At 69.5% G+C, this 55,974-nt stretch carries 48 protein-coding genes (1 of these 48 only partly in view); 21 read left to right on the top strand and 27 right to left on the bottom strand.

Annotated elements, in window-relative coordinates; all coding sequences use genetic code 11:
• Nucleotides 1-779: 779 nt before the first annotated feature.
• Nucleotides 780-2,687 carry an ATP-binding cassette domain-containing protein gene (locus tag AC07OX_RS27870; RefSeq protein WP_307588082.1) on the top strand — a complete coding sequence of 636 codons (1,908 nt, stop codon included), beginning with the start codon at nucleotides 780-782 and terminating at the stop codon, nucleotides 2,685-2,687.
• Nucleotides 2,688-2,793: 106 nt separating this feature from the next.
• The gene (locus AC07OX_RS27875) at nucleotides 2,794-4,524 is read left to right on the top strand and encodes a phospholipase D family protein (protein ID WP_495262922.1); all 1,731 of its coding nucleotides are present in this window, start codon (nucleotides 2,794-2,796) and stop codon (nucleotides 4,522-4,524) included.
• 24 nt (nucleotides 4,525-4,548) lie between these two features.
• Here the strand turns inward: AC07OX_RS27875 and AC07OX_RS27880 are convergent, their stop codons facing one another.
• The 4 genes from AC07OX_RS27880 to AC07OX_RS27895 form a co-directional block, all read right to left on the bottom strand.
• Nucleotides 4,549-5,484: a copper chaperone PCu(A)C domain-containing protein gene (locus AC07OX_RS27880; RefSeq protein WP_495262921.1), complete on the bottom strand. Its 936-nt coding sequence runs from the start codon at nucleotides 5,482-5,484 to the stop codon at nucleotides 4,549-4,551.
• 32 nt (nucleotides 5,485-5,516) lie between these two features.
• On the bottom strand, nucleotides 5,517-7,856 hold the full coding sequence (locus tag AC07OX_RS27885; RefSeq protein ID WP_495262920.1) for a TonB-dependent receptor: 2,340 nt from the start codon (nucleotides 7,854-7,856) through the stop codon (nucleotides 5,517-5,519).
• An 86-nt stretch (nucleotides 7,857-7,942) separates the two neighbouring features.
• Entirely contained in the window at nucleotides 7,943-8,314 is a 372-nt protein-coding gene (locus AC07OX_RS27890; protein WP_070063852.1) for a DUF2946 family protein, read from the bottom strand.
• Between the two features lie 11 nt (nucleotides 8,315-8,325).
• The gene (locus AC07OX_RS27895) at nucleotides 8,326-9,582 is read right to left on the bottom strand and encodes a TraB/GumN family protein (protein WP_495262919.1); all 1,257 of its coding nucleotides are present in this window, start codon (nucleotides 9,580-9,582) and stop codon (nucleotides 8,326-8,328) included.
• Between the two features lie 65 nt (nucleotides 9,583-9,647).
• Between AC07OX_RS27895 and AC07OX_RS27900 the strand changes: the two genes are divergently transcribed.
• On the top strand, nucleotides 9,648-10,061 hold the full coding sequence (locus AC07OX_RS27900) for a VOC family protein (RefSeq protein ID WP_159274653.1): 414 nt from the start codon (nucleotides 9,648-9,650) through the stop codon (nucleotides 10,059-10,061).
• A 74-nt stretch (nucleotides 10,062-10,135) separates the two neighbouring features.
• A complete protein-coding gene (locus tag AC07OX_RS27905) occupies nucleotides 10,136-11,263 on the top strand; it encodes a toxin-antitoxin system YwqK family antitoxin (protein WP_495263295.1) in 1,128 nt (375 codons plus the stop codon).
• Nucleotides 11,264-11,284: 21 nt separating this feature from the next.
• On the opposite strand, the gene AC07OX_RS27910 is transcribed toward AC07OX_RS27905, so the two are convergent.
• The 3 genes from AC07OX_RS27910 to AC07OX_RS27920 are packed head-to-tail and all read right to left on the bottom strand — an operon-like array spanning nucleotide 11,285 to nucleotide 14,248.
• On the bottom strand, nucleotides 11,285-12,259 hold the full coding sequence (locus tag AC07OX_RS27910; protein WP_062482864.1) for a Bug family tripartite tricarboxylate transporter substrate binding protein: 975 nt from the start codon (nucleotides 12,257-12,259) through the stop codon (nucleotides 11,285-11,287).
• Nucleotides 12,260-12,263: 4 nt separating this feature from the next.
• Nucleotides 12,264-12,500, bottom strand: coding sequence for a hypothetical protein (locus AC07OX_RS27915; protein WP_495262918.1), 237 nt, complete (start codon nucleotides 12,498-12,500; stop codon nucleotides 12,264-12,266).
• The gene (locus AC07OX_RS27920; protein ID WP_495262917.1) at nucleotides 12,497-14,248 is read right to left on the bottom strand and encodes an FAD-dependent monooxygenase; all 1,752 of its coding nucleotides are present in this window, start codon (nucleotides 14,246-14,248) and stop codon (nucleotides 12,497-12,499) included. Before AC07OX_RS27920 ends, AC07OX_RS27915 begins: the two co-directional genes overlap by 4 nt.
• Nucleotides 14,249-14,331: 83 nt before the next feature.
• Between AC07OX_RS27920 and AC07OX_RS27925 the strand changes: the two genes are divergently transcribed.
• Nucleotides 14,332-15,129, top strand: coding sequence for a helix-turn-helix transcriptional regulator (locus tag AC07OX_RS27925; RefSeq protein WP_369630286.1), 798 nt, complete (start codon nucleotides 14,332-14,334; stop codon nucleotides 15,127-15,129).
• On the opposite strand, the gene AC07OX_RS27930 is transcribed toward AC07OX_RS27925, so the two are convergent.
• From AC07OX_RS27930 to AC07OX_RS27940, 3 genes are all read right to left on the bottom strand, one after another.
• Entirely contained in the window at nucleotides 15,116-16,243 is a 1,128-nt protein-coding gene (locus tag AC07OX_RS27930) for a zinc-dependent alcohol dehydrogenase family protein (protein WP_070063846.1), read from the bottom strand. The two genes, AC07OX_RS27925 and AC07OX_RS27930, sit on opposite strands and share 14 nt — an antisense overlap.
• Nucleotides 16,244-16,281: 38 nt before the next feature.
• On the bottom strand, nucleotides 16,282-17,466 hold the full coding sequence (locus AC07OX_RS27935) for an ABC transporter substrate-binding protein (protein ID WP_495262926.1): 1,185 nt from the start codon (nucleotides 17,464-17,466) through the stop codon (nucleotides 16,282-16,284).
• Nucleotides 17,467-17,638: 172 nt separating this feature from the next.
• A complete protein-coding gene (locus AC07OX_RS27940) occupies nucleotides 17,639-18,733 on the bottom strand; it encodes a fumarylacetoacetate hydrolase family protein (protein WP_495262916.1) in 1,095 nt (364 codons plus the stop codon).
• A 118-nt stretch (nucleotides 18,734-18,851) separates the two neighbouring features.
• Between AC07OX_RS27940 and AC07OX_RS27945 the strand changes: the two genes are divergently transcribed.
• Nucleotides 18,852-20,024 (top strand): DUF3108 domain-containing protein, encoded by a 1,173-nt coding sequence (locus tag AC07OX_RS27945; RefSeq protein ID WP_495262915.1) that lies wholly within the window; start codon nucleotides 18,852-18,854, stop codon nucleotides 20,022-20,024.
• Nucleotides 20,025-20,133: 109 nt separating this feature from the next.
• On the top strand, nucleotides 20,134-20,415 hold the full coding sequence (locus tag AC07OX_RS27950) for a BTH_I0359 family protein (protein WP_062478455.1): 282 nt from the start codon (nucleotides 20,134-20,136) through the stop codon (nucleotides 20,413-20,415).
• Between the two features lie 69 nt (nucleotides 20,416-20,484).
• Here AC07OX_RS27950 and AC07OX_RS27955 read toward each other — a convergent pair whose 3' ends face one another.
• Entirely contained in the window at nucleotides 20,485-21,540 is a 1,056-nt protein-coding gene (locus tag AC07OX_RS27955) for an AbrB family transcriptional regulator (protein ID WP_495262914.1), read from the bottom strand.
• Between the two features lie 64 nt (nucleotides 21,541-21,604).
• Between AC07OX_RS27955 and AC07OX_RS27960 the strand changes: the two genes are divergently transcribed.
• Nucleotides 21,605-22,423, top strand: coding sequence for a ChaN family lipoprotein (locus AC07OX_RS27960; RefSeq protein ID WP_447747457.1), 819 nt, complete (start codon nucleotides 21,605-21,607; stop codon nucleotides 22,421-22,423).
• Here AC07OX_RS27960 and aptA read toward each other — a convergent pair.
• Nucleotides 22,407-23,741: an omega-aminotransferase AptA gene (gene aptA / locus AC07OX_RS27965; protein WP_070063840.1), complete on the bottom strand. Its 1,335-nt coding sequence runs from the start codon at nucleotides 23,739-23,741 to the stop codon at nucleotides 22,407-22,409. The genes AC07OX_RS27960 and aptA overlap by 17 nt on opposite strands.
• Before the next feature lie 70 nt (nucleotides 23,742-23,811).
• Here aptA and purU point away from each other — a divergent pair, with 70 nt between their 5' ends.
• Nucleotides 23,812-24,669, top strand: a complete 858-nt coding sequence (gene purU / locus AC07OX_RS27970; protein ID WP_062478396.1) for a formyltetrahydrofolate deformylase — start codon at nucleotides 23,812-23,814, stop codon at nucleotides 24,667-24,669.
• Nucleotides 24,670-24,692: 23 nt separating this feature from the next.
• On the top strand, nucleotides 24,693-25,940 hold the full coding sequence (locus AC07OX_RS27975) for a S1 family peptidase (protein WP_495262913.1): 1,248 nt from the start codon (nucleotides 24,693-24,695) through the stop codon (nucleotides 25,938-25,940).
• A 32-nt stretch (nucleotides 25,941-25,972) separates the two neighbouring features.
• On the opposite strand, the gene AC07OX_RS27980 is transcribed toward AC07OX_RS27975, so the two are convergent.
• From AC07OX_RS27980 to AC07OX_RS27995, 4 genes are all read right to left on the bottom strand, one after another.
• Nucleotides 25,973-26,347, bottom strand: a complete 375-nt coding sequence (locus AC07OX_RS27980) for a YXWGXW repeat-containing protein (protein WP_159279682.1) — start codon at nucleotides 26,345-26,347, stop codon at nucleotides 25,973-25,975.
• Between the two features lie 112 nt (nucleotides 26,348-26,459).
• Entirely contained in the window at nucleotides 26,460-27,794 is a 1,335-nt protein-coding gene (locus tag AC07OX_RS27985; protein ID WP_495262912.1) for a GDSL-type esterase/lipase family protein, read from the bottom strand.
• Between the two features lie 66 nt (nucleotides 27,795-27,860).
• Nucleotides 27,861-31,157, bottom strand: a complete 3,297-nt coding sequence (locus tag AC07OX_RS27990; RefSeq protein ID WP_495262911.1) for a carboxyl transferase domain-containing protein — start codon at nucleotides 31,155-31,157, stop codon at nucleotides 27,861-27,863.
• A gap of 13 nt (nucleotides 31,158-31,170) precedes the next feature.
• Entirely contained in the window at nucleotides 31,171-32,814 is a 1,644-nt protein-coding gene (locus AC07OX_RS27995) for an AMP-binding protein (RefSeq protein ID WP_495262910.1), read from the bottom strand.
• Between the two features lie 85 nt (nucleotides 32,815-32,899).
• Here AC07OX_RS27995 and AC07OX_RS28000 point away from each other — a divergent pair, with 85 nt between their 5' ends.
• The 3 genes from AC07OX_RS28000 (at nucleotide 32,900) to AC07OX_RS28010 (ending at nucleotide 38,285) form a co-directional block, all read left to right on the top strand.
• Nucleotides 32,900-33,580, top strand: a complete 681-nt coding sequence (locus tag AC07OX_RS28000) for a TetR/AcrR family transcriptional regulator (RefSeq protein WP_495262909.1) — start codon at nucleotides 32,900-32,902, stop codon at nucleotides 33,578-33,580.
• 33 nt (nucleotides 33,581-33,613) lie between these two features.
• Nucleotides 33,614-34,873 carry a branched-chain amino acid ABC transporter substrate-binding protein gene (locus AC07OX_RS28005; RefSeq protein WP_495262908.1) on the top strand — a complete coding sequence of 420 codons (1,260 nt, stop codon included), beginning with the start codon at nucleotides 33,614-33,616 and terminating at the stop codon, nucleotides 34,871-34,873.
• 193 nt (nucleotides 34,874-35,066) lie between these two features.
• Nucleotides 35,067-38,285: a bifunctional cytochrome P450/NADPH--P450 reductase gene (locus AC07OX_RS28010; protein ID WP_495262907.1), complete on the top strand. Its 3,219-nt coding sequence runs from the start codon at nucleotides 35,067-35,069 to the stop codon at nucleotides 38,283-38,285.
• 75 nt (nucleotides 38,286-38,360) lie between these two features.
• Here the strand turns inward: AC07OX_RS28010 and AC07OX_RS28015 are convergent, their stop codons facing one another.
• The 5 genes from AC07OX_RS28015 to AC07OX_RS28035 all read right to left on the bottom strand — a co-directional run bounded on the left by AC07OX_RS28015 (nucleotide 38,361) and on the right by AC07OX_RS28035 (nucleotide 42,842).
• Complete coding sequence (locus AC07OX_RS28015) at nucleotides 38,361-39,134, bottom strand: esterase/lipase family protein (protein ID WP_495262906.1); 774 nt, start codon at nucleotides 39,132-39,134, stop codon at nucleotides 38,361-38,363.
• An 84-nt stretch (nucleotides 39,135-39,218) separates the two neighbouring features.
• Nucleotides 39,219-39,854, bottom strand: a complete 636-nt coding sequence (locus AC07OX_RS28020; RefSeq protein ID WP_062478422.1) for a TetR/AcrR family transcriptional regulator — start codon at nucleotides 39,852-39,854, stop codon at nucleotides 39,219-39,221.
• 30 nt (nucleotides 39,855-39,884) lie between these two features.
• Nucleotides 39,885-40,382, bottom strand: a complete 498-nt coding sequence (locus AC07OX_RS28025) for a phasin family protein (protein ID WP_495262905.1) — start codon at nucleotides 40,380-40,382, stop codon at nucleotides 39,885-39,887.
• Between the two features lie 55 nt (nucleotides 40,383-40,437).
• Nucleotides 40,438-40,989, bottom strand: a complete 552-nt coding sequence (locus tag AC07OX_RS28030; protein ID WP_095950081.1) for a hypothetical protein — start codon at nucleotides 40,987-40,989, stop codon at nucleotides 40,438-40,440.
• Between the two features lie 146 nt (nucleotides 40,990-41,135).
• Entirely contained in the window at nucleotides 41,136-42,842 is a 1,707-nt protein-coding gene (locus tag AC07OX_RS28035; RefSeq protein ID WP_070063828.1) for a WS/DGAT/MGAT family O-acyltransferase, read from the bottom strand.
• 235 nt (nucleotides 42,843-43,077) lie between these two features.
• On the opposite strand from AC07OX_RS28035, the gene AC07OX_RS28040 reads away from it, so the two are divergent.
• Together AC07OX_RS28040 and rocF are read left to right on the top strand one after the other, a co-directional pair.
• Nucleotides 43,078-45,129, top strand: a complete 2,052-nt coding sequence (locus AC07OX_RS28040) for a prolyl oligopeptidase family serine peptidase (RefSeq protein WP_495262904.1) — start codon at nucleotides 43,078-43,080, stop codon at nucleotides 45,127-45,129.
• The gene (rocF, locus tag AC07OX_RS28045; protein WP_492732636.1) at nucleotides 45,126-46,055 is read left to right on the top strand and encodes an arginase; all 930 of its coding nucleotides are present in this window, start codon (nucleotides 45,126-45,128) and stop codon (nucleotides 46,053-46,055) included. Before AC07OX_RS28040 ends, rocF begins: the two co-directional genes overlap by 4 nt.
• A gap of 13 nt (nucleotides 46,056-46,068) precedes the next feature.
• On the opposite strand, the gene AC07OX_RS28050 is transcribed toward rocF, so the two are convergent.
• Both AC07OX_RS28050 and AC07OX_RS28055 read right to left on the bottom strand, forming a co-directional pair.
• A complete protein-coding gene (locus AC07OX_RS28050) occupies nucleotides 46,069-46,755 on the bottom strand; it encodes a DUF2242 domain-containing protein (protein WP_159274672.1) in 687 nt (228 codons plus the stop codon).
• 104 nt (nucleotides 46,756-46,859) lie between these two features.
• Nucleotides 46,860-48,134 carry a Glu/Leu/Phe/Val family dehydrogenase gene (locus AC07OX_RS28055; RefSeq protein ID WP_062478443.1) on the bottom strand — a complete coding sequence of 425 codons (1,275 nt, stop codon included), beginning with the start codon at nucleotides 48,132-48,134 and terminating at the stop codon, nucleotides 46,860-46,862.
• A gap of 252 nt (nucleotides 48,135-48,386) precedes the next feature.
• Here AC07OX_RS28055 and AC07OX_RS28060 point away from each other — a divergent pair, with 252 nt between their 5' ends.
• Together AC07OX_RS28060 and AC07OX_RS28065 are read left to right on the top strand one after the other, a co-directional pair.
• Nucleotides 48,387-48,842, top strand: coding sequence for a hypothetical protein (locus tag AC07OX_RS28060; protein WP_495262903.1), 456 nt, complete (start codon nucleotides 48,387-48,389; stop codon nucleotides 48,840-48,842).
• A 143-nt stretch (nucleotides 48,843-48,985) separates the two neighbouring features.
• A complete protein-coding gene (locus AC07OX_RS28065; protein WP_062478450.1) occupies nucleotides 48,986-49,453 on the top strand; it encodes an Lrp/AsnC ligand binding domain-containing protein in 468 nt (155 codons plus the stop codon).
• Between the two features lie 7 nt (nucleotides 49,454-49,460).
• On the opposite strand, the gene AC07OX_RS28070 is transcribed toward AC07OX_RS28065, so the two are convergent.
• The gene (locus AC07OX_RS28070; RefSeq protein ID WP_495262902.1) at nucleotides 49,461-50,162 is read right to left on the bottom strand and encodes a YggS family pyridoxal phosphate-dependent enzyme; all 702 of its coding nucleotides are present in this window, start codon (nucleotides 50,160-50,162) and stop codon (nucleotides 49,461-49,463) included.
• Between the two features lie 51 nt (nucleotides 50,163-50,213).
• Between AC07OX_RS28070 and AC07OX_RS28075 the strand changes: the two genes are divergently transcribed.
• The 3 genes from AC07OX_RS28075 to AC07OX_RS28085 all read left to right on the top strand — a co-directional run bounded on the left by AC07OX_RS28075 (nucleotide 50,214) and on the right by AC07OX_RS28085 (nucleotide 53,505).
• On the top strand, nucleotides 50,214-51,257 hold the full coding sequence (locus AC07OX_RS28075; protein ID WP_062482334.1) for a type IV pilus twitching motility protein PilT: 1,044 nt from the start codon (nucleotides 50,214-50,216) through the stop codon (nucleotides 51,255-51,257).
• A 134-nt stretch (nucleotides 51,258-51,391) separates the two neighbouring features.
• Nucleotides 51,392-52,528 carry a PilT/PilU family type 4a pilus ATPase gene (locus AC07OX_RS28080; RefSeq protein WP_062482331.1) on the top strand — a complete coding sequence of 379 codons (1,137 nt, stop codon included), beginning with the start codon at nucleotides 51,392-51,394 and terminating at the stop codon, nucleotides 52,526-52,528.
• Between the two features lie 68 nt (nucleotides 52,529-52,596).
• Complete coding sequence (locus tag AC07OX_RS28085) at nucleotides 52,597-53,505, top strand: NAD(P)-dependent oxidoreductase (RefSeq protein ID WP_492699597.1); 909 nt, start codon at nucleotides 52,597-52,599, stop codon at nucleotides 53,503-53,505.
• A 30-nt stretch (nucleotides 53,506-53,535) separates the two neighbouring features.
• On the opposite strand, the gene AC07OX_RS28090 is transcribed toward AC07OX_RS28085, so the two are convergent.
• The 3 genes from AC07OX_RS28090 to AC07OX_RS28100 all read right to left on the bottom strand — a co-directional run bounded on the left by AC07OX_RS28090 (nucleotide 53,536) and on the right by AC07OX_RS28100 (nucleotide 55,428).
• A complete protein-coding gene (locus tag AC07OX_RS28090; RefSeq protein ID WP_495262901.1) occupies nucleotides 53,536-54,333 on the bottom strand; it encodes a BON domain-containing protein in 798 nt (265 codons plus the stop codon).
• A complete protein-coding gene (locus AC07OX_RS28095) occupies nucleotides 54,330-54,971 on the bottom strand; it encodes an SIS domain-containing protein (protein ID WP_062482322.1) in 642 nt (213 codons plus the stop codon). The genes AC07OX_RS28090 and AC07OX_RS28095 overlap by 4 nt, the downstream gene beginning before the upstream one ends.
• Before the next feature lie 85 nt (nucleotides 54,972-55,056).
• Nucleotides 55,057-55,428, bottom strand: a complete 372-nt coding sequence (locus AC07OX_RS28100; RefSeq protein ID WP_095950096.1) for a YraN family protein — start codon at nucleotides 55,426-55,428, stop codon at nucleotides 55,057-55,059.
• 48 nt (nucleotides 55,429-55,476) lie between these two features.
• On the opposite strand from AC07OX_RS28100, the gene rsmI reads away from it, so the two are divergent.
• Nucleotides 55,477-55,974, top strand: partial view of a 16S rRNA (cytidine(1402)-2'-O)-methyltransferase gene (rsmI, locus tag AC07OX_RS28105; protein WP_495262900.1) — the 5' portion only. It continues 459 nt past the right edge of the window; 498 of the gene's 957 nt are visible here — the first part of the coding sequence; it begins with the start codon at nucleotides 55,477-55,479; its stop codon lies off the right edge, out of view.

Below are 55,974 nucleotides of genomic sequence, written 5' to 3' on the forward strand. Positions count from 1 at the left end.
GACCTCGCGGTCAAGCAAAACTCATAAAAAAAGAATTAAAGTGAACTTCACTTCTATCTCATGAGCGTTTTTAAGTCTTGCGACTTGTTCCGAAGAACTTACGCAATTACCTTCAAACGCCCACGCTTATCGGCTGTAATTTTTTAACGATCACCGAAGCAACTCATCGTTTACTTCGTTTTGCTTTGCTGCGATCAGCGAAGCCTTGTAGTCTAACACGATTTTTTAAGTATCGTCAAACTTTTTTCGCTTTCTTCAACTTCTTTTTTCGCATCCCGAATCTTTCGATTCAAGCTGCTGAAGTTGTTTTCAGCGGAGCCTTCGATTATGCACTGTTTTTCAACACCGCGTCAACTTTCGAAGACTTTTTTCGCTTTCCACTTCTTCTTTCCTGCGACCCAAACCTTTCAGTTCGAGTCGCTGAAGTTGTTTCAGCGAAGCCTTCGATTATGCACTGTTTTTTCAAACCGCGTCAACTTTCGAAGACTTTCTTCACCACCCACAACCAACGCTCCTGAGAGCACCAGTCGCTTCGAACACCAGAGGTATTCAGCAGCGAAGCCCACGAGTATATGACAGATTTCGGCTCGCGCAAGCCAAGCCGAAAGAAACTAGAAGAAGACCTTTGCCGCCCCACTCGCCGCCGGCTCCAAGCCTCTTCCCTGGCTGCCGACGTCTCTCCCAGGGGACTCCAGTCCCTTCTATATAGAGAGCCACAAAGAAGCCTTCTTCCCCAGCCGCCAAGCGCCGTCACCCGCCCCTCCGATAATCCGTGCCACATGGCACTCATCACACTCCTCGACGCGCAGCTCGCGTTCGGTCACGTCCCGCTGCTGGATCATGCGGACTTCTCTCTTCTCGAATCGGAACGCATCGGCCTGATCGGCCGCAACGGCGCCGGCAAGTCGTCGATGCTCAAGATACTGGGCGGGCTGGAAAAGCCCGACGACGGCACGCTCCAGCTGCAGCAGAACCTGCGCGTGGCCTATGTGGCGCAGGAACCCGCGCTGGACATGGATGCGGACGTCTTCACCGCTGCCAGCCAGGGCCTGGGCGAAGTCATCGCCATCCGCGACCTGTACCTCTCCGGTGCGGACGGCCTCGACCTGGACGCCCTGCAGTCCAAGATCGAAGCCTACGACGCCTGGAACTGGGAGCAGCGCGTCGAAGAGACGCTGCACCGCCTCCACCTCGACCGCAATGCGCGCGTCGGCTCCCTCTCGGGCGGCACGCGCAAGCGGGTCGCGCTGGCCCAAGCCCTGGTGGCCGCGCCGGACGTCCTTCTATTAGACGAACCCACCAACCACCTGGACCTCGACTCCATCGAGTGGCTGGAACAGCTGCTGATCGACTTCAAGGGCAGCGTCGTCACCATCACCCACGACCGCAGCTTCCTGAACCGCGTCGCCACCCGCATCGTGGAGCTCGACCGGGGCAAGCTGGGTTCCTACCCGGGCAACTTCGAGCAGTACCTCGTCCAGAAGGAAGAACAGCTCGCCCAGGAAGCGATCATCAGCGCCAAGGCCGACAAGCTGCTGGCGCAGGAAGAGATCTGGATCCGCAAGGGCGTCGAAGCCCGCCGCACGCGCAGCCAGAGCCGCATCACGCGGCTGCAAGAGTTGCGCGCCAGCCGCGCCGCGCGCCGCGAGGTGCAGGGCAGCGTCAACATGGACGTGGCCTCGGGCCAGTCCAGCGGCAAGATCGTGGCCGAACTCACCGACGCCACCAAGTCCTTCGGCGAGAAGACCGTGATCCGCGGTTTCAGCGGCACCATCCTGCGCGGCGACAAGATCGGCCTGCTGGGCCCGAACGGCGCCGGCAAGACGACGCTGCTCAAGCTCATCCTCGGCGAACTCGAGCCCGACAGCGGCAAGATCCGCCGCGGCACCAACCAGCAAGTAGCGTACTTCGACCAGATGCGCGACAAGCTCGACCTCGACGCCACGCTGGAAGACTTCATCAGCCCCGGCAGCGAGTGGATCGAAATCGGCAGCCAGAAGAAACACGTCAAGAGCTACCTGTCGGACTTCCTGTTCTCGCCCGCGCGCGCCAATTCCCCCGTGCGCTCGCTCAGCGGCGGCGAACGCAACCGCCTGCTGCTGGCGCGCCTGTTCGCGCGCCCGGCCAACGTGCTGGTGCTCGACGAGCCGACCAACGACCTGGACATCGACACGCTCGAGCTGCTCGAAGGCCTGCTGCAGGACTACGACGGCACCGTGTTCCTCGTGAGCCACGACCGCACCTTCCTCGACAACGTGGTGACCAGCACGATCGCCTTCGAAGGCGACGGCCGCTGGCGCGAGTACGAGGGCAGCGTGGAAGACTGGCTGATCCAGTCCAAGCGCGCACGCGAGATCGCCGAGCAGCGCCTCGCGTCGGCACCACCGCCGCCTCCAGCCGCCGCACCAGCCCCGGCGCCCGCGGCTACAACCGCCGCAGCCCCCACCGGCGGTCCCCGCAAGAAGCTCTCTTACAAGGAGCAGCGCGAACTCGAAGCCCTGCCCGCGCAGATCGAAGCCCTCGAAACCGAGCAGAAGCGCATCAGCGAAATGCTCGAACTCGACGGCGGCGCCATCTATGCAAGCGACGCCTCGCGCGCGGTCGAGCTGAGCGAGCGCCACGCCAAGATCGACGACGAGCTGCTCGCCGCGCTGGAGCGCCAGGAAGAACTCGGCGCCGGGCGCTGAGCGCCGTCTTCCTGCGCCGGTTGGCCGCCCGTCCCACCCACGGCGGGCGCCAACTCGGCTATACATGCGGCACCGCCTTCCCAAGCCCCCGGAAAGACCCCGCCGCATGCCTTCTTCTTCCTTCCACGCGTTGGTCCGCCGCAGCGTCGCGCTGCTGGCCCTCTTGGTGCTCGGCGCCTGCGCGCAGCTTCCGAAGGACGTGGACCGCCCCGTCTCGACCGCGCTCACCTCGCCCGACGGCACGGCGCTGGCCACGCTGCTGCGGGAGCGCCGCAACGCCGACAAGGCGCGCTTCGATTCCGGCTTCCTGCTGCTGGGCGGCCCGCAGGCCGCCTATGGCAGCCGGCTGGCGCTGATCGAGAACGCGCAGAAGACGCTGGACCTGCAGTACTACGCCATCCACGCCGACGCCAGCACCGGCCGGCTGGTGCGCGGGCTGCGCGCGGCGGCCGAGCGCGGCGTGCGGGTGCGCATCCTGCTGGACGACTTCCACACCATCGGCCGCGACGCGCTGGTGCTCGGCCTGGCCTTCATTCCGAACATCGAGATGCGCCTGTTCAACCCGCTCGCGGGTTCGCGCGGCACCGGCTTCAACCGCATGCTCAACGCCATCGGCGAGGTCTCGCGCATCCAGCAGCGCATGCACAACAAGCTGTTCCTGGCCGACAACGTGATGGGCGTGACGGGCGGGCGCAACCTGGGCGACGCCTACTTCGGCAATGCCATCACCGGCAACTTCGTCGACGTCGACGTGCTGGCGGCCGGCCCGATCGTGCAGGACCTCTCGCGCAGCTTCGACAGCTACTGGAACAACGAGCGCGCCTACCCCGTGCAGTCGCTGGTCTCGCGCGAGGAGTTCCAGCGCATCCGCGACCGCGCGCGCCGCATCGACCAGGAACTCAGCGACGAAGCGGCCGAGGCGCGCAACCAGCCCAAGCCCCCGGACGGCGAGCCGCGCCCCGGCGCCGGCCCCACGCCAGAGCAGCGGGCCCGCGCCTGGGACGAGAAGCCGCTCGATCTGCGCAGCGCCGCCTTCGTCTGGGCCCCGGCCCTGATGCTGGCCGACGCGCCCGGCAAGATCCCGGCCGACAGCGGCCCCGGCGCGGTGCGCAACCCCGACCTCGTGGTGAGCCGGCCCGAGCTGCCCTCGCGCAGCGCCACCGCGCTGGCCGACCTGGCCTCCAGCGGCGACACGGTGGTCGAAGGCCTGCTGCACCTGATCGGCCAGGCGCGCACCGACCTGCTGATCATCTCGCCCTACTTCGTGCCCGGCCCCGACATGCAGCAGGCCTTTGCCGCGGCGCGCGCGCGGGGCGTGCGCATCCGGGTGCTGACGAATTCACTGGCCTCGAACGACGCGCCCATCGCCCACGTCGGCTATGCGCGCCACCGCAAGGCGCTGCTCGCCGCGGGCGTGGAGCTGTACGAACTGCGCAGCGAGCAGGCCGACTTCGGCAATGTGTTCGGCTCCTCGGGCGGCAGCGGCGCGGGCAGCGTCAGCGGCGAATCGCGCGCGATGCTGCACTCCAAGGTGCTGGTGATGGACGGCCGGCTGCTGGTGGTCGGCTCGATGAACTTGGACCTGCGCTCGCAGCTGCAGAACACCGAGATCGCGCTGCTGATCCGCAGCGGCGAACTTTCGCGCATGGCGGCCGAGCAGATCGAGCGCGGCATGCGCGAGCGCGCCTGGCATGTCGAACTCGCGCAGGGCACGCTGGTGTGGCATGCGCCCGAAGGCAGCGGCCTGCAGGACACGGACACCGAGCCCGACGCGAGCGCCACGCTGCGCTTCCTGCTGCGACTGTTCGGGCCGCTGGCGCCGGACCAGTTGCTCTGACGGTCCGGCCAGACCCCGCCGGGGTCAGTGCTTGTGCTGGTGCGCACCGCCCGCCGCGGGCGCGGCAGCAGCGGCGGCGCCTTCCGGCGCACCGACCGGCAGCTTCAGCTCCAGCGTCGTCTTCGCGCCCTTGGCGTCCTCGAACTTCAGGGTCATGGGCACGGTCGCGCCCTTGGTCATGGCGCCCTTCAGGTCCATCAGCATCACGTGGTAGCCGCCGGGCTTGAGCTCGACGGTCTTGCCGGCCGGCAGCTCGAGGCCGCCCGCGAGTTCGCGCATGCGCATGGTGTCGCCTTCCATCTTCATCTCGTGCACCTCGGCCACGCCGGCGGCGGGCGTCGAGATGCCGACCAGCTTCGTGCCCGTGGGCGCGGTGAGTTTCATGAAGGCACCGGTGCCGCTCTGGCCCGGCACCGACTGGCGCACCCAGGCGTCGCGCACGTCGACCGTGGCCATGCCCTGCGCCACCACGTCGAGCTTGGCCGCGGGCTTCTTCAGGCCGGCCGTGGCGCTGCCCGACGCGGGCACTTCGGCCCAGTCGACGCTGCCGACGTCGCAGTCCTGGCGCACCTTGAACCACAGCGGGCCCGGCGCGGCGGGCACCTTGCCGCGCAGCACGAACTCGCCGCGCTCGCTGCCGGGCAGCGCGTTCTGCGGCGTCTCTGCCGTCCAACGCACCTCGCCTTCGGTGCTGCCGGCCTTGGGCGCGTCGAGCTTCCAGCCCTTGCGCGCCTGGGCGTCGGTGAGCACGAAGCCCTTGGGCAGGCGCACCGCGAGGCCGGTGGTGGCCTTGGCGCCTTCGCAGGCGTGGCCGACGCGGAAGGCGGCGTTGTACTCGCTGCCGACGGTCGCGCCGCCCGGGGGCAGGCTCACGTGGGCACCGGCGGCGCCGGCACCGGCACCGGCCAGCAGGGCGCAGGCGGCGAGGATGTGGAAAGTGGGGGTCGAAAGCTTCGTCATGGCGTGTGTCCTTGGAGAGGAAAAAGTGAGGGTCAGAGGTCGAACTTCAGTTCGGCCACGAAGGTGCGTTGCGGGTACGGGTGGAAGGCCCAGTAGGTGCGGTTGTTCAGGTTGTCGATGCCGACGGCGGCGCTCCACTGGCGGTCGATGCGGTAGCGGATGCGCGCATCGACCACGAAGAACTTCGAGAAGCCCATGAAGGCCATGCCGTTCGGGTCGCTGTTGTCGAGCGTGCCGTACTGCCGCCCGCTGTAGCGCGCGCCGACGGTGTAGCTCCACTTCGCGTCGGGCCGGTAGGTGGCGAGCAGCGAGGCGCGCACCTTGGGCACGCGCGGCTGGTCGCGCCCCACGCTGGCCGGGAAGCCGCGGTTGGCGGTGATCTTCGAATCGGTCAGCGTGAGGCTGCCGCCCAGGTCCAGCCCCTGGATGCCCGCGTCGACCGTGTTGATCGCCACCTCCAGCCCGCGCGTGCGGATGGCGTCGACGTTCTGCACGGTGCTCACGAGGTTGCTGAGCGCCTGGGTGTAGAGCGCGTCCTTCGTGTGCTCGAAGAACAGCGTGGTGCGCAGCACGCCGTCGACGCCCCAGCGCTTGAGGTCGCGCTCGGCGCTCAGCTCGGCGGTCCACGAGCGCTCGGGGCGCAGCTCGGGGTTGGTGTTGACGATGCGGTTGCCCTCGATCGAGCCCTGGTAGAGCTCGCTCACGGTGGGCATGCGCACGGCGCGGCCGACCGAGGCCTTGAAGTGCCAGTCGGGCGTGGCCTGCCAGGCGAGCGCGGCCTTGGGCGAGACGAAGCTGTTCTTGCGCGGCGCGAAGTCGAGCAGCCGCGCCGCGTTGCCGAGCTGACCGCCGTACGCCTCCCAGCGCTCGTGGCGCAGCCCCAGCGTGGTCTTCCAGTCTTTGGCGAAGCGCCAGGTGTCCTGCACGTAGAGCGAGCGCAGCCGCGTGTTGCCGTTGAAGGCGGAGAACGGCGACACGGCCGGCCCGCCGATCCAGTCGCGCGTGTTGCCGATGGCGCTGCGCAGCCGCGCGGTGTCCTGCTGGACGCCGAAGTCGACCACGTGCGCGCCCACGCCTTCGGCCGAGCCGGTAGGCCGCCAGGTGCCCGCGGCCTTGAAGGTGTGCCAGCCGGTGCCGCCCATGTCGGTGGTGCGGCCCGGGCCGCCGTAGAAGGCGCCCGGCAGCGCCGTGGTCGGCGTGCGCGAGGTGTCTTTCGCGTAGTCGAACAGGCTCGCCGCCACCTCCCAGTCGAACACGCCGCCCGTGTGACTCTTCACCGAGAGGCCGTGCATGTAGTGCGTGAGCGCCGTCTCGGTCGGCGCGAAGGCCGCCGCCGGTGCGTCGAGGTTGTAGGTGCGTCCGCCGAGGTTCACGCGCCCGCCGTACACCGGCTGGCCGAGCGCATCGCGCAGGTAGGTGTCGGTGCTGCCGTGCGTGGTGTTGTGCCAGGCGCCCAGCGTGTAGGTGGCGCGCACCGTGGGCGAGAAGTCGTAGGCCAGCTTGAGCTTGGCCTGCTCCTGGGTGGTGTCGTAGGCGGTGGTGCCGCCCAGCAGCCACCACGGCTGGTTCGACGGGTTCAGCCCGAGCACCGCGCCGGTGACGGGCGTGCCCGCGCTGCCCACCGTGCCCGCGCTCACAAGCCGGTTGGCGAACGACAGCGACTGCCCCTTGCTGTGGGTGCGCGAGGCGCCGAGCCACCACGACCAGTCGCCGCTGCGGCTGCCCAGCGACAGGTCGAGCTGCTGGCCGCCCGGCGACGAATGGCTGTTGTACAGGTCGAAGTTCGAGGTGAAGCCGCTGAGCTTGACGTGCGCCTCGAGCTGCGTGGGCATGCGCGTCACGTAGTCGACCACGGCGCCCACCGAGTTGCCCGGGTAGGCGGCCGAGAACGGGCCGTAGAGCACGTCGACGCGCTCGATCTCGTCGGGCGACACCATGCCCCAGCGCGGCGCGAAGGTGGCGCCGTTGCCCAGCGGGTTCGACAGCATGATGCCGTCGGCGTAGACCATCGCACGCGCGCTGTTGCCCGTGCCCGAGGCGCGCGTGGCCAGCACCGCGTGGTTGAAGTCGCCGATGTAGCGCTTGCGCACCAGCAGGCTCGGCAGGTACTTGAGCGCGTCTTCGGCGTCGGTCGCGTTGACCGTCTCGGCGATCTGCTCGGCGGTCACGCCTTCGATGGTGGTGGGGATCTGCGTCGGCAGCGAGGTCGGCCGGCCGCCGCTGATGGTGACGGTACCCAGCGTGCGGCCCGGGGCGGCCGCAGCGCCGGCCTCCGGCGGATCAACGTCCGGCGGCGTTTGCTGCTGCGCCCACACCGGCGCGCTGAGGGGAAATGCCATGGCGATCGCCAGGGCGCGGGAGTGCTGCTTCATGGGGAACCGGCTCCACGAACTTCAAGCCAAAGGGACTGCCTGCGCGCACCTGGGGTGCACCGACAGACAGCGCTGTTGCTGATCGCTCAGGCGGAACGCGGGGGCCCACGGGCCGGAAGCGGCGCGGCCGTGGCCGCGGCATGGCGCGCGGCGGGAATGGGTTGAAGCACGCGCCCCAGCGGCAGGGGCGCATCGAACGCGGCCGCCACGGGCGGCGGGGGCGGCGCGCCGGTCAGCACGCACAGCGGGCAGTCCATGTGCGTGGCGCCCATGTCCTGCACGCCATCTTCGGTGTGCACCACCACCTTGATGGTGCCGGCGCCGGAACACACCAGTTCCATCGCCTGCGGATGCACCACCGGCGACGCCACCGCCACGCCCAGCGACAGCACGAACCACAGCAGCACCCAGCGGCCGAGGCGGCCGATCAGGCGGGGGTGGGGGCGCAACGTGTGCATGGCGGTCGCGATTATCGGCGCACTTTGCTGTCGGTGGCCTTGGGGGCGGCACGGGGTGCGGCCTTGCCCTTGGGCGCGGCAGCGGCCTTGGACGCCGGCTTGGCCCCGCCCTTCGCAGCGGCCTTCTGGCCCGTGCCCTTGGCCGCCTTCTGCCCCTTGACGTTCTTGCCGCCGCGCACCGCCTTGCGGGCTGGCGGCTCGGGCGCGGCGAGCGCCGGCATCGGCAGCGCCTGCTGCGCCTGCGCCTCGGTGAGCACCGGCGTCACGCGAAAACCGCGCGCCGCCATCAGCGTGGGCAGGCCCTGCGCGCCGACCATGTGCAGCGCGCCGACCGCGGCGAACGCGCTGCGCCCGCCCGCATGCAAGCGCTCGATGCCGTCGGCCAGCCCGGGGTTGCGGTCGTCGAGCAGGCGCTTCATGAGGCGCTGCTCGGCCGGCGTGTTCAGGCACTCGCACCACTCGGCGTAGCGCGCCAGCCGGGCCGCGTCGCTGCGCGCCCAGACATCGGCCAGCGTCTTGAGCTGGCCGCGCAGCCGGCCCGATTCGAGCTCGTCGAGCATGGCGTCGATCTGCTCGGCCTCCTCCGCTTCGGAGCCGCCGGTGAGCCAGCGCAGCTGGTCGGCGGCGTTCTCGAGCGCGACGATCGGCTTGTTGCTGTTGCGGGCCGAGACGGCCAGCGTCTCGTCGACGCCGAACTCCGCATACAGCCCGTCGGCGCGCGCCGCCAGCGCGGTCAGCGCCGTCACCTGCAGGATGGGCGGCAGCCGGGCGGTCGAGCCCGGCGACACGCAGGCCTCGGCGTTCTGGCGCTCGAGCCGGCGGGCGCGTTCACCGCTGAGCACGCGCGCCACCGCGGCCGGGTCGGCCGGCTGGCTCAGGGCGCGCACCGTGGCGTCGTCGCGCGAATCGAGCTCCAGCGCGAGCGTGTCGCTCTGCGCCAGCGCCTTCTGCACGGTGGGCCCGGGGCGCACCCATTCGCCGCGCCCCAGGTGCAGGGTGCCGTAGAGCCACGAGGTGCGGCCGTCGCGCTCGATGCGCCACAGCAGGCCGCGGTCGATGCCGTTGCGCAGGCCGATGCCGGGCTTCTCCAGGCTGGCGATGGCCGAGGGCGGGCAGGCGGCGGCATGTGCGGCCACCGCGATGAAACAACCACCGACGGCCGCGAAGGCCTGGCGGGTCAGACGTGCAAGAAGGCGCTGGGGCGCCGGCCGGTCGGTGCCGCGCGACAGCAGGCGCAGCGGTGCGACGAGGGCTCGGAGTATCCGCAAGGCGAGCTCCATGATTGAAAGAAAGTCCGGCATTCTCACAGCACCGCTGCCCATAATCCAAAACCATGCAAAGCATCTTTCACCTTGCCTTCCACGTGCGCGACCTGGACGGCGCCCGCCGCTTCTACGGCGACGTGCTGGGCTGCGCCGAAGGCCGCAGCACCGACACCTGGGTCGACTTCGACTTCTTCGGCCACCAGATCTCGCTGCATCGGGGCGAGCCCTTCGCCACCACCCGCACCGGCCGCGTCGGCGACGCGATGGTGCCCATGCCGCACTTCGGCATCGTGCTCGCGCTGCCCGACTGGCAGGCGCTGGCCGGGCGCCTCGAAGCCGCCGGCACCGAGTTCGTGCTGAAGCCGCAGGTGCGCTTCGAAGGCCAGCCGGGCGAGCAGTGGACGATGTTCTTCTGCGACCCCTTCGGCAACCCGATCGAGGTCAAGGGTTTCCGTTCGCTCGACACGCTCTACGACAAGTGACCCTGCGCCCGCCCGTTCCCGCTCTTCGGGCGCCCCGGGCGGCCGCGTCCCTCCTCGGCCCGGCCGCGATCGCATTGGCCGCGCTGCTGGGTACCCCGACGGTCCATGCGCAGCAGGAGTGCGAACTCAACGGCCAGCGCGTGAGCCCCGCCGACGGCAACAGCACCGCCGGCAAGACCGGCCTGATGCGCTGCAAGGACCGCGGCACCGGCGAGCTGCAGCGCGAGCAGCAGGTGCAGAACGGCGTCTTCATGGGCCTGGTGCGCTTCTACGAAAAGGGCAAGCTCGCGCGCGAGCACACCATCAACGCCAAGGGCAACATGCACGGCCGCGCGCGCGAGTTCGCGCCCGGCGGCCAGGTGCTGCGCGACGCCACGTACGACGACGGCCGGGAGCGCGGCCTGGTGCGCAGCTTCTACCCGGGCGGCCAGCTGCGGCGCGCCACCTTCTACCCCGACCGCGGCACCGAGCGCGCCATGGTCGAGTTCACCGAGCGCGGCCAGATGTCGATGCTGCGCTGCGCCGAAGCGCCGGTGCTGGCGCCGGTGGCCGACGATGCCAGGCTGTGCGGCTTCACGGGCGGGCCGTCGAACGTCGACCTGTTCGACGCGCGCGGCACGCTGCGCTCGCGGCTGTCGTACCAGGCGGGCAAGCGCGTGCGCACGCAGGAGTTCTACGACAACGGCAAGCCGTCGGTGGTCGACGAGACCACCGGCAACCGGCGCGTGGAGCGCAGTTTTTCGTCAGAAGGCGTGAAGCGGCGCGAAACCGTGTGGCTGCTGGTCGGGCGCTCGTCGATCCGCCAGCGCGAGCAGGAGTTTTCCGACCGCGGCTCGCTGGTGCGCGACCAGCGCTGGAACGCCGCGGGCGAGCCCCTGAGCGACGACAGCTACCACCTCAACGGCCAGCCGCGCAGCAAGGCCGTCTACAGCGGCGCCGGCAGCGAGCGCACGGTCGACGTGACCGAGTTCTACGACAGCGGCCAGCGCGCCGCGCAGGGCCGCTACCTCGCGCCGGGGCGCGGCCGGCAGGTGCCCGTGGGCACGCACCAGCGCTTCAATGAAAAGGGCGAGCTGCTGGCCGAGTCGAGCTTCGACGACAAGGGCCGCGTGACGCGCGAACGCAGCTGGGACGAGAACGGCGAGCTGCAGCGCGACGACGAAGTCTTCGAAGACGGCTCGCGAAAAGCGTTCGCCCGCTAGGACGAACGCCCCTGGGCGGCATCAGTCCAGCTTGATGCCGGCCTGCTTGATGATCGGGCCCCAGCGCTTCGACTCCGCGCGCGACAGCGCCGCGAACTGCGCCGGCGTGCCGGGCATCGCTTCCATGCCGAAGTCGTCGAAGCGCTTTTGCACGGCCGGCGTGCTGAAGGCCTTGTTCAGGTCGCTGTTGAGCTTGTTCACCACGGCGGCGGGCAGGCCGGCCGGGCCGAGGATGCCCTGGAACGCGAACACCTCGGTGTTGGGCACGCCCACTTCGGCCAGCGTCGGCACGTCGGGCAGGCGCTTGCTGCGCGCGCCCGAGCCGATGGCCAGCACGCGCACCTTGTTGCCCTGCATGATCGGCAGGCCCGAGGCCAGGTCCAGGAACATGCACGGCACCTGGCCGCCCATCACGTCGGCCATGGCCGGCGCCGCGCCGCGGTACGGGATGTGGGTGATGAAGGTGCCGGTGCGCGCCTTGAACATTTCCATCGCCAGGTGGTGCGGCGAGCCGTTGCCGGGCGAGGCGTAGTTGACCTTGCCGGGGTTGGCCTTCACGTAGGCCAGGAACTCCTTGAAGGTCTTGGCCGGGAAGTCCGGGTGCACCACCAGCGCGAGCGGGAACTTGCCGATGGCGCCGATGTAGGTGAAGTCTTTCTCGGGGTTGAACGGCAGCTTGCTGAACAGGTGCTCGTTGAAGGCCAGCACGGCGTTGTCGGCCGAGAGCACCGTGTAGCCGTCGGGCTTGCTCTTGGCGACCAGGTCGGCGCCGATGTTGGTCGACGCGCCGGGGCGATTGTCGACCACGATCTGCTGGCCCAGCGTCTGGCGCATGGCCTCGGCCAGCACGCGCGCGATCACGTCGGTGCCGCCGCCCGCGGGGTACGGCACGACCCACTTGATGAGCTGCGCGGGGTAGTCCTGTGCGTGGGCGAAGGGGGCTGCGGCCACGGCGGCGCCGGAGGCGAGCGTGGCGAGAAGGGTGCGGCGATCCATGAGATCAATCTCCATGTTGTTGTTCGGAAGCGGACAGCGATGGTACGGGCAGCGCGCGCAACGCGTCGGCCAGCGCGGCGCGGCAGCGCGACTCGTCGCCGACCTGCTCGAACAGCAGCAGCGCGAGCCGCGCGAGGAACAGCGATTCGCGTTCGGCGCCGGCCTCGGTGATGGCGCGCGCGCACTCGGCGTACAGGCGGTCGCGGGCGTCGGGATGGAGCGAGGGGGCGGAGGTCGTCATGCGGGAATGTCCTGTGAAGTGGCGACGGCCGCGCGCGCCAGCGCGGCGGGCAGCGCGCCGGCCGGCAGCCGGTGCCAGCGCGCGGCCACGTGGCCGTCGGGGCGCAGCAGATAAACGGCGCCATCTTGCGCGCCGAGCGCTGCGAAGACGGCGGGGGACGCCTGCGCATCGGCGCTGCTGCTGCCCAAGCTGCCGATGGTGCGCACCGCGAAAGGCAAGGCGCCTTGCTGCGCCTGCGCGATGTCGGCGTCGGGCAGCGGCGCCAGGTCCGGCTGCAGCACCAGCAGCGTGAACACCGGGCCGATCCAGTCGGTGAGATGGCCCTGCGCGAGCGGCTGCTCGGGCATCGCCTCGCCCGGCAGCGGGCCGGCGGGCAGCGTGTCGCCCGTGCTCGACAGCGCCGAACCCTCGTAGCGCACGGCCTGCGTCTGGCGCGGGTTGATGAGCTGCGCGATGCCGCGGTGCGCCTCCGACAGCGACAGCGCCGCCTCGCGCAGCAGGTCGAAACCGCGCGAGGGCGGCGACATGAACTCGGTGCTGCGCATCGCACTTTCGGCGTTGATGTGGAAGGCCGCGATGCGCTCCTGCGAGTACGAATCCAGCAGCGCCGGGCCCGACAGGCCCTGGGCCACGAAGGCCAGTTTCCAGGCCAGGTTGTCGGCGTCGTCGAAGCCCGAGTTGAGCCCGCGCACGCCGAAGATCGGCATCGCGTGCGCCGCGTTGCCCGCGAACACGACGCGGCCGTGGCGGTAGCGCTCGAGCGTCATCGCGCCGGCGCGGTACACCGAGGTCCACACCGTCTTCCACGGCAGGTGGCCTTCGCCGATGGCGTCGAGGTGGCGCTGCACGAACTCGGCCACGGCCGCGGGCTGCAGCGCGTCTTCGGTGCTCTGGCCGGCGCGCAGCTGGTAGTCGATGCGCCAGATGTCGTCGGGCTGGCGGTGCATCAGCACGGTCGAGCCGGGGTTCCACGGGGGGTCGAACCAGGCGCGGCGCTCGGTCGGGTGGCCGCTGTGCAGCTCGATGTCGATGATCACGTAGCGGCCTTCGTAGCCGGTGCCCTCCAGCGCCAGCCCGAGCGACTTGCGCACGAAGCTCTGGCCGCCGTCGCAGGCCGCGAGCCACTGGCCGCGCAGGCGGTAGGCGCCCTCGGCGTTGCGCACGTCGAGCGTCACGCCGTCGTTGTCCTGCGCGAGCGCGGTGAGCTCGGTGCCCCAGCGGATGTCGATGAGCCCCGGCGTCGCGGCGTTGCGGCGCTCGATCTCGTCCAGCAGGTACTGCTCGATGTAGTACTGCTCCAGGTTGATCATCGGCGGCAGCTTCTGCTGCGCGGCCTGCGGCATCTCGAAGCGGAACACCTCGGCCGTCTTGTAGAAGCTGCGCCCCACGCTCCACGGCAGGCCCTTGCCCATGAAGGCCGGCAGCGCGCCCAGGCGCTCGACGATCTCCAGGCTGCGGCGCGAGATGCAGGCCGCGCGGCTGCCCACGCAGACCGTGTCGTCGGCTTCGAGCACCACGCAGCGCACGCCGTGGTTGGCGAGCCCCAGCGCCAGCGCCATGCCCACCGGACCGCCGCCCGCGATCACGACGGGGTGGCGGCCGGGCTCCATGCTGTCGGCGCCGAGCGACGGCAGCCGGGGCGCGAAGCGCGTGTAGTGGAAGGCGCCGACCGAGGGCGGCAGCGCGGTCGCGCTGGCTGGCGGCGGCACGGGGCCGGTGGCGGCGTCGGCGGTACGGGTGGTGGTCATGGAACGGGATTGTCCCGATGCACCGCCCGCACCAATGTCATAACTTCGTAGGAGGTATTTACCCTAGCCTCCCTTTGAAACCCATGAAACGCTGGCGCCTCCACCCTGCCGCCGACGCCCAGCTGTCAGCCGCCGTCGTCGGCGATGTGCTGGCGGGCATCGGCACGCCACACCTGGCGGCCAGTTGCCTGGCGGCGATGCACCGCGTGATGCCCGTCACCTTCTGCACCGTGTTCGGCGTCGACGCCACCGGCCGCATCGAGACCGTGTCGGCCGCCAGCAGCTACGGCCACACGGCCGAGCGCACCGCCGAGCGCTACGTGGCGCAGCGCTTCGACCGGCTCGACCCCCACATGGCCTGGCTGGCCGCGCGCAAGCTGCCGAAGCGCGCGCAGCTGTGGATGGGCCACCAGCACGGCGACGAGGTGGCCGACCCCGCCTACCGCGCCGCCTGCTACGGCGACGTGGGCATCCGCGAGCGCAGCTCGGTGCTGTTGCTGCGCCCGAGCGGCCAGCGCGTGGCCGTGAGCTTCTACCGCAGCCTGGCCCAGCCCGAGTTCGGCGACACCGACTTCGGCGTCATCGCCGCCCACGCCACCCTGCTGGCCGACGCCGCCAGCGCCCACAGCCGCAGCGCGGCGGCCGTGCACGAGGCGGCCGCGCCCACCCTCGCCTCGCGGCTGTTGACGCTGAGCCTGCGCGAGCGCGAGGTGATCGGCCACCTGATGGCGGGTCGCACGGCGAAGGAAACGGCGCGCGTGCTGGGCGTGGAGCTCAGCACGGTGCGCACGCATCAGTACCGGGCGTTCCGGCGGTTGGGGATTCGGACGCAGAAGGAGTTGCTGCGGGGTGCGATGCCTGCGGCCGTCACGGCATCGTGACGATCTGCCGGATGGCCTCGCCGCGCTGCAGCCGGTCGAAGCCCTCGTTGATCTCCTCGAGCTTCAGGCGCCCGGTGAGCAGCCGGTCCACGGGCAGCTTGCCCTGGCGGTACAGCGCGATGAAGCGCCCCAGGTCGCGCCGCGGCACGCAGCTGCCGAGGTAGCTGCCCTTGAGCGTGCGCTCCTCGGCCACGAGGTGCCAGACCGGCGTGTTCAGCGTCTGGATGGCGGCGGGCAGGCCCACGGTCACGGTGGTGCCGCCGCGGCGCGTGACCTTGTAGGCGAACTCCAGCGCCTTGGCCGAGCCCACCATCTCGAGCGCATGGTCGACGCCGCCCTCGGTCATGTCGCGCAGCCGCTTGGCCGCGTCGGGGTCGCTGGCGTTGACGCTGTCGGTGGCGCCCAGCGCGAGGGCGAAGTCGAGCTTGTCCTGCGCCAGGTCGACCGCGATCACGCGCGCGGCGCCCGCGGCCAGCGCGCCCATGAGCGCGGCCAGCCCCACGCCGCCGAGCCCGACCACGGCCACGGTCTGGCCCGGCCGCACCTGCGAGGTGTTGACCACGGCGCCGACGCCCGTCACCACCGCGCAACCGAACATGGCCGCAATTTCCAGCGGCAGCTCGCGATCGATCTTGTGCAGCGAGCGGCGCGACACCGTCGCGTACTCGGCAAAGGCCGACACGCCCACGAAGTGGTCCATCGGCTCACCGCGGTACGACAACCGCCGCGCGCCGCCCAGCAGCGTGCCCGCCACGTTGGCCGCGCCGCCCGGCTCGCACAGTGCGGGGCGACCCTCGGCGCAGGGCGCGCAATGGCCGCAGCTCGGCACGAACACCAGGATCACGTGGTCGCCCGGCGCCAGGTCGGTCACGCCCTCGCCCAGCGCCTCGACCACGCCGGCCGCCTCGTGGCCCAGCACGATCGGCGTGCGGCGCGGCCGGTCGCCGTTGAGGATCGACAGGTCCGAGTGGCACAACCCCGCGGCCGCGATGCGCACCAGCACCTCGCCGGGGCCGGGCGGCGCCAGCTCGACCTCCTCGATCTCGAGCGGTCGGCTCTGGGCATAGGGCGCGGGGGCGCCGAGGCGCTGCAGGACGGCGGCACGGACTTTCATGGGGACTCCTTCGGTTCGTTCGTCAGGCAATCAGGCGATCAGGACTTCGCTGCGGCAACCAGCGGGCACTTGCTCTTCGACAAGGGCTGGAAGGCCTTGTCGCCGGGGATCGTGGACAGCACCGTGTAGTAGTCCCACGGGTACTTCGACTCGGCGGGCTTCTTCACGCTCACCAGATACATGTCGTGCACCATGCGGCCGTCGGTGCGGATCGTGCCGCCCTGCGCGAAGAAGTCGTTCACGGGCATCGCCTTCATCTTCGCGGCCACGGTGGCGCCGTCGTCGGTGCCCGCGGCCTGCACCGCCTTCAGGTAGTGCGTGACCGCCGAGTAGGCGCCGGCCTGGATCATCGAAGGCATCTTCTTCATGCGCTCGAAGTAGCGCCGCGCCCAGGCCCTCGACTCGGGCGTGCGGTCCCAGTAGAAGCCGGTGGCGAAGGTCATGCCCTGCGCCTGCGCCAGGCCCAGCGCATGCACGTCGTTGATGAACATCAGCATCGGCACCACGCGCTGCTTGGGCGACACGCCGAACTGCCGCGCAGCCTTGACGGCATTGACTGTGTCGCTGGTGGCGTTGGCCAGCGCGATGGTGTCGGCCCCCGAGGCCTGCGCCTGCAGCACGTACGACGAGAAGTCGCTCGCGTTGAGCGGGTGGAACACGCTGCCGATCACCTTGCCCTGCAGCTCGCCAACGAACTCGGTCATGTTGGCGGCCATGGCCTTGCCGAAGGCGTAGTCCACGCCGAGCAGGAACCAGGTCTTGCCGCCCTGGCGGCTCACGCCCTGCGCGGCGCCGTTGGCCAGCGCATAGGTGTCGTAGGTGTAGTGGACCGAGGTCGGCGCGCAGGCTTCGTTGGTGAGCGCCACCGAGGCGCCGCCGGTGTTGATCGACAGCTTCTGCCGCTCGCGCGCCAGGTTGACCACCGACAGCGCCACGGCCGAGTTGTTCATGTCGAAGATGGCATCGACGCCGTCGCGGTCGTACCAGGTGCGTGCCAGCGAGGCGCCGATGTCGGCCTTGTTCTGGTGGTCGCCCGAGACCAGTTCGATGGGCCGCCCGAGCACCTTCCCGCTGAAGTCCTCGATGGCCATGCGCGCGGCCTCGACCGAGCCGCGTCCCGCGGTGTCGGCGTACAGGCCCGACATGTCCGACAGCACGCCCACGCGCACCTTGTCGTCGCTGAGCTTCTGGGCGGCGGCCTGCCCGGCCAGCGCCATGCCCATCCCCACCCATGCGCACAACGCGCGCCCCGCCAGCTTCGGCATGCCCATGGACCTGTCTCCTTGCAGTGAACGGATCGCTGCATCCTAGGCAGCGCCCACCGCGCAGGGTTGGGCTTTGCGGAACGGGGGCTTCCGGCCAGCCGAACGGGGAGAAACCCCGACAGGGCCCGCGTCAGCCTTCGGCGGCGGGTTCCGGCGCGGTGCCGGTGTCGGTTCCGGCCTGCGGCTTGGTGAGCGACACCGGCGCCTCCACCGGCCGCCCCGCCGTCGACACGATCTCCTGGTCGATCGCGCCGAACAGCGAGCGCCCGTCCAGTCCCTTCATCTCGATGCGGATGGTGTCGCCGAACTTCATGAAGTCGGTGGCGGGCGCGCCGTCCTGGATGGTTTCGATGCAGCGCTTCTCGGCGATGCACGAGTAGCCCTTGGGCCATTCCATGCGGCCGTTCTTCTCGACGCCCTTGTTGCTCACGGTGCCGCTGCCGACGATGCTGCCGGCGCGCACGTTGCGGGTCTTGGCGATGTGGGCGATGAGCTGGCCGAAGTGGAAGGTCATCTCGGGGCCGGCGTCGCACAGGCCGACCTTGCGGCCGTTCCAGCTGCTTTGCAGCGCCAGGTGCACGCGCCCTTCCTGCCAGGCCTCGCCGAGCTCGTCGAGCGTGACGGCCACGGGGCTGAAGGCGGTGGCGGGCTTGCTCTGGAAGAAGCCGAAGCCCTTGGCCAGCTCGGCCGGGATGAGGTTGCGCAGGCTCACGTCGTTGGCCAGCATCACGAGGCGGATGCCGTCCAGCGCCTGCTCGGGCGTGGACCCCATCTTCACGTCGCCGGTGACGACGGCGATCTCGGCCTCGAAGTCGATGCCCATGGCCTCGCTGGGCACGATCACGTCGTCGACCGGGCCCAGGAAGTCGTCGCTGCCGCCCTGGTACATGAGCGGGTCGGTGTAGAAGCTCTCGGGCACTTCCGCGTTGCGCGCCTGGCGCACCAGCTCGACGTGGTTCAGGTAGGCCGAGCCGTCGGCCCACTGGTAGGCGCGCGGCAGCGGCGCCATGCACTGGGCCGGGTCGAAGGGAAAGGCGTGGCGCGCGCGGCCGTGGTTGAGGGCGTCGTACAGGTCCTGCAGCTGCGGGCTCATGAAGCCCCAGTCGTCCAGCACCTGCTGCAAGCGGCTCGCGATGCCGGTGGCGTAGTGGACGAGCGTGAGGTCGCGCGAGACGACGACCAACTGGCCGTCGCGCGAGCCGTCCTTCAGGGTGGCGAGTTTCATGGTGCGGGCGTGAGCAAGAAAAAGGGCGCGGCGCCGCGCCCACTAAACTGGTTGAACGGGCGGCAGTGTACCGAGTGGACTTCGTGAACCTCGGCGCCGCAACCCACTCCACACACCCATGTCGACGCACGTCGCGCCCCCACCGCTGTCCCTGGGCCTGCCCGGGCGCCCGTCCTGGCGCGCGCTCGCGGGGCTGACGCTGGCGGTGGCGCTGGCGCACCTGCTGCTGCTCGGGCTGGCGCCGATGGCCATCGGGCCGGAGCCCTCGCCGCTGGCCAGCAAGTTCATCACGCGCACGATCGTGATCGCGCCGCCCGCGGCGGAAGCTCCGGCTGCACCGGCCGCCGCGCCGGTCGCGGCCAAGCCGCCACCACCGGCCAAGCCCCGGCGTCCGCGCGAGGCCTCGGTGCCCCGCCCCAAGCCGGCCCCGGCGCCCGTGCCGGACGCGCCGGCCCAGACGCCGCCCCCGGAAACGCCCGACCAGACCGCGCAAGCCGCTACAGATTCAGGAGCAACCGCCCCCGAGACACCGGCCAGCGCCCCGGCCGCCGCCACCGGCACCACGGCCGGTGGCACGCAGGGCGGCACGACCACGGCCGGCAGCGGCGCCTCGGGCACCATCGCCGGCACCCAGGCACTGCGGATTCCGGGCTCGGTCACGCTCGATTTCGAAGCCACGGGCCAGAAGGGCGCCTCGCCGCAGCGCGGCGTGTTCGGCGAGCTGGTCTGGCTGCAGGACGGCAGCCGCTACGACGGGCGGCTCACGCTCAAGGCGGTGTTCTTCACCCTGCTGAACTGGCACAGCACCGGCAAGATCGGCCCCTCGGGCCTGGAACCCGAGCGCTACTCGGAAAGCCGCAAGGCCGAGGTGGCCTCGCATTTCGCGCGCGACCAGGGGCAGATCATCTTCAGCAACAACGCGCCCCCCGTGCCCCTGCAGCCGGGTGCGCAGGACCGCATGAGCGTCATGATGCAGCTGGGCGGCCTGCTGGCGGCCAGCCCGGGGCGGTACCCGGCCGGCACCCGGATCTCGGTGCAGACGGTGGGCGTGCGCGACGGCGATGTCTGGGTCTTCGAGGTCGGCGACGAGGAGCAGCTGAGCCTGCCGGCCGGCGAATTCACCACGCGCAAGCTCACCCGCACGCCCCGCAAGGATTTCGACCGGAAACTGGAGCTCTGGCTGGCGCCGCGCTACGGCTACCTGCCCGTGCGCATCCGCCAGACCGAGGCAAACGGCGATTTTGCTGACGCCCAATTGCGCAAACCCCTACCCGAAGCGCCCGCCAATTGAGGCAAAAAGACTCACATATCAACGGCGCGACGACAACTGTTCTTGAAACTGGCGCGTTGATTGCTATCTAACCCTCATGAACGCCATCGACATCCTCACAGGGCCCGCCATGAACATGCTTTACGACTCCGAGTCCTTCGTCGTCGTGCACGTGCAGCCGAACGACGGCGACGAGCCCAGCACGACGCCCAACGGCCCCGTGCTGGAACGCCACGGCTTCGAGATCGTCGACAAGCGATCGGGCAAGGAGGTGTACCTCGACGGCTCCTGGGCCGAACTGTTCCAGCAGCAGATCGCCGCCTGGCAGCTCAACACGCCCACGCAGGAAGAAGTCGAGGATACGCTCGAGGGCTACGCCGAGCTGGCGCACACGCCGGTGCTGGTGCACTGAGCGGCCTGCCTCGCCCGAACGAAAAAAGCGCCCCGCGGGGCGCTTTTTCTTTGGCGGTGTACTGCGCCGTCAGCGCTCGGTCCAGCGGTACATCGGCCCCACGATCAGCAGCACCGCCACCAGCCGGCACACCTGGAAGGCCGTGACCACCGGCACGCCCAGCTGCAGCACCTTGGCCGTGATCGACATCTCGGCGATGCCGCCGGGCGAGGTGCCCAGGATCATCGTCGCAGGGTGCAGCCCCGTCGCCCCGGCCAGCAGCCAGGCCGCGCCGGCGCACAGCACCAGCATGCCGACCGTGCCCAGCGCCACCGAGCCGAGCCAGCGCGGCGCCGTGTGCAGGAACTCGCGGCTGAAGCGCACGCCCAGGCTCACGGCAATCACCAGCTGCGCGGTGTTCGACAGCCAGGTCGGCACCGCCGACAGCGACTGCCCCGCGACCGTGAAGCCCATGGCCACCAGCAGCGGCCCCATGAACCACGGGTTGGTGCGGCCCAGCGCCCGCATCACGAGCCCGCCCGCGCCGGTGGCCAGCGCCAGCAGGGCCAGCCCGGCCGGATTCACCTCGCGCACGCCGGGCGGGTTGATCTCCAGGCCGTGCAGCCCGCTCCACTGCATCGCGAACGGGATCGTCACCGTCACCACCATCAGCCGCAGGCTGTGCGCGGCGGCCACGAGGTCGGTGCGCGCGCCGGCCGATTCGGCCAGCAGCGTCATCTCCGAAGCGCCGCCGATGGCGCCTGCGAAGTAAGTCGTGGCTCTCATGGATTTCGCCGGCACATGCGGCATGCGCGCCGCATGCACGCGGTGCAGCCAGCGGCCGAACGCCCAGCCCAGCAGCAGCGCCCAGCCGATGGCCAGCAGGATCGCCCACCACACGCCGGCCACCAGCGTCACCACCTGCGGCGTGAAATACAGGCCCAGCGCGGTGCCGATGACCCACTGTCCCAGGTTGCGCAGCGGCGTGTGGCTCGCGGTCGGCTGGCCGGCGATCGAGGCCAGCGACACCGCGAACAGCGGGCCGATCATCCAGGGCAGCGGGGTGTGCAGGGCGACACAGGCGAGTGCGGCGGCCAGCGCCAGCAGCAGCGTGGCCAGCACGCGAAGGGGAAAACGAAAGGACACGGGCAGAGAAAGCAGCGGAAAAGGACGACAGCCCGGTGCAGGGCGCCGGGCATAGTATGGCGGGATGCCTCCTCGCCCTTCCCGTGCTTCCCGGTTCCTCGCGCCCCTGGTCGCCGCCGCCCTGCTCGCCGGCTGCGCCGCGCTGTCCGCCGAGGCGCCCGTCGCGCGCCGCGTGGCGGCGCTGCTGCCGGCCGATGCCCTGCTGCTCGGCGAGCAGCACGACGCCCCCGAACACCACGCGCTCGAGCGCGAAACCGTGCAGGCCCTGGCCGAGCGCGGCCAGCTCGCCGCGCTGGCGCTCGAGATGGCCGAGGAAGGCCGCAGCAGCGCCCGCCTGCCCGCCACCGCGACCGACGCGCAGGTGCAGACCGCCCTCGGCTGGAACGACAAGGCCTGGCCCTGGACGCGCTACGGCCCCACGGTGATGACGGCCGTGCGCGCCGGCGTGCCGGTGGTCGGCGCCAACCTGCCGCGTGCGCGCATGAAGGACGCGATGGCCGACGTCTCGCTCGACGTGCAGCTCAACGGCGAGGCCTATGCCGCGCAGCAGGAGGCCGTGCGCGAGGGCCACTGCAAGCTGCTGCCCGAATCGCAGATCGGCCCCATGACGCGCATCCAGGTCGGGCGCGACCGCGCCATGGCGCAGGCGCTGGTGAAGGCCCGGCAGCCGGGCAAGACGGTGGTGCTGATTGCCGGCGCGGGCCACGTCACCAAGGTGCTGGGCGTGCCGCAGCACCTGCCGACCGACGTGTCGGTGAAGACGGTCCACCTGCAGGCCGGCGGCCCGGCCGAGGACGACACCGACGCCTACGACGCTACCTGGCGCACGCCGGCGCTGCCGCCGGTGGACTACTGCGCGGGCGTGCTCAGGCGAACTTCCTGATCGAATCCGCCAGCGTGTTGACCAGCGTGTCGATGTGCTGCTTCTCGACGATGTAGGGCGGCGCGATCACCAGCACGTCGCCCGCGGGCCGCACCAGCGCGCCCTTGTGGAAGCAGTCGAGGAAGACCTCGTAGGCGCGCTTGCCCGGCGACCCGGCGATGGGCGCGAGCTCCACGGCCGCCGCCAGGCCCAGGCTGCGGATGCCCACCACGTTCGGCAGCCCCTTGAAGGTGCTGTGGAAGGCATCGCCGAGCACCTTGCCCATTTCGCCGGCGCGCGCGAACAGGTTCTCTTCCTTGAACAGGTCGAGCGTGGCAATGGCGGCGGCGCAGGCCACCGGATGGCCCGAGTAGGTGTAGCCGTGAAAGAACTCGACCACGTGCTCGGGCGCATCCGTCTTCATCATCGCGTCGTAGAGCTTGTCGCGGCAGATCACGCCGCCCAGCGGAATCACGCCGTTGGTCACGCACTTGGCGAAGTTCAGCATGTCGGGCACCACGCCGAAATAGTCCGACGCGAAGTTGGTGCCCATGCGCCCGAAGCCGGTGATGACCTCGTCGAAGATCAAGAGGATGCCGTGCTTGTCGCAGATCTCGCGCAGGCGCTTCAGGTAGCCCTGGGGCGGCAGGTACCAGCCGGCCGAACCGGCCACCGGCTCCACGATGATCGCGGCCACGTTGCTCGGGTCGTGCAGCGGCAGGATGCGGGTTTCGAGCTCGACCAGCGGGTCTTCGGTCCACACCGGCTCCGCGTTGTGGATGTAGGCATGGTTCACCGGGTCGTGGATGAAACGCATGTGGTCCACGCGCGGCAGGAAGGCCGAGCCGAACACCTTGCGGTTGCCGGGGATGCCGCCCACCGACATACCGCCGAAGCCCACGCCGTGGTAGCCCTTCTCGCGGCCGATGAACACGTTGCGGTGGCCTTCGCCGCGCGCGCGGTGGTAGGCCAGTGCCACCTTCATGGAGGTGTCGGCGGCCTCGGAGCCCGAGTTGCAGAACAGCACCTTGTTCAGGTCGCCCGGGGCCAGCGCGGCGATCATCTCGGCCGCCTTGAAGGCCTTGTCGTTGCTGACCTGGAAGGCGGTGGCGTAGTCCAGCGTGTCCAGCTGCTTCTTGATCGCCTCGTTGATCGGCTTGCGGTTGTGGCCCGCGCCCACGCACCACAGCGAGGAGATGCCGTCGACCACCTTCTTTCCGTCGTGCGTGGTGAACGTCATGCCGTCGGCCGCCACGAAAACCCGCGGGTCCTTCTTGAAATGGCGGTTGGGCGTGAAGGGCAACCACTGGTTGTCCATGTTGAAGTCCTGGAAGGCCATGTCTCGCTCCTGCGGTTATGTGGGGAGGGAAAATCGCGATTCTGGCACCCCTGCCACAATCCTGCCCCTGATGACGACCACTACGCCTGCCTACATCCTGAACCTCTCCTGTCCCGACCGGACGGGCATCGTGCACGCCGTGTCGGGCTTCCTGCTCGAGCGCGGCGCCAACATCGAAGAGGCCGCCCAATACAACGACCACGGCACCGGCCTGTTCTTCATGCGCGTGCGCTTCGCCTGCGGCGACCACAGCGAAGCCGTGCTGCGCGAGGAGCTGAAGGCCTTCGCCACCGGCTTCGGCATGAGCCTGCAGCTGCACGCCGCCGCCGACCCGATGAAGACCGTGATCCTGGTCAGCAAGGAAGGCCACTGCCTGAACGACCTGCTGTTCCGCTGGAAGAGCGGCCTGCTGTCGATCGACGTGCGCGCCATCATCTCGAACCACCGCGACTTCTACCAGCTGGCTGCCAGCTACAACGTGCCCTTCCACCACATCCCGGTGACGGCCGCGACAAAGGCGCAGGCCGAGGCCAAGCAGCTGGAGATCATCGAGGCCGAGGGCGCCGAACTCGTGGTGCTCGCGCGCTACATGCAGATCCTGAGCAACGACCTGTGCAAGAGCCTGGCCGGCCGCGCGATCAACATCCACCACTCGTTCCTGCCCAGCTTCAAGGGCGCCAAGCCCTACTACCAGGCGCATGACCGCGGCGTGAAGCTGATCGGCGCCACCGCCCACTACGTGACGGCCGACCTCGACGAAGGCCCGATCATCGAGCAGGACGTGGCCCGCGCCGACCACACCGACACGGTCGAAGACCTCACGGCCCGTGGCCGCGACACCGAAAGCCAGGTGCTGGCCCGCGCCGTGAAGTGGCACAGCGAGCACCGCGTGCTGCTGAACGGCCACCGCACGGTCGTGTTCCGCTAACCAACCTCCATCGCCGCTTCCAGATGCGCCTGCAGCTCCAGCTTTTCGCCCTTGCTGCCGCTCTGGCAGCGCCCGCCACCTTCGCCCAGGACGCCCGCGCCGGCGGCGCCCCGCTGGCGCCCGACGCGCTGTTCGCGCGCATCTCGCCCAGCGTCTGGGTGGTGCAGGCCAGCGACGCCCAGGGCAAGGTCCTGGCCACCGGCAGTGCAGTGGCCACCGGCCCGGGCACGGCCGTCACCAGCTGCAAGCTGCTGGCCAAGGCCAGCGCCGTGGCGCTGCGCCGCGACAACGTGAGCTACGGCGCCGTGCTGGAGCACCCGGACGTCGAGCGCGACCTGTGCCAGTTGCGCATCGCGAACCTCGTGTCGCCGACCCTGGGCGTCGTGCCCGCGGGGGCGCTGCAGGTCGGGATGCCGCTGTACGTCATCGGATCGCCGCGCGGGCGCGAGCTCACGCTCGGCATCTCCATGCTCGGCGGCGTGCGCCGCAACGCCGCGGGCGCGCTCGAGTCGCTGCAACTGGCCACGCCGACCGAGGCGGGCCTGGCCGGTGCCGGCCTGTTCGATGCGCAGGGTCGCCTGGTGGGCCTCGTCGCCGGATCGGCCCCGGCGACCCTCGCCATGCCGGCCGCATGGATCGCGGAACTGCCGACGCGCGGCCAGCGGGCCATCGAGCGCCTCGCCTCGCAGCCCGCGCCGGCCAGCGTGTCGCTGCAGCGCCCGAGCCTCGTGGAGTACCAGCTGCACGACCGCCTCACCAACACGTACCGCAAGGTGATCTACCGCGCGGACACGGCCACCACCTCGGACGACCGGCTCAGCTTCAACAACGGCGGCTGGATCGAGAAGCCGGGCGGCGAGGTGATCGGCGTCACGACGGCCGTGGGCGGCGAGTTCGACAGCGTCATGCCGCCGGGCGGCTGGGCCCGGCCGACCCTGGAACAGGACGCCGCCTGGGCGACGGAATACGACGCCACCATGGGCGGCACGCGCATCAAGATGGACCTGCGCGCCAACGTGGTGGACGACGCCGCCATGCTGCCGGTCAACGGCCGCGAGATGAAGGTGGTGAAGATCGACTACCGTGGCCACACCCAGCGCTTCGCGAACGCGGGCGCTTGGAGCGGCAACCAGTACGGGACCTACCGCGCCAGCGTGTGGTTCTCGCCGGAGCTGGGCCGCGTCGTCCGCTTCGAAGTGCAGACGCGCGGCGGTGCGAGCGGCGGCGCGTTCCAGGTCAGCGAAGTGCTCGAGCTGGTGAGCATCCGCTAGCCCGTTGGCGCGCCGCGCGCGCTACATCTCAATCAATTGCGATACGGGTTGTCCGGACGCCGGTCCTGGCGGTTCGGCACGCCGTCGCCGTCGCGGTCCCAGCGGCCGCGGTTGTATTCCCAGCGGCCATTGTTCTCGCGCCATTCCGGCGCGCGGTAGGCATAGCCCGGGCGGGCGCGCACGTACATGCCGCGCACCCACACATGGCGACCGCCACGCCACTCATAGTGGCCCGGCGACCACACATAGCCGCGACGCGGCGGCGGCATGCGCTCGTAGCGCGGCGGGGGCGGCGGCCCCTGGATGGTGATCACCGCCTGCGCCTGCGCGGCCGTGGGAACGGCCAGGGCGCCCACCGACAGCAGCGAAGCGGCACCGATGGAAAGAGCGACTGCGAGTGTTTTCATGAGAAAGCCCCATGGTTGTTGGAGGAGCCTTCATGCTGCCGGGACCGTGTGAAGCGCCTGTAAGCGCTGCGCGAAATCTTGTGTAGAGCTGTTTCGCTGCCGCAGACGCGCTTTATTCCTGCAATTCGCGCAGGTCGATGGCCGCGGCCATAGCCGCGTGGCCGGCGCGGTTGGGATGCAGGTGATCGCCGCTGTCGAATGTCGGATTCAGCTGACGCGGCGCCGCAGGGTCGCGCAGCACGGCATCGAAGTCGATCACGCCGTCCACGTCCTGGCGGCTGCGCACCCAGCGGTTCACGGCCTCGCGCATGGCCTCGTTGGCGTCGGTGCCGTAGATCGTGTTGCCGAAGGGCGGCACGGTGCCCAGCAGCACCTTCACGCCCTTGGCGCGCGCCTGCTTGACGAGCTGCCCCAGGCCCTCGGTGACACGCTCGGCCGTGGGCACGTCGTGCGACGGCACCTTCAGGCCGGGGATGCCCGCGAAGATGGCGCGGCCGATGTCGTTGGTGCCCAGCAGCACGATGACGTGCGTCACGCCGCTCTGGCCCAGCGCGTCGCGCGCAAAGCGCGACAGGCCGTCGGGGCCGATGCCGTTCACCAGCAGCCGATTGCCGCCTATGCCTGCGTTGATCACCGACACCGCGTGCGCGGCCTGCGGGCTGTCACGCAGCCGCGTGGCGAGCATGTCAGGGTACGAACCGTCGCCCGACTCGCCACCGCCCGCGGTGATCGAGTCGCCGAACGCAACGACGGTGCGCACAGGTCGGGTGGTGAGCACATCGAGCCCTGTCACGATGTGGCTCATCGGCAGCGCCACCGCCTTCGACAGCCGGGGCGCCGAGACGGCGTTGCCTTGCGCCAGCCAGCCCGTGTCGCTGGACAGCAGGTACATCGTGGCGAACGGTGTCGCGCGGTCGAGAAAAAGACTCACGGCCACGGCCTGGCCCGCCGCAACGTTCAGCGCCACGCCGTCGCTCCATGCTTCCGCGCCCGGCGCCACGGTGACGGTGGCGCGGCCGCCGAAACGCAGCGTGCGCAACGAGGCCGGCGAGATGGCGTCGCCGCCCGTGCCCAGTGCCACGGTGGCGGCGGCGATGCGCAGCGGCGTCTTGCCGAAGCGGTTCGACACCCGCACGCGGATGCGCTCGCCGTCGATCGTCGGGCGCATCATCTGGCGCAAGGTCTGGCCGCGGAACACATGGTCGCCCGGCCCGCCGATGGCGGCCGTGGCGGGGTTCGCGTCCAGCTCGGCGAAGTCGAGCACCGCCACGGCCCAGCTCGCCACCCAGCGCGCTTCGGCCGGCTGGCGCGCCGCCTGCTCGACCTTCTCCGCCCACACCGCCTGCACGCCCACGAGCAGCACCGCAAGGCCGAGAACGGCCATCCAGTGTGCAGGGGAAAAGGCGGCGTCGCGCAGTCGGACGCGCCAGCGGGCAGGAAGCTTCATGCGTGCAAAAGCGGCCCAGTGTACGGAGCCGCCTTGCCCGCGCCAGTGACGAGGTCTAACCTAAAGTTACCAAGTGTCGACGTACGCCGAGACCGCCTCGGCTGGCCGCGTCGCCGAGGCCAGGCCGCGCACCAGCCAGGTGCGCGTGTCGGCCGGGTCGATCACCGCGTCGATCTCCAGCGTCTGCGCCATGTGGATCGCTTCGCCGTTCGCGTACTGCTGCGCCACCAGTTGCTTGAAGAGCGCGTCGCGCTCGGCGCCTTCAGGCACGGCCGCGAGTTCCTTGCGAAAGCCCAGTCGCACCGCGCCTTCGAGGCCCATCGCACCGAATTCGCCGGTGGGCCAGGCCACGGTGAACACGGGCGCGTCGAAGCCGCCGGCGGTCATGGCCTGCGCGCCCAGGCCGTAGCCCTTGCGCAGCACCACCGCGAAGAAAGGCACGCGCAGATGCGAGGCCACCATGAACATGCGGCACACGTGGCGCACCTGCGCCTGCGCCTCGACCTCGGGCCCGACCATGAAGCCGGGCGTGTCGCACAACGACACGATCGGTAACCCGTGGGCATTGCACAGTTGCATGAAGCGTGCGGATTTGTCGGCCGCCTCCACGTCGATCGCGCCGCCCAGGTGGTGCGGGTTGTTCGCCATCAGGCCGACCGGCTTGCCCTCGATGCGCGCCAGCGCCGTGACGATGCCCGCGCCGAAGCCCGCGCGCAACTCGAGCAGCGAGCCGGTGTCGGCCACGCCGCGCATCGCGGCGCGCACGTCGTACACGCGCAGCCGGTTCTCGGGCACGACGTGGCGCAGCGTGCGCGGATCGGCGCACTGCCAGTCGCTCACCGGACCCTGGAAGTACGACAGGTACTGCTTCGCAGCCGCCACGGCTGCAGCTTCGTCCTCCACCAGGATGTCGATCACGCCGTTGCGCGACTGCACGCTGCTCGGCCCGATCTGCTCGGGCGCGAAGGTGCCCAAGCCGCCGCCTTCGATCATCGCGGGGCCGCTCATGCCGATGTTGCTGCCCTTGGTGGCGATGATCACGTCGGCGCAGCCCAGCAGCGCCGCGTTGCCCGCGAAGCAGCGCCCATGCACGATGCCGACCACCGGCACCTTGCCCGACAGCGCCGCGAACTGGCTGAAGGTGTGGTTGTTCAGGCCCGCGACGATCGGCATGTCGGTGTCGCCCGGCCGCCCGCCCCCGCCCTCGGCGAACAGCACCACCGGCAGCTTGAGCTGGTGTGCCACCGCGAGCAGCCGGTCGGTCTTGTGGTGGTTGCGCATGCCCTGCGTGCCGGCCAGCACGGTGTAGTCGTACGCGAGCACGGCGCAGCGCGATTTCTCGGACCCGAACTGCTTCGCGTTGACGCTGCCCAGGCCCGTCACCATGCCGTCGGCCGGCGTGTTGGCGATGAGGTCTTCGAGCGAGCGGCGGCGCGTCTGCGCGGCGATGGCGAGCGCGCCGTACTCGATGAAGTTGCCCGGGTCGCCGGCCATGTCGCACAGGTCGGCGATGTTCTCGCGCGCGGTGCGCCCGCCCTGCGCATGCCGCTTGTCGACCGCCGCCTTGCGGTTCGCATCGAGCGTGGGCGCATGGCGGTCGATGACCTTCTGCAGGTCGGGACGGATCGCGTCGAGGTCGTGCGCGACGCGCGCCTGCGCTTCGACGCCCTGCGCATCGACGGCCTCCAGTCGCACCAGCGACTGGCCTTCGACGAGGTAGTCGCCGGGTGCGGCCAGCAGCGCCAGCACGCGGCCGGCCACGGGCGCGTGCAGCAGGTGCTCCATCTTCATGGCCTCGAGCACGCCCAGCTGCGCGCCGGCGGGCAGCACGTCGCCCACCGCGACCTCGAACTGCACCAGCTTCGCGGGCATCGGCGCCTTGACGGTGAGGCCGTCGTCTTCGTCCTCCTCCTGCGTCGGTGCGCTCGCGGCTGCGGGCGCGGTCACTTTCTTCGTGTGCTTCTCGAACGCCTTCGCGTCGGCGAGCAGATCGCCCAGGTGCGCTTCCACGAAGCGCGTGTGCACCACCTGCGTCGCGAACTCGGGCCGCGCGGCAATGGCGCACAGCAGCGGCAGGTTGGTGGCGATGCCGTCGATGTGGCATTCGTCGAGCGCGCGCAGCGAGCGGCGCAGCGCGTCCGCGAAACGCGGCGACGGCGAATGCACGATGAGCTTGGCCAGCAGCGTGTCGTAGTGAGGCGAAGGTGCCAGGCCCGCATAGCCGTGCGTGTCGACGCGCACGCCGGGGCCGGCGGGCAGGTCGAAGCGCGCGAGCGTGCCGCCGGCGGGGCGCGCGTTGCCTTGCGCGTCGAGCGTCTCGGCGTTGATGCGCCACTGCACCGCGAAGCCGCGCTGCGGTGCCGTGCGGCCGGCCTCCACGCCGAGCGCGTCCAGCGTGTCGCCCGAAGCGACGGCGATCTGCAGCTGCACGAGGTCCAGCCCCGTCACCGCCTCGGTCACCGTGTGCTCGACCTGCAGGCGCGGGTTCGCCTCGATGAAGACGAAAGGCAGGGTGGTCGACGCGGCATCGACCAGGAACTCAAAGGTGCCGAGACCGCGATAGCCCACGGCCTTGGCCATGCGCAGCGCGGCCTGCGTGACCTGCGCGCGCAGCGGCTCGGGCAGCGAGGGGCTCGGCGCGATTTCGACCAGCTTCTGGAAGCGGCGCTGCAGCGTGCACTCGCGCTCGCCGAGGCTGGCCACGGCGTGGCCGTCGCCGAGCACCTGCACCTCGATGTGCCGAGCGTTGCGCATCAGGCGCTCGACGTACACGCCCTCGATGCCGAACGCCGCCTTGGCCTCGGACATGCAGCGCGCATGCGCCTCGGGCAACTCTTCGGCGTTCAGCACCGCGCGCATGCCGCGCCCGCCGCCGCCGCCGATGGCCTTCACCATCACGCCCGCGCCCTGCGCGTGCTGCTCGGCGAAGAAGGCCTGGGCCTGCGCGAGCGTCACCGCACCGGCGCTGCCGGGCATCACGGGCACGTCGCACTGCGCGGCCAGTTCGCGGGCGCGGGCCTTGTCGCCGAACAAGCCCAGCTGCTCGGGCGTGGGGCCGATGAAGACCAGGCCCGCGTCAGCGCAGGCCTGTGCGAAGTCGGCGCGCTCGCTGAGGAAGCCGTAGCCGGGATGCACCGCATCGCAGCCTTGCGCCTTCGCCACCGCGATCAACGCGGCCACGTCGAGGTAGGCCGAAGGGCCGGTCGCATCGAGCGCCACCGCCACGTCGGCCAGCTGCACATGCAGCGCGGCGGCATCGTCGCGCGCATGCACCGCCACGCTGGCGATGCCCAGGTCGCGCAGCGCGCGCACCAGGCGCACGGCGATCTCGCCGCGGTTGGCAATCAGAACTTTGGAAAACACGCGAGGAAGCCTTTCAGGTCTTGTCTTTGAGCAGGCGGCGCAGCACCTTGCCTGCGCCCGTGGTGGGCAATGCATCGATGAAGCTCACGGCGCGCGGCGCCTTGTAGCTCGCCATGTTCTCGCGCGCCCAGGCCACGAGCGCGTCGGCCTCGAGCGCGGCGCCGGGCTTGCGCACGATGAAGGCCTTCACGACCTCGCCCTTCTCGGGGTCCGGCTGCGCGATGACCGCCGCCTGCGCCACCGCCGGGTGCTTGATGAGGATGGTCTCGACCTCTTCGGGGAACACGCTGTAGCCCGAGACCTTGATCATTTCCTTGAAACGGCCGATGAAGGTGAGGTAGCCGTCGGCGTCGAGCTTGCCCATGTCGCCCGTGTGCACCCAGCCATTGCGCAAGGTGGCGGCCGTGGCTTCGGGCTTGTTCCAGTAGCCCTTGAACGAGCCGGCGCTGGTGAGCACGATCTCGCCGACTTCGCCCGTGGGCATGTCGGCCTGCGTTTCGGTGTCGATGATGCGGATGGTCACGCCCGGCACCGGCACGCCCTGCGTGCCCCAGCGCGGCGCCACGTGCGGCGTGTAGGTGTCGCAGGTGTGGGTTTCGCTCAGGCCGTAGGCGGCCTCGAACGAGCTGCAGTGGTTGGCGTGCGAGCGCCACTGCGCGGCCAGCGGCTCGGTGAAGGCGATGCCGAAGCTGGTCACGGGGTTCATCTTCAGGCTCGACAGGTCGAAGCCGGCGATGTCAGGCACCTGCATGCAGGCCACGTTCATCGGCGCGATGCTGTACCACCAGCTGACGTCGTAGCGGTCGATGGCCTGCAGCACGGCGCGCGGATCGAAGCGGTGCATCAGCACCGAAGCGGCGCCGCTGAGCACGGGCACGTTGACGCCCATGAGCATGCCGGCGATGTGGTACAGCGGCGCGATCGACAGCAGCACGTCGTCCGGCCCCACGCCGTTGCAGTCGGCCGCGGCGCGCGTCTTGAAGAGCGCGTTGCCGTAGCTGAGCATCGCGCCCTTGGGCAGGCCGGTGGTGCCCGAGGTGTAGGTCATGAGCGCGATGTCGTCCATGTCGATGGCGACGGGCTGCGGCGTGGCGCCGCTGCGCATCACGGCGAGGAAGTCTTCGCAGCCTTCGGGCACGCTGCGTTCGGCGGTGCGCTCGGCGGCCAGTTCGGCCGGCAGGTCGAGCGTGGGCTCGGCGGGCAGCAGGTCGGCGTAGTGCACCACGAACACATGCGCGAGCGCGCTCTCGGCCTGCACCTTGCGCACCACCGGCAGGAGCGGCGCGGCCGCGACGATCACGCGCGCCTTCAGGTCGTTGACCTGGTAGGCCAGCTCGTGCTCCTTGTTGAGCGGGCCGCTCGGGCAGACGATGGCGCCGATCTTCTGGATGCCGAAGTGCGCCACCAGGTACTGCGGGCAGTTGTTGAGGAACAGCACCACGGGTTCGCCCTTGGCCACGCCCAGGGCCTGCAGGCGCGCGGCGAAGGCGTCGCTCGCGCGGTCGAGCTCGGCCCAGCTCAGGGCCTGGCCGTACCAGAGGCAGGCGGTGGCGTCGCCGCGCGTGCGTGCGTGGTCGCGCAGGTAGGCATGCAGGGGCTGCTGCACGCGCGGCGGCAGTTCCTTCAGGCGTTGCGGGGTGGCGGGCGTTGTCTCCATGGCGTCACTTTCTCAGGGTTATCGATAGCCGCCTGCGCAGGGCCGGCGCTTGCCAATGCGGCATCGTGCACGAACAATCCTACCCATGGGTATAACTTCCGCGACACCGAACAAACCCTCTGCCACGCACACGGCGCAGCCGCACCTGCCGCAGGGCACGGGCCGCCAGCGCGCGGCCACGCAGGGCACCGACCTGCAGCGCGAGCGCATCCTGCAGGCGGCGGCGCAGCTGTTTGCCGCGCAGGGCTACGCCAACACGACCATGGCGCAGATCGTGCGCGAGCTGGGCGTGACCAAGCCCTTCGTGTACTACTACTTCCGCGACAAGCAGGAGATCTTCGAGACGCTGTCGTGGCGCCCCGCGGTCGACTGCTTCACCGCGCTCGACTTCGCCGCCGCCGACCCGCGCCGCGCGAGCGAGAAGGTGATGGAAGGCATCGAGGGGCTGATCCGCGCCACCATCGCGCACCACCCGGTGGCCTTCTTCGCGTACCGCGAGCCGCAGGTGTACCGCCCCGAGTACCTCGAAGCGCAGAAGAAGCTCGCACATCACTTCTATGACCTGCTGTGCCCGTTGCTCGAAGAAGCCCGGCGCGACGGCGACCTCGACTTCGACGAGACCAAGATCACCGCGCTCGCGGCCTGCAGCCTGCCGGGCTTTCTCTACAGCTGGTACCGCCCCGGCGGGCGCCTCTCGCCCGACGAGGTGGTGGCACAGCTCACGAAACTGGCCAGCCGCGTGATCGGGCTGCGCGCGAAGAACTGATCCCGTCTTTCACACACCCTCCGGAGACACTTCATGAAGCTCACGCATGCGCCCTTGGCGCGGATCGCCCTTGCCTCTCTGTTTGCCATCGCCGGCACGGCAGCGCAGGCCCAGCAGCCGACCTACAAGATCGCCTACATCGATCCGCTGTCGGGGCCGTTCGCCAACGTGGGCGAGCTGATGCTCATGCACACGCAGTACGCCATCGAGGACATCAACGCCAAGGGCGGCGTGCTCGGCGGCATGAAGCTGCAGCTGCTGCAGTTCGACAGCAAGCTCTCGGCGCAGGAAAGCCAGAGCGCGCTGCAGGCGGCCATCGACCAGGGCGCCAAGGCGATCGTCACGGGCGGCTCGGGCTCGTCGGTGGTGACGGCGCTGGTGCTGGCCGTGGCGCGCTGGAACCAGCGCAACCCGGGCAAGGAACTGATCGTGCTGAACCACTCCTCGATCGACCCCGAGATGACCGGCAAGGGCTGCAGCTTCTGGCACTTCCAGACCGAGGCCAACACGGCGATGAAGATGAAGGCGCTGGCCAACTACATCAAGAAGACGCCGGACGTGAAGAAGGTCTACCTGCTCAACCAGGACTATGCCCACGGCAAGCAGTGGGCCAGCTACGGCCGCCAGCTGGTGGGCCTGGCGCGCCCCGACATCCAGTTCGTCGGCGAGACACTGCACCCCATCGGCCGCGTGAAGGACTTCGCGCCCTACATCGCCAACATCAAGCAAAGCGGCGCCGACTCGGTCATCACCGGCAACTGGGGCCAGGACATGACGCTGCTGCAGAAGGCCGCGGGCGACGCGGGCTACAACCTGCGCTACTTCAACCACAGCGCGGGCTCGGTGCCGGGCACTGTCACCGCCGTGTCGCAGGCCAAGACGGGGCAGCTCACCTGGGTGGCCGAATGGCACCCGGGCCAGGCCGACACGCCGAAGGTCGACGCACTGGCCAAGGCCTACAAGGCCAAGACCGGCAAGGACTTCCTCGCACCGCGCATCGACCTGACACCGCGCCTGCTGGCCGCCGCCATCGCCAAGGCCGGCAGCGCCGACACGGTGAGGGTGGCGCGCGCCCTCGAGGACCTGAGCTTCGACTCGGTGGTGGGCCCGGTGCGCATGCGCGGCGAAGACCACCAGCTGCTGCTGCCGCAGGTGGTGAACACCATCGCGCCGGTGGACGGCAAGGCGGTGAAGACAGGCTGGGAAGGCACCAACTACGGCTTCCGCACCGATGCGGTCTATACCGGGAACGAGCTGGCGCAGGGCACCGACTGCAAGATGGTCCGACCCTGACTGAGTTCTTTCGGGGGACCTGCCCAGGCCACTGTGAATAGCGATCACGCTGACGGCGTGATCGCCCCCTGCGCCGCGTCATTGTTTCCTAGGGAAACCCCGTCCTGCCCACCCCCTGTGCCATCGGGATACTCCGGATTCGCATCCCGGACATCCGAAGCGGGTCCATACCGAAGGCACAACAAGGTACACCATGGCAGGAAAGAACTCGCTCCATCCGATCCCCCATCCGGCGAAGAAACCCTTCGTCGGCAATCTGCTGTCCATCGGCTCCGACTCGCCGGTGCTCGACATGTGGAAGATCGCGCAGGACCTCGGCGGCATCTACTGGCTCGACATGCCGGGCATGCCGGTGATCGTGGTGTCGTCGCCCGCGCTGGTCGACGAGCTGTGCGAAGAGCCGCGCTTCGACAAGAGCACGCGCGGCGCGCTGCGCCGGTTGCGCGCCGCGTCGCACGGCCTCTTCACCTCCGACACGCACGAAGAGACCTGGTCGAAGCCGCACAACATCCTGCTGGCCAACTTCAGCCAGCGCGCGATGCAGGCCTACCACCCGATGATGCTGGACATCGCGGGGCAGCTGGTCACCAAGTGGGAGCGGCTGAACTTCGATGAAGAGGTGGACGTGGTGCGCGACATGACCGCGCTCACGCTCGACACCATCGGCCTGTGCGGCTTCGGCTACCGCTTCAACTCGTTCTACCGCGAAGGCTTCCATCCTTTCGTCGATGCGATGGTGCGCACCCTGGAGACGGTGCAGAACCGGCGCGGCATTCCGCTCGAGGAGCTGATGCTCAAGAAGGAGCTGGCGCAGCAGCGCAAGGACATCCGCTACATGCACAAGATGGTGGAAGACATCATCGAGGAGCGGCGCGCCAGCGGCGCCGACATCGCCACCAAGCCCGACCTCCTGAGCTACATGATCGCGGGCGTGGACAAGAAGAGCGGCGAGAAGCTCACCGACAAGATGATCCGCGACGAGTGCATCGAATTCCTCATCGCGGGCCACGAGACCACCAGCGGCCTGCTCTCGTTCGCCATCTACTTCCTGCTGAACAACCCCGAGGCGATGGCCAAGGCGCAGGCCGAGGTCGACAGCGTGTTCGGCGGCGACACCACGCAAAAGCCCACCTACGCGCAGGTCAACCGGCTGCAGTACGTGATGCAGGTGCTGAAGGAATCGCTGCGCCTGTACCCGACCGCGCCCGCGATCTCGATGCGCGCGAAGGAAGACACCAAGATCGGCGGCCAGTACACGATCAAGAAGAACAACATGGTCATCATGCATGCGCTCGCGCTGCACCGTGACAAGGGCATCTGGGGCGAGGACGCCGACCAGTTCAACCCCGACCACTTCAGCCGCGAGGCCGAGCGCGAGCGGCCCGTGAACGCCTTCAAGCCCTTCGGCAACGGCCAGCGCGCCTGCATCGGGCGGCAGTTCGCCCTGCAGGAGGCAGTGCTCACGCTGGGCATGATCCTGCAGCGCTTCAACCTCGTCGATCACACGGGCTACAAGCTCAAGATCAAGGAAGCGCTGACGATCAAGCCCGAGAACTTCAAGATCAAGGCGCTGCTGCGCGACCCGGCCTCGCGCCCGCGCGGCACCGTGGAAGCGGCGGCCACGCCCGACACGCCGGCCAAGCCCGCCGCGCGCAAGCCGCAAGCGGCGCGCCACGGCACCTCGCTGCTGGTGCTGCAGGGCTCCAACCTCGGCACCGCCGAAGACCTGGCGCGCCAGCTGGCCGAGGCCGGCGAGCTGCGCGGCTTCTCGACCCAGCTGGCCTCGCTCGACGACTACGCCGAGCGGCTGCCGGCCAGCGGCGCGGTGGCGATCGTCTGCGCCTCGTACAACGGCGTGGCGCCCGACAACGCGGCGGAGTTCCACCGCTGGCTCGACAAGGCCGACGATTCGCTCAACGGCGTGCGCTTCAGCGTCTTCGGCTGCGGCAACACCGACTGGGCCGCCACCTACCAGGCGGTGCCGCGCCGCATCGACGAACGGCTCGAGGCGCTGGGCGCTGACCGCGTGCACGAGCGCGGCGAAGGCGATGCGCGCGAGGACATGGACGGCGCCTTCCAGGACTGGAGCGACGCGCTGTGGCCCGCGCTGGTGAAGACCTTCGACATCAAGAACGGCGCCGACACGCCGGCCGAGGCCGAGCCGCTGTACACGCTCGAAGAGCTGCCGCCGCCGCAGAAGAACGCGCTGGTCGATGCGCTGGGCGCCGTGCCGCTGCGCGTGATCGAGAACCGCGAACTGCAAAGCGCCGGCGCCAACGGCGAGGCCGGACGCTCCACGCGCCACGTCGAGCTGATGCTGCCCGAGGGCGTGAACTACGTGCCCGGCGACCACCTGAGCGTGGTGCCGCGCAACAGCCCGGCGCAGGTCGAGCGCGCGATGGCGCGCTTCGGTTTCGACCGCTCGGCGCACGTGCGCCTGTCGGCGGTGCCGGGGCGCAAGGCGGCGCTGCCGGTGGACCAGGTGGTCGCGGTCGATCGCCTGCTGGGCGACTACGTCGAGCTGCAGGACGTGGCCACGCGCAAGCAGATCGCCACGCTCGCGGCGCACACCGAGTGCCCGTTCACCAAGCCGAAGCTGCAGGCGCTGTCGGGCAGCGACGAGGCCTCGCAGGCCGCGTACAAGGCCGAGGTGCTGCACAAGCGCAAGTCGCTGTTGGAGCTGCTCGAGGAGCACCGTGCCTGCCAGGTGCCGTTCGCGGTGTTCCTGGAAATGCTGTCGCCGCTGTCGCCGCGCTACTACTCGATCTCCTCGTCGCCGACGATGACGCCGGGGCGCTGCAGCGTGACGGTGGGTGTGGTGAGCGCGCCCGCGATGTCGGGCAACGGCACCTTCGAGGGCGTGTGCTCCAACTTCCTGGCGCGCGCCGAGGCCGGCGACACGGTGCACGGCGTGATCCGCGAGACCACGGCCGAGGGCTTCCGCCTGCCGGAGGACGCAAACCGGCCGCTCATCATGATCGGCCCGGGCACCGGCCTGGCACCGTTCCGCGGCTTCCTGCAAGCGCGCGCGTCGCAGGTCGAACGCGGCGACGCGCTGGGCGAGGCGATGCTGTTCTTCGGCTGCCGCCATCCCGAGCAGGACTTCATCTACGCCGAAGAGCTGCAGGCCTGGTCGCACCGCGGCCTGATGAAACTGCACACGGCCTTCTCGCGCGCCGGCGACCGCAAGGTCTACGTGCAGGACCTGATCCGCGAACAGGGCGCGGCCGTGTGGAAGCTGCTCGAAGCCGGCGCCGTCGTGTATGTGTGCGGCGACGGCTCGCGCATGGAGCCCGACGTGCGGCGCACGCTCAGCGACCTCGCGCGCGAGCATGGGCAGGACAGCGCGGCGTGGATGGACCAGATGATTGCCGAGCAGCGCTATGTGCTCGACGTGTGGGCCGGGGCCTGAAGAACCAAGCCTGGAGCCCTAAAGAAGAAGACCGGCATTCGCCGGTCTTTTTTCATTGGGAGCTTTCGCCTCAGTTCAGGCGTTGCGATCCGGGTCCGGATACACCAGCGGCCCGAGCATGCCGCGGTTGAACGGCTTCCACTCGCCCTCGGGCTGCGCCAGCCGGTCGGCCACCGCATAGAGCACGGCCGGGTGCGCGCCGAGCCCCAGGTGGCTCGCCACCACCTCGATGTTCTCCGACTGCGGGCCGGTCTTCTCGAGGCTGCAGCGCCATGCGACGACACCGTCGGTGCGGCTGAAGATCGAGGTCGTGGGCACGGGCGGCGTGGGTTCGACGAACTTCATGCGGCGCGGGTCGTGCGAGCTCTGGCCGCTCACGCCTTCGTACACGCGCCAGGCGTTGGTGGCGCGCGGGCTGCCCGAGAACGGGCTGCCGAGCGTGATCACGTTGCGGATGAGATCCTTCTGCGCCGAGGCCAAGAGCCGCGCGTACACGCCGCCCAGGCTCCAGCCGATCACGCTGACCTTCTGGCCGCTTTTGTCGGCCAGGGTCTTGAGCAGGTCGACCATGCCGTCCTCGACGCCGGCGCGCGGGCCCAGGTTGCGGCCCTGGCCCCAGCCGTGCGCGTCGTAGCCGCGGCTGCACAGGTAGCGGCGCAGCAGCAGCGTGGACATGTCGCTGGCCACCAGGCCCGGCAGCACGAGCACGGGGTGCCCGTCGCCGCGCGGCGCGAGCTGCAGCAGCGGCCACATGGCGAGGCCGGCGCCGGTTTCCCAGAGGGCGCGCGCTTCGGCCAGCAAGAGCAGGCGCGACGGCGGAGCGATGGGTTCGTGGGTGGCGGTGGTCATGATGGCGGCTTCCTTTCTGTTCTTTCTTCTGTAGGACGACGATGGGGGTGCGAAGTTGCATGCCCCGTCGGACGACGACTTCATTTATCCGAGGTATTTGCCCCTCAGGTAATCAAGATAAGCCCTCGATTCGCTGGAAACATACGGAGAAACCAGCGTGAGTGTGTAGAAAGCCGCCAAACCGGGGTCGGCCTGCGCCAGCGCGTCACGCCCCGGCACGAGCCGCTCGAACGAGAGCCAGCAGGTGGTGGTGAAGACCATCTGGAGCGCGAGGATGCGCGCCTGCTCGGCGCTGGTCTCGATCACGCCCGAGGCCACCAGCCCTTCGCACAGTGTCTGGGCCGCCAGCAGGTTCTGCGCCGTCATGGCCTGGGCGCGCTGCCCCAGGGCCGGGTACTCGCTGGCCAGGAAGGCCATGTCGCGGTAGATGAAACGGTATTCGTCGATGGCCTCGAAGCGCAGGTGCAGCGCCAGCCACAGGTCGTCGATGGCGGTGATGGAAGCCGACGAGCCGTTGAGCACCTCGAGCCGCTGCTCGAAGCGCCGGAACAGCCATTCGACGATCAGCTGCTTGGCCTTGAAGTGGTAGTGCAGGTTGCCCGGGCTCATGCCGAGCTCGGCCGCGATCTTGTGCGTGGACACGGCCGGAAGACCTTCCGCGTTGAACAGCGCAAGGCTGGTCTGCAGGATGCGATCGCGCGTGGTGTTGGAGCTGGCCACAAGCGGCGTGTTGCGTGCGTTGCGTGCCGCTCAGCGCTTGCCGCCGGCGCTGCCTGAACTGGACGGTTTCTCGAGTTTCGCGAGGCGTTCGCGCAACTGCGCCACCTCGTCGCGCAGGGCCTGCACCTCGTCGGCGCTGGGCATGCCCAGGCGTTGCAGGGCGGTGGCGACACGCTGGTCGAACACGTCCTCGAACTTGCGGATGCCGAAGGTGTCCAGGCTGGGGAAGCCGCGCGTCAGCGCCGCCTTGGCACCGGCCACGTCGGCCTTGCCGTGCCCGATGCCGAGCAGGCCTTCGATCACGTTGGCCTGGCGCTTGGCGACATCGTTGCGCACGTTGTCCAGCGCCTTGAGGCCGGCGCGCAGCAGCGCTTCGGCCTTGTTGGTGCCGGCCGCAGTGTCTGCGGGCGGTGCTTTCGCAGCCGGCGCCGCCTTGCGGGGCGCGGCCTTCTTCTTCGCCGCCGGAGCCTTCTTGGCAGGCGCCGCCCTCTTCTTCAACTTGGCAGTGTCATCGGGACGGGTCGCCATGCGGTGGTGCTCCAGGGGCGTGAAAGATGAAAAGGGCGCGGTCAGCGCCCCGGGATCAGGCCGCCTTGCGGGCAGCGCGGCGAACCGGCTTCTTGGCCGCAGCGACCTTGGCCTTCACGGTGCGCACGGGGGCGGCTTCTTCGGTGCCGCTCACACGGGCTTCGATCTGCTTGGTGCCGGCGACGATGCGGTCGGCGATTTGCACCGACACGGTGGCGAAGGGCTGGTTCACGGCCGACAGGGCGTTCAGCACGGTGGTGGCAGCGGGCGATTCGATCTGGGCGACGCGGTTGGCGACGGTTTCGATGCCGCTGGTGGTGCCGGCGGCGACGCGGTCCATCACGTTCACGATGCGGCTGGTGTCGATGTCCAGGCGGTTGGCCAGGAAACCATGCACCTTCTCTTGCGCGCCGATCAGGTTGGCCTTGATCTGCTCGCTCACCAGCGGGATCTGGCGGTTGCCCAGGAACTCGCTGTAGCGCGAAGCGGCACCGCCCAGCAGGCGTTGCACGCCGGTGCGGTAGGCACCGACCAGGGTCTTGCCGGCGTCGTTGTACTGGCCGACGACGTGGATGGCGGCGGAAGCGATGTTGGTTTGCGTGGACATGTGAGATTTCCTTGAAGTTGAATGGCTCGCGGGGAATCGCGATGGGCCAATCATCTTCCGCTGGGCCTAGGCCTGGAAAACTAGAACGGTCGGAAAACTAGTCCAACTGCCCCAATTTTTTGTCCAGGCCGGGCCGGCCCTGTCGATCATGCCGCAGCGGCGCGCGGCGATGCGGCGGCCTTGCGGGCCGCTGGGCGGGGTGCAGCCTTTTTCGCCGCCGCCTTCTTCGCAGGGGCTTTCTTCGCCGCCGCCTTGACCGGCGCGGCCTTGGCAGGGGCCTTCTGCGCCGTCTTCTTGGCGGCGACGGCCTTCACCGGTGCCTTCTTGCGCGCGGCCGGCTTGCGGGCCGGCGCAGCGGCCTGGGCCTCTTCGTCGGCTTCCGGCGCGGGGGCGGCCACTGGCTTGGGCGGTGTGGCGGGCGCGCCGGAGACGGCCGGGTGCTTCTGCGTCAGCTCCATCAGCAGCTTGTGCTCGGCCAGCAGGTAGTCGCCGATCTCGGTGATGTCGGGCACGGCGCGGCGGCAGGCGATCAGACCGTAGTCCATGCGGCCGTTGTAGCTTTGCACGGTGACGTTGAGCGCGGTGCCGTGGCTGGCGATCGACACCGGGTAGTAGCAGGTGACCAGCGCCCCCGCGAAGTACATCGGGAACGGCGCGCCTGCCACGTTCGAGACGGCGACGTTGGCCGCCGGCGGCAGCAGGTTGACGATGCCCGAGCGCCCCACCATCGAGGCGATGCCCGACACCAGCCAGGGCGCGGCGAAGGTCGGGAAGTCGTCCAGGATCACGGCCTTGAAGCGGTTCATCGTCGACTTGGACGAGTTCGACGATGCGTTGATCGCCTTCAGCCGCTGCAGCGGATCGGTGATGTCGGTGGCCAGGCTCACGAGGATCATGCTGGCCTGGTTGTTGGCCGTCTGGTCGCCGGCCTCGCGCAGGCTCACGGGCACGCCGGCCACCAGCGGCTTGGCCGGCAGCTCGTTGTTGTCGGCCAGGTAATGGCGCAACGCGCCGGCCACGGTGGCCAGCACCACGTCGTTGAGCGACACGCCGAAGTGCTTGGCGATGTACTTGGTCTCGGCCAGCGAGATGGTGCGCCCGGCGAAGGTGCGCTGGTTGGTGATCGACACGTTCAGCGAGGTGCGCGGCGCGAAGAGGTTGAACTTCTTCGGCGCGGTGGCCGCCGCCTTGTCGGCCGCCTTCTCGTCGGGCTGGGCCAGGCCGCCGATGGCGCGCGCGATGGCCGGCGCCATCTTGAAGAGCTTCACGTACTGCTGCGCCGTGTTGCGCAGCGCCGCCGTGGCAAGCTCGGCCATGCCCAGCTGGTAGCCGTTGCTGCGCGGGCGCGCACGCGGCGGCTTGATCACGCGGCCCGTGGCCTCGAGGTCGAAGATGGCCTTGCCCAGCTCGACGCCGGCCTGCCCGTCGATGCCCGCGTGGTGCACCTTGGTGTACAGCGCCACCTGGCCGCTCTTGAGGCCGTCGATGATGAAGAACTCCCACATCGGCCGGCTGCGGTCCATGAGCGTGGAATGCAGCCGTGCCACGTACTGCTGCAGCTGGCGGTTGGTGCCGGGCTTGGGCAGCGTGATGTGGCGCACGTGGTAGTCGAGGTCGATGTCGTCGTCCTCGACCCACACCGGATTGGTCATGTCGAAGGGCATCAGCGCGAGCTTGCGCGTGAACACGTCGGCCAGGTGGATGCGGCTGGCCATGAAGGCCTTGGCGTCTTCGTAGAAGTCGCCCTTGTAGCCCTTGGGCAGGTCCAGCACGTTGAGCGAACCCACGTGCATCGGCATCTCGGGGGTCTCCAGGTGCAGGAAGGTGGCATCAAGACCGCTCAGGTGTTTCATGTGTGGTTCTCCTCGTTGGGGCATGCGCCGTCCGGCAGGATACCGTGGGCATCGCGTTCGTGGGCCTTCGCTTCTTCAGTGTTTCCACCGGGGGAAGGCACGCCCGGGACAGGGGTTTGCCCCAAGGATGGCCGGGGCGCGCATCCACATGTAATGAAAAAATCGACGCGCCTCGAATGCAGCAACAACTGCTCACAGGCCGCCGCATTCACGGGGGCTTCGTACACTGTGCCGCATGACCTCTGCGCACAACGAAGACCCCCATCTCTGGCTCGAAGACATCGACGGCGAAGCCGCTCTGGACTGGGCTCGCCAGCAGAATGCAAGCGCCGTTCACACCTATGCGCAGTCGCCGGCCTTCCAGTCGATCGAGCAGGGCCTGCTCGAGGTGCTCGACTCGGACGCGCGCATTCCGATGGTCAGCAAGATCGGTGCGCTGTACTACAACTTCTGGCGCGACAAGGCGCATCCCAAGGGCCTGTGGCGCCGCACCACGCTCGCCGAATACCGCACGCCCGAACCCGCGTGGGAGACCGTGCTCGACCTCGACGCGCTGGCCGCACACGACGGCGAGAACTGGGTCTGGCACGGCGCCGACTGCCTGGAGCCGGCGTACGAGCGCTGCCTGATCTCGCTGTCGCGCGGCGGCGCCGATGCCGACGTGGTGCGCGAGTTCGACCTGGTGAACCTGGCCTTCGTCGAAGGCGGCTTCGCGCTGCCCGAGGCGAAGAACCACGTCACCTGGAAAGACATCGACCACCTGTACGTGGGCACCGATTTCGGCCCCGGCTCCATGACCAGCTCGAGCTACCCGCGCCTGGTGAAGGAGTGGCGACGCGGCACGCCGCTGGCCGAAGCCGTCACCGTGTACGAAGGCGCGCACGAAGACATGTCGGTGAGCGCCTGGAGCGACCACACGCCCGGCTTCGAGCGCGACTTCGTCTCGCGCCAGATCGACTTCTACGACAGCGAGACCTGGCTGCGCGCGCCCGACGGCACGCTGACCAAGATCGACGTGCCCGACGACGCCAACACCGGCGTCACGCGCGAGTGGCTGCTGATCGAGCCGCGCGAAGACTGGACCGTGGCCGGCCGCACCTACACCGCCGGCTCGCTGCTGGCCGCGCGCTTCGACGACTACATGGCCGGCGCGCGCGAGCTCACGCTGCTGTTCGAGCCCGACGACACCACCGCGCTCGACGACTACTCGTGGACGCGCCACCACCTCATCCTCAACGTGATGCACGACGTGGTGAACCGGCTGGAGGTGCTCACGCCGCCGGCGGACGGCCTGGGCGACTGGGCCCGCGACAGCCTGGGCGGCGCGCCCGCGCTCTCGTGCGTGGCGGCCGGCGGCATCGACGAGACCGAGAACGACGACTACTTCCTGACCGTGAGCGGCTTCCTGCAGCCGACCACGCTGTACATCGGCACTCTCGGCCAGGGCGAACCGCAGCCGCTGAAGCACAGCCCCGGCTTCTTCGACGCCTCGCGCTTTCGCGTGAGCCAGCATTTCGCGACCTCGGCGGACGGCACGCGCGTGCCCTACTTCGAGATCGCCGCCAAGGACCTCGTGGCCGACGGCACGAACCCCACGCTGCAGTACGCCTACGGCGGCTTCGAGATCTCGCTGGAGCCGAGCTACAGCGGCGGCATCGGCCGCGCCTGGCTCGAGCGCGGCGGCGTGTACGTGGTGGCGAACATCCGCGGCGGCGGCGAGTACGGCCCGCGCTGGCACCAGGCCGCGCTGCAGGAAAACCGCCTGCGCACCTGCGAAGACTTTGCGGCCGTGTCGCAGGACCTGTTCGCGCGCGGCATCACCTCGCCCGCGCACCTGGGCGCCATGGGCGGCAGCAACGGCGGCCTGCTCATGGGCAACATGCTCACGCTGTACCCGCAGCTGTACGGCGCCATCGTGAGCGAGGTGGCGCTGCTCGACATGAAGCGCTACACGCAGCTGTCGGCCGGCGCCTCATGGATCGCGGAGTACGGCGACCCGGAACTGCCCGACGAGTGGGAATTCATCCGGACCTTCTCGCCCTACGAGAACGCCCGGGCCGACGCGCCCTACCCGCCCGCCCTGTTCACCACCTCCACGCGCGACGACCGCGTGGGGCCCGTGCATGCGCGCAAGATGCACGCGAAGCTGCTCGCGCAAGGGCACGACAGCAGCTTCTACGAGAACATGGAAGGCGGCCACAGCGCCGCCGCGGACAACAAGGCGTCCGCCTTCATGGATGCGCTCGGCTACGCCTACCTCTGGCACCACATCGGGAGACCGACATGAACAGCAGCAGCACCGCCGCCACCACCCTCGAACTGATCGGCGCGCCGACCGACATCGGCGCCAGCGTGCGCGGCGCGGGCATGGGCCCCGACGCACTGCGCGTGGCCGGCCTGGCCGAGGCGCTCGCGGGCCAGGGCTTCACGGTGCTCGACCGCGGCAACCTCGCGGGCCCGGCCACGCCGTGGGCACCACCGGCCAACGGGCTGCGCCACCTCACCGAGGTGATCGCCTGGAACCGCTCGGTCTACGCCGCCGTCGACACCGCGCTGGGCGCCGGCCACGTGCCGGTGATGCTGGGCGGCGACCACTGCCTGGCGATCGGCTCCATCAGCGCCGTGGCCTGGCATGCGCGAAAACGCGGCAAGAAGCTGCGCGTGCTGTGGCTCGACGCGCACTCCGACGTCAACACCGAGACCACGAGCCCCAGCGGCAACCTGCACGGCATGCCGGTGTCGTGCCTGCTGGGCCACGGGCCGGCGGACCTCACGGGCTGGAGCGGCGAGCCCGCAGCGCTGGCGCACGACGCCATCCGCTTCATCGGCATCCGCAGCGTGGACGATGACGAGAAGAAGGCGATTCGCACGCTCGACCTGACCGTGTTCGACATGCGCCACATCGACGAGAACGGCATGCGCACCACCATGACCGAAGCGCTGCAGGACGTGGACGAAGACACCCACCTGCACGTGAGCTTCGACCTCGATTGCCTCGACCCGGCCGACGCGCCGGGCGTGGGCACGGGCGTGCGCGGCGGGCCGACCTACCGCGAGATGCAGCTGTGCATGGAAATGATCGCCGACACCGGACGGCTCGGCTCGGTCGACGTGGTGGAACTCAACCCCGCGCTCGACGTGCGCAACCAGACGGCCGAGGTGGCGGTGGAGCTGATCGAGAGCCTGTTCGGCAAGTCGACGCTGGTGCGCTGACTGCCGAGCCTGTTCAGCCGCGGTTGGGCGACGGCGCCACCGGGAAGGTGGTGGCTGCGGGGCGCGTGGCGGGCTTCGGTGCGTCGTCGGCCGGTGCCGCGTCCGCTGGCATGTCGGGGCCGCCGCCCTGCAGGAAGCGCTCGACCAGCGTGAAGAAGCGGTCGTAGAAACGTTCGTCCGTGAGCGTCTGGCTCGCCACCTTGACCATCGCTTCGTTGCTGCCGCCGAAGGGCAGCGAGAGCGAGCCGATGGCACCCACGCCCAGGCTGGCCGAGTTGCTGCCCTTCTTCAGGCCGTAGCGGTCTTGCAGCGCGGTCGCGAAGGCCACCGTGCTGCGTCCGGCCGAGGCGCTGCCGGCGCCCCCTTCCCGCGCGCAGACCACGCGGAACTCGACCTCGACATGCGTCTCGGCCGCGGGCTGGAAGCTCTTGCGCGCGGTCACCAGGTCGGCGTTGGCGGCAGTGACCATGTAGCCCTGGCTCAGCAACGCGCGGCGCGCCGCCTCGCAGGTCTGGGCCTCGCTGGCGGCGTAGTTGCGCGTGTGGGTGGTGGTGGAGTCGAAGTCTTCGGGCTCGTAGGCCTGCCCCGTGCCGAAGCTGCCGCAGCCGGCCAGCAACAGGGCCGACAGCAGGCCCGGGAACAGAAACGCCGGCACGCGGGCCGGCGAAGAGAAGAAAGCAGCAGAAGAGGTCTGGGGCATGGCAGGGCGGGAAGGACACCGGATGCTAACCAACCGGCGGCTTCGCTTCGAGCCCCCGGCACGCCGGGGGTTCCCGAAAGGCCCTGCAAGCCCCGGAGATCGCGTCAGGGGTACAGACCGCGTTCCTGGCGCGCCATCAGGATGCGCTCGCAGGCGACCGCGTAGGTGGCGGTGCGCAGCGGGATCTTGTGCTTGTCGGCCGTGTCCCAGATCTGGTTGAGCGCGTTCATCATGATGCGGTCGAGGCGCACGTTGATCTCGTCCTCGTCCCAGAAGAAGGACGAGAAGTCCTGCACCCATTCGAAGTACGAGACCGTCACGCCGCCGGCGTTGCAGATCACGTCGGGCACGACCAGCACGCCGCGCTCGGCCAGGATGTCGTCGGCCTCGGGCACCGTCGGGCCGTTGGCGCCTTCGAGCACCAGCTTGGCGGTGGTCTTCTTGGCGCGTTCGGCCGTGAGCTGGCCTTCGAGGGCGGCCGGAATGAGGATGTCGCAGGCCACGTCCCAGAAGTCTTCGTTCGGCACGATGTCGCCGCCGGCCTTGAAGCCGACCACGCCGTCGGTGCGCGAGATGGGCACCAGCTGGGTCAGATCGAGGCCGTTGGTGTTCACGATGGTGCCGGTGTGGTCCTGCACCGCGACGATCTTGGCGCCTGCCTCGACGAACAGTTCGGCCGCGACCGAGCCCACGTTGCCGAAGCCCTGCACCGCGATGCGCGCGCCGCGCAGGTCCATGCCCAGGCGGCGGGCCGCTTCACGGCCGGTGACGAACACGCCGCGGCCGGTGGCCTTCACGCGGCCCAGCGAGCCGCCCAGGTGCAGCGGCTTGCCGGTGACCACGCCGGTGGCGGTGCCGCCGACGTTCATCGAGTAGGTGTCCATCATCCACGCCATGATCTGCGCGTTGGTGTTCACGTCGGGCGCGGGGATGTCGGTGTGCGGGCCGATGATGATGCCGATCTCGCTGGTGTAGCGGCGCGTGACCTTCTCCAGCTCTTGCAGCGACAGCTTCTTCGGGTCGACGCGGATGCCGCCCTTGGCACCGCCGTACGGCAGGTTGACGGCCGCGGTCTTGATGGTCATCCAGGCCGACAGCGCCATCACTTCTTCCAGCGTGACGTCGGGGTGGAAGCGCACGCCGCCCTTGCCCGGGCCGCGGCTCATGTTGTGCTGCACGCGGTAGCCCTCGAAGTGGGCGATGGTGCCGTTGTCCATCTCGATCGGCACGTCGACGATCAGCGCGCGCTTGGGGCGCTTGAGGGTTTCGACCCAGCGTGCCAGCGGGCCGAGGTACGGCACGACACGATCGACCTGCGACAGGTAGGTGCCCCAGGGGCTGTTGGCCGTCGGATTGACGAAGGAGAGTTTCTCGTTCATGGAAGATTCCCTTGGTTGGAATGGATGGGCGCAACGATATTCCGACTGAGGGCCGCGCGCCATGGCTTATGCATGCCGCGATGGCGGTTATGCAAGAGAAGTTGGAAGGCCCCTTGCGGTCCCTCTCGGCGCGGCCCGATGCAGGTGGATACGCACATGACAAAACCGTCATCCAGACGTTATCGGTCGCGTGGATGCGCTTCGTACAGTCGTTCTCACCAACCAAGCAACCACCTCAAGGAGTGAACGAACATGAAGCTGTCTGCCACCACCCGCCTGCTGAACACCGCCGCCGTCGCCGCCCTGCTGGGCCTGGCCGCCGCGCCGAGCTTTGCCGGCAACTACGCCGAAGGCGACCCGCGTCCCGCGCCCTTCGCGTCGTCGACGACGCGCGCCGCCGTGACGGCCGACGCCCAGCAGTGGCTGAAGACCGCGCCCACCCAGGGCTACAACGAGAACATGGGCCAGGAGCCGGTCGTGGTCTCGGCCAACAGCCGCGCCGCCGTGGTCGCCGACACGCAGCTGTGGATCCGCTCGGGCCTGGCCGCCCAGCAGTCGGGAGAAGCCGGCGCCGACACGTCGCGCCCCGGCTACCGCGAAGCCCAGGCCGCCTACACCAAGCTGCGCGAAGGCCCGGCCTACGGTGCACTGGTCGACCAGCTCTCGGGCCGCCAGGCTGCCGCACCGGGCTCGACCACGGTGCGTTGAATGCGGTGACCCACGGCTTTCGGTAGTTCAACTGACTGCGAAAGGGTAGTCCAACGGCATTTCCTTGGTTCTATCTCCTATGGCCGTGGCAAATAGGCCGCATTTCTTGCAGCCGATCGATGTGTGCGCCGGATAATCCTCGAATGCTTGATCTGGACCGCATCGATCTGCGCCTGCTGAAGATCCTTCAGGAAGACGGCCGCATCACCAACCTCAAGCTGGCAGAGGCGGTCGCGCTTTCCCCCACCGCCGTGCTGGCGCGCGTGCAGCGCCTCACGCGCGACGGCTTCATCCTGGGCTACGAGGCCCGCCTCGACCCCTACAAGCTGGGGCGCGGCTTCACCGTGTTCGTCGAGGTGCTGCTCGACCGCACCACCGCCAACGTCTTCGACCAGTTCAAGGCCGCCGTGCAGGTGCGCGACGAGATCATGGAATGCCACATGGTCGCCGGCGGCTTCGACTACCTCCTCAAGACCCGCATGGCCGACATGGCCGCCTACCGCGAGTTCGCCGGCACCGTGCTGTGGCAGCTGCCCGGCGTGCGCGAGACGCGGACCTATGCGGTGATGGAAGAGGTCAAGAGCAGCGCGCGTTTGCCGCTGGGGGTCTGAGCCGACCCTAGGCGGGCTTGCCCGCCCGCCCGCCGAAGATCGCCGTCCCGACCCGCACCATCGTGCTGCCAGCACTGACCGCCGCCTCGAGGTCCCCGCTCATGCCCAGCGACAGCGTGTCCAGCGCGATGCCCGCCGCGCGGATCGATTCGAACAGCGCGTGCGCGCGCAGGCACAGTTCGCGCTGCGCCGCGAAATCGGGCGCGGGTTCGGGGATCGCCATGAGCCCGCGCAGCGTCAGCTGTGGCAAGACCGCCACAGCGCGCGCGAGCGCCAAGGCCTCTTCCGGCGGCACGCCGGACTTGTTCGCGCCGCCGTCCACGTTGACCTGCAGGCACACCTGCAGCGGCGGCAGATGGGCCGGGCGCTGGGCCGACAGGCGCTCGGCGATCTTCAGGCGGTCGATGCTGTGGACCCAGTCGAACTGCTCGGCCACGGGCCGCGTCTTGTTGCTCTGCAGAGGGCCGATGCAGTGCCATTCGAGTCCCGCGCGCAGGTCGGCCAGCGCGGCGATCTTGTCCAGGCCCTCCTGCACGTAGTTCTCGCCGAAGGCCGCCTGGCCGGCCGCGTGCGCCTCGCGCACGGCCTGCGGCCCGAAGGTCTTGGACACCGCCAGCAGGCGCACCGCCGCCGGGTCGCGCCCGGCCTGCGCACAGGCCCGGTCGATCCGGGCCCTTACTTGCTGGAGATCGTCGCCAATCATCGTCATAATCTTCCGAATTCGTATCAAAACGTCACTAAAGCCTGCCTGAGGAGCCCCGTGGACATCACCCAACTGCTGGCGTTCAGCGTCAAGAACAAAGCCTCCGACCTGCACCTGTCGGCCGGCCTGCCGCCGATGATCCGCGTGAACGGCGACGTGCGCCGCATCAACGTCGATGCGCTGGACCACAAGGCCGTGCATGCCATGGTGTACGACATCATGAGCGACACGCACCGCAAGCACTACGAAGAGTTCCTGGAGGTCGACTTCTCGTTCGAGATCGACGGCCTCGCGCGCTTCCGCGTGAACGCCTTCAACCAGGCGCGCGGTGCGGCCGCGGTGTTCCGGACCATTCCCTCGAAGATCCTCACGCTCGAGCAGCTCAACGCGCCGAAGATTTTCGGCGAACTCGCGCTCAAGCCGCGCGGCCTCGTGCTGGTGACGGGCCCCACGGGCTCGGGCAAGTCGACCACGCTGGCGGCGATGGTGAACTACCTCAACGAGAACGAGTACGGCCACATCCTCACGGTGGAAGACCCGATCGAGTTCGTGCACGAATCTAAGAAGTGCCTGATCAACCAGCGCGAGGTGGGGCCGATGACGCTGTCGTTTGCCAACGCACTGCGCTCCGCCCTGCGCGAAGACCCGGACGCGATCCTGGTGGGCGAGTTGCGCGACCTCGAAACCATTCGCCTGGCGATGACCGCGGCCGAAACGGGCCACCTGGTGTTCGGCACGCTGCACACCTCGTCGGCCGCCAAGACCATCGACCGGATCATCGACGTGTTCCCGGGCGAAGAGAAAGAAATGATCCGCGCGATGCTGTCGGAGTCTTTGCAGGCCGTGATCTCGCAGACGCTGTGCAAGACCAAGGACGGCCAGGGCCGCGTGGCGGCGCACGAGATCATGCTGGGCACGCCGGCCATCCGCAACCTGATCCGCGAGGCCAAGGTCGCGCAGATGTACTCCACCATCCAGACCGGCCAGGGCTCGGGCATGCAGACGCTCGACCAGAACCTGACGGAGCTGGTGCGCCGCAATACGATCTCTGCCGCCGAAGCGCGCGGCAAGGCCAAGATCCCAGAAAACTTCCCCGGCTAGTCATGAGGCCCCCCGGCTTTTCACTTCGCTGCGCTTCGTGTAACTCCACCCCCCAAGGGGGAGGCGCGGCCGCCTTGGGGCGGCCCGGCGGTCGGCCGCCTGCAGATTCAATCTAGACATCAAGGAGCGCTCTCATGGAACGCGATCAAGCCAGCCAGTTCATCAACGACCTGCTCAAGCTCATGGTGAGCCGCAACGGCAGCGACCTGTTCATCACCGCCGACTTTCCGCCGGCCATCAAGGTCGACGGCAAGGTCACCAAGGTCTCGCAGCAGGCGCTGGGCGCGCAGCACACGCTGGCGCTCACGCGCTCGATCATGAACGACCGCCAGACGGCCGAGTTCGAGCGCACCAAGGAGTGCAACTTCGCGATCTCGCCGACCGGCATCGGGCGCTTTCGCGTCAATGCCTTCGTGCAGCAGGGCAAGGTCGGCATGGTGCTGCGGACCATTCCCGCCAAGCTGCCGACCATCGATGGCCTGGGCATGCCGCAGGTGCTCAAGGACGTGGCGATGACCAAGCGCGGCCTCACCATCCTGGTGGGCGCCACGGGTTCGGGCAAGTCGACCACGCTGGCCGCGATGATCGACTGGCGCAACGAAAATTCGTACGGCCACATCGTCACGGTGGAAGACCCGGTCGAGTTCGTGCACCCGCACAAGAACTGCGTGGTGACGCAGCGCGAAGTGGGCATCGACACCGACAGCTGGGAAGCCGCGCTGAAGAACACGCTGCGCCAGGCGCCCGACGTGATCCTGATGGGCGAAATCCGCGACCGCGAGACCATGGAGCACGCCGTGGCCTTCGCCGAAACCGGCCACCTGTGCATGGCCACGCTGCACGCCAACAGCGCCAACCAGGCACTGGACCGCATCATCAACTTCTTCCCCGAAGAACGCCGCGCGCAGCTCCTGATGGACCTGTCGCTGAACCTGCGCTCGCTGGTGTCGCAGCGGCTGGTGCCCACCGAAGACGGCCAGGGCCGCGTGGCCGCCGTCGAGATCCTGCTGAACACGCCGCTGATCTCCGACCTGATCTTCAAGGGCGAAGTGGGCGAGATCAAGGAGATCATGAAGAAGAGCCGCAACCTGGGCATGCAGACCTTCGACCAGGCGCTGTTCGACCTGTTCGAGGGCAACGCGATCAACTTCGAGGAGGCGATCCGCAACGCCGACTCGGCCAACGACCTGCGCCTGCAGATCAAGCTCAACAGCCAGCGCGCGCGCAGCACCGACCTGGCGGCCGGCACCGAGCACTTCGCGATCGTCTGAGGCCGCCCCGCCGGCGCACCGCGGGGCGCGCCGGCCTTGTTTCTTTCTTTGGCTTTAAGCTGTCGGCCATGAGCAGCATCAACCCCCGCACCTACGAATCCGTTCCCGCCCAGACGGTGGCCTTCCTCGGCCTCGGCGTCATGGGCGGGCCCATGGCCGGGCACCTGGCCAAGGCCGGCCACACGGTCACGGTCTACAACCGCACGCCCGCCAAGTCGCAGGCCTGGGTCGCCGAGTTCGGCGCCCCCGGCCGCCACGCCCCCACCCCGCGCGAAGCGGCGGCCGGCGCGGACATCGTGTTCTGCTGCGTCGGCAACGACGACGACCTGCGCTCGGTGGTGCTGGGCGACGACGGCGCCCTGGCCGGCATGAAGCCCGGCGCCGTGCTCGTGGACCACACCACGGCCTCGGCCGACGTGGCACGCGAGCTGTCGAAGGCGGCGCAGGCGCGCGGCCTGCACTTCATCGACGCGCCCGTGTCGGGCGGCCAGGCGGGTGCGCAGAACGGCGCGCTCACCGTCATGTGCGGCGGCGACGCGGCCGTGTTCGAGCGCATCCGTCCGGTGGCCATGGCCTTCGCGCGCGCCGTCACGCTGCTGGGCGACAGCGGCGCGGGTCAGCTCGCGAAGATGGTGAACCAGATCGCCATCGCAGGGCTGGTGCAGGGCCTGTCGGAAGCCATCGCCTTCGGCCAGCGCGCCGGCCTGGACATGGAAGCCGTGCTCGGCGTCATCGGCAAGGGCGCGGCCCAGAGCTGGCAGATGGACAACCGCGGCAAGACCATGATCGAGGGCAAGTTCGACTTCGGCTTTGCCGTCGACTGGATGCGCAAGGACCTGGGCCTGGTGCTCGACGAAGCCAAGCGCAACGGCGCGCGCGTGCCGGTGACGGCGCTGGTCGACCAGTTCTATGCCGACGTGCAGCAGGCCGGCGGCAGGCGCTGGGACACCTCCAGCCTCATCATCCGGCTCAAATGAAAAAAGCCCGCGGAAGCGGGCTTTTTGGTTTCAGCGGACCGGCGAGGTCGTTGCACCGCCGGCCGGCGCGGGCAGCGGCTCCATCGGCGGCAGCGGCACGCGCGAACCCGAGGAGGAAGCACCCGGCGTCGATGGCGTCGCGTTGCTCACCGGTGCGGGGCCCGTGCCGCCGCGCTGCGCGGCGGACTGGTTGGCCGCCTGGCTCGCGGCGAGGTCGGCCTCGCTCACCACCTCGACCACGCGCACGACCTTCGCCACGCCCGTCACGCCGCGCGTGATCTCGGTGGCGCGGTCGGTTTCGCGACGCGTGGCGATGCCCATCAGGTAGACCGTGCTGCGCTCGGTCACGACCTTGAAGGAGTTGGCGAAGATGTCCTTGGCGTCGAGCAGCGAGGCCTTCACCTTGCCGGTGATGTACAGGTCGTTCGAGCGGTCCTGGAAGGTGCTCGGGGCGCCGATGGTGAGTTCGTTCACCACCGAGCGCACGTTGACCACGCGGCTCACCTCGTCCTCGACGCGGCGGCGGTCGGCGTCGTTGCCGACGGCGCCGGTCAGCAGCACCTGGCGGTTGAAGCTGGTGACGCTCACGTACATGTTGTCGTTGGCGATGTCGCGCACGCGGGCCGCGGCGCGCAGCTCGATGCCCTGGTCGTCGAGCTGGGCGCCCGAACTGCGGCGGTCGGTCGCCACCATGCCCACGCCCACCACCGCGGCGCCGCCCACGACGAGCGGCACGCAGGCGGACAGTCCGGCCACCAGGGCGGCGCCCATGGTGAGCGCCAGGGCGAAACGTTGGGTCGAGGCCTTGGTCAGGGTCGTCATGGTCATGAGGAAACTTCCTGTTCTCCGAGTAACTGGGCATCCACGCCGTCGCACAGGCAATGCAGCGCGAGCAGGTGGATTTCGTGAATGCGCGCCGCACGCTCGTGCGGCACGCTGATCTGTACATCGGTTTCGCGCAGCGCGCGGCCGATGGCGCCGCCAGTGCCGCCGACGCCGGGCGCCGCGGTGGCCAGCCCCGTGGCGGCGTTGCCGAGCAGCGCCACCACCGTCATGTCGCGCTCATGCGCGGAAAGCACGGCGGCCAGCACCGCGGACGACTGCCCGCTGGCGCTGAGCACCAGCAGCACGTCGCCGGCCTGGCCGAGCGCGCGCACCTGGCGCGCGAAGCGATCGGCATCGGCGGCCTGCGGGCTGTCGGCCGCCGGGTCGGTGGTGTCGCCGGGCAGTGCGATGGCGCCCAGCTCGGGCCGCTCGCGTTCGAAGCGGCCCACGAAGTTCGACGCGAACTGCGCGGCCAGCAGGCCCGACACGCCGGCCCCGCAGGCCAGCACCTTGCCGCCGCTGGTCACGCAGGCCAGCAGGGCCTGCATCGCTTGAGAGATGGGTTTGCTGAGGACCGGGCCGGTCTGGTATTTGAGGTCGGCACTGTCGATGAAGTGCTGCTGAATCCGTTGCTCGAGCATGGGGCGCGATGATAACTGGGGGTCGTGAAACAAGAAGTTTGAGTGGTGGAGCCTTCAGCAAGGCTTCAGTTCCCTGGCGGGTGCGTCAGCCGGCATCGAAGGCGGCTTTCAGCCAGGTGATTTTCTCCTCGATCAGCACCACATCGAAACGGCATGGCGGCAATGCGCGCAAACGGCCCAGGTAGTGCCGCGCGGCCAGCACGATGCGCCGCTGCTTGCCCGCCGTGATGCTGCCGCCCGCGCCGCCGTGCGAGGCCGCGCTGCGCTGTCGCACTTCGACGAACACCAGGGTGCCGTCGCGCGGATCGCGCATGATCAGGTCGACCTCGCCGCCGCCGCGCCCCGGCGTCCGATAATTGCGCGCGACCGGCACGAGGCCGGCCCGGCGCAGGTGGTCGAGCGCGGCGTCTTCCGCCGCATCGCCGCGATGCTTCGTCGTCGTGGTGCTTGCCGTCATGGCTCCCTGCCCTGTTTTTTTGTTTTCGCTGCCCTACGGAGAAACCTCTTGGCCTCACTCGCCCCTGCTTCCTTCGGCGCGGCCCTGCCGGCCGCGCTCGACGCCGCGGGCGCGCAGCATTATCCGCAGGGCACGCTGTACGTCGTCGCCACGCCGATCGGCAACCTGGCCGACATCACGCTGCGCGCGCTGCATGTGCTGCAGCTGGTGGACGCCGTCGCCTGCGAGGACACGCGCCACACGCAGAGCCTGCTGCGCGCCTACGGCATCGACCGCCCCGGCGCCCAACTGCTCGCGGTGCACCAGCACAACGAGGCCGAGGCCGCGCAGGCCGTGGTCGCGCGGCTCGCGCAGGGCGAGCGCATCGCCTACGTGAGCGACGCCGGCACGCCCGGCGTGAGCGACCCCGGCGCGCGCCTGGCCGCCGCCGTGCGCGCGGCCGGCCAGCGCGTGCTGCCGCTGCCGGGCGCGAGCAGCGTCGTCACGCTCGTGAGCGCGGCGGGGCTGGTGGCCGACGGCGGCGAGAGCAGCCACGCGCACAACAGC

This window comes from Variovorax sp. GW821-FHT09D07, assembly GCF_059416345.1.

What these genes read in the sequence shown, in the direction of transcription:
- AC07OX_RS27890 (WP_070063852.1), bottom strand. Translation starts at nt 8,314, where the DNA reads ATGCACACGTTGCGCCCCCACCCCCGCCTGATCGGCCGCCTCGGCCGC.
- AC07OX_RS27960 (WP_447747457.1), top strand. Translation starts at nt 21,605, where the DNA reads ATGCCTCCTCGCCCTTCCCGTGCTTCCCGGTTCCTCGCGCCCCTGGTC.
- AC07OX_RS28000 (WP_495262909.1), top strand. Translation starts at nt 32,900, where the DNA reads ATGGGTATAACTTCCGCGACACCGAACAAACCCTCTGCCACGCACACG.
- AC07OX_RS28015 (WP_495262906.1), bottom strand. Translation starts at nt 39,134, where the DNA reads ATGACCACCGCCACCCACGAACCCATCGCTCCGCCGTCGCGCCTGCTC.
- aptA (WP_070063840.1), bottom strand. Translation starts at nt 23,741, where the DNA reads ATGGCCTTCCAGGACTTCAACATGGACAACCAGTGGTTGCCCTTCACG.
- AC07OX_RS27985 (WP_495262912.1), bottom strand. Translation starts at nt 27,794, where the DNA reads ATGAAGCTTCCTGCCCGCTGGCGCGTCCGACTGCGCGACGCCGCCTTT.
- AC07OX_RS27935 (WP_495262926.1), bottom strand. Translation starts at nt 17,466, where the DNA reads ATGGGCATGGCGCTGGCCGGGCAGGCCGCCGCCCAGAAGCTCAGCGAC.
- AC07OX_RS27950 (WP_062478455.1), top strand. Translation starts at nt 20,134, where the DNA reads ATGAACATGCTTTACGACTCCGAGTCCTTCGTCGTCGTGCACGTGCAG.
- AC07OX_RS28100 (WP_095950096.1), bottom strand. Translation starts at nt 55,428, where the DNA reads ATGACGGCAAGCACCACGACGACGAAGCATCGCGGCGATGCGGCGGAA.
- AC07OX_RS27975 (WP_495262913.1), top strand. Translation starts at nt 24,693, where the DNA reads ATGCGCCTGCAGCTCCAGCTTTTCGCCCTTGCTGCCGCTCTGGCAGCG.
- AC07OX_RS28005 (WP_495262908.1), top strand. Translation starts at nt 33,614, where the DNA reads ATGAAGCTCACGCATGCGCCCTTGGCGCGGATCGCCCTTGCCTCTCTG.
- AC07OX_RS27920 (WP_495262917.1), bottom strand. Translation starts at nt 14,248, where the DNA reads ATGACCACCACCCGTACCGCCGACGCCGCCACCGGCCCCGTGCCGCCG.
- AC07OX_RS28010 (WP_495262907.1), top strand. Translation starts at nt 35,067, where the DNA reads ATGGCAGGAAAGAACTCGCTCCATCCGATCCCCCATCCGGCGAAGAAA.
- AC07OX_RS28055 (WP_062478443.1), bottom strand. Translation starts at nt 48,134, where the DNA reads ATGAACGAGAAACTCTCCTTCGTCAATCCGACGGCCAACAGCCCCTGG.
- AC07OX_RS28090 (WP_495262901.1), bottom strand. Translation starts at nt 54,333, where the DNA reads ATGACCATGACGACCCTGACCAAGGCCTCGACCCAACGTTTCGCCCTG.
- AC07OX_RS28030 (WP_095950081.1), bottom strand. Translation starts at nt 40,989, where the DNA reads ATGTCCACGCAAACCAACATCGCTTCCGCCGCCATCCACGTCGTCGGC.
- AC07OX_RS27925 (WP_369630286.1), top strand. Translation starts at nt 14,332, where the DNA reads ATGAAACGCTGGCGCCTCCACCCTGCCGCCGACGCCCAGCTGTCAGCC.
- AC07OX_RS28085 (WP_492699597.1), top strand. Translation starts at nt 52,597, where the DNA reads ATGAGCAGCATCAACCCCCGCACCTACGAATCCGTTCCCGCCCAGACG.
- AC07OX_RS27980 (WP_159279682.1), bottom strand. Translation starts at nt 26,347, where the DNA reads ATGAAAACACTCGCAGTCGCTCTTTCCATCGGTGCCGCTTCGCTGCTG.
- AC07OX_RS27915 (WP_495262918.1), bottom strand. Translation starts at nt 12,500, where the DNA reads ATGACGACCTCCGCCCCCTCGCTCCATCCCGACGCCCGCGACCGCCTG.
- AC07OX_RS27875 (WP_495262922.1), top strand. Translation starts at nt 2,794, where the DNA reads ATGCCTTCTTCTTCCTTCCACGCGTTGGTCCGCCGCAGCGTCGCGCTG.
- AC07OX_RS28025 (WP_495262905.1), bottom strand. Translation starts at nt 40,382, where the DNA reads ATGGCGACCCGTCCCGATGACACTGCCAAGTTGAAGAAGAGGGCGGCG.
- rocF (WP_492732636.1), top strand. Translation starts at nt 45,126, where the DNA reads ATGAACAGCAGCAGCACCGCCGCCACCACCCTCGAACTGATCGGCGCG.
- AC07OX_RS27870 (WP_307588082.1), top strand. Translation starts at nt 780, where the DNA reads ATGGCACTCATCACACTCCTCGACGCGCAGCTCGCGTTCGGTCACGTC.
- AC07OX_RS28050 (WP_159274672.1), bottom strand. Translation starts at nt 46,755, where the DNA reads ATGCCCCAGACCTCTTCTGCTGCTTTCTTCTCTTCGCCGGCCCGCGTG.
- AC07OX_RS27880 (WP_495262921.1), bottom strand. Translation starts at nt 5,484, where the DNA reads ATGACGAAGCTTTCGACCCCCACTTTCCACATCCTCGCCGCCTGCGCC.
- AC07OX_RS27885 (WP_495262920.1), bottom strand. Translation starts at nt 7,856, where the DNA reads ATGAAGCAGCACTCCCGCGCCCTGGCGATCGCCATGGCATTTCCCCTC.
- AC07OX_RS27995 (WP_495262910.1), bottom strand. Translation starts at nt 32,814, where the DNA reads ATGGAGACAACGCCCGCCACCCCGCAACGCCTGAAGGAACTGCCGCCG.
- AC07OX_RS28070 (WP_495262902.1), bottom strand. Translation starts at nt 50,162, where the DNA reads ATGACGATGATTGGCGACGATCTCCAGCAAGTAAGGGCCCGGATCGAC.
- AC07OX_RS28095 (WP_062482322.1), bottom strand. Translation starts at nt 54,971, where the DNA reads ATGCTCGAGCAACGGATTCAGCAGCACTTCATCGACAGTGCCGACCTC.
- AC07OX_RS27930 (WP_070063846.1), bottom strand. Translation starts at nt 16,243, where the DNA reads ATGAAAGTCCGTGCCGCCGTCCTGCAGCGCCTCGGCGCCCCCGCGCCC.
- purU (WP_062478396.1), top strand. Translation starts at nt 23,812, where the DNA reads ATGACGACCACTACGCCTGCCTACATCCTGAACCTCTCCTGTCCCGAC.
- AC07OX_RS27940 (WP_495262916.1), bottom strand. Translation starts at nt 18,733, where the DNA reads ATGAAACTCGCCACCCTGAAGGACGGCTCGCGCGACGGCCAGTTGGTC.
- AC07OX_RS28060 (WP_495262903.1), top strand. Translation starts at nt 48,387, where the DNA reads ATGAAGCTGTCTGCCACCACCCGCCTGCTGAACACCGCCGCCGTCGCC.
- AC07OX_RS28080 (WP_062482331.1), top strand. Translation starts at nt 51,392, where the DNA reads ATGGAACGCGATCAAGCCAGCCAGTTCATCAACGACCTGCTCAAGCTC.
- AC07OX_RS27910 (WP_062482864.1), bottom strand. Translation starts at nt 12,259, where the DNA reads ATGGATCGCCGCACCCTTCTCGCCACGCTCGCCTCCGGCGCCGCCGTG.
- AC07OX_RS28035 (WP_070063828.1), bottom strand. Translation starts at nt 42,842, where the DNA reads ATGAAACACCTGAGCGGTCTTGATGCCACCTTCCTGCACCTGGAGACC.
- AC07OX_RS28065 (WP_062478450.1), top strand. Translation starts at nt 48,986, where the DNA reads ATGCTTGATCTGGACCGCATCGATCTGCGCCTGCTGAAGATCCTTCAG.
- AC07OX_RS27945 (WP_495262915.1), top strand. Translation starts at nt 18,852, where the DNA reads ATGTCGACGCACGTCGCGCCCCCACCGCTGTCCCTGGGCCTGCCCGGG.
- AC07OX_RS27900 (WP_159274653.1), top strand. Translation starts at nt 9,648, where the DNA reads ATGCAAAGCATCTTTCACCTTGCCTTCCACGTGCGCGACCTGGACGGC.
- AC07OX_RS28040 (WP_495262904.1), top strand. Translation starts at nt 43,078, where the DNA reads ATGACCTCTGCGCACAACGAAGACCCCCATCTCTGGCTCGAAGACATC.